Raw genomic sequence first — 57,671 nt, 5'->3', positions numbered from 1 at the left:
CGGCCGTCAGCGCTGGGTCCAGACCTTCGAGCCCGTGCGCCTGGAGGGCGATGCCGCTCCCGTGCGGACGCTGAAGGAGCGCGGCGTGTACCTCCTCACGGAGGGACTGACGGGCATCGGCCATGCCATCGCCGGTGAGCTGGCCCGCTCCTCGCGCGCCCGGCTGGCGTTGGTGGAAGGCAAGGAGTTCCCGCCCAGGGACCAGTGGGAGCAGTGGCTGTCGACCCGAGGCGAGCAGGACGCCATCAGCCGGAAGATCCAGGCCGCGAAGGCGCTGGAGTCGGCTGGGGCCTCGGTGCTGGTGGTCGATGCGGACCTGACCGACGAGGCGCGGATGCGCCAGGCGATCTCCCGGGCCGTGGAGCAGTTCGGCCAGCTCGATGGCGTCATCCACGCCGCGGGCGGCCTGCGTCAGGGCTCCACGCTGGGCATCATCCAGGAGACGAGCCCCAGCGAATGCGCCGCGCACTTCGCGCCGCAGGTGCACGGCCTGCGCGTCCTGGAGAAGGTGCTCCCCGCCGAGGGCCCCGGGTTCTGCCTCCTGGTGTCCTCGCTGGCGTCCATCCTCGGAGGACTCGGGCAGGTGGTCCACTCGGCCGCCAGCCAGTTCATGGACACCTTCGCGGAGCGCCGGAGCGAGTCCGGTGCGTTCCCGTGGATCAGCGTGGATTGGGACGCCGTGCGGTTCGACGAGGATTCCTCCCTGTCGAAGCTGAGCCCGGCGCTGGCGCGGTTCGCCATCCAGCCGCAGGAGGGGCTCGACGTCATCCGCCGCATCCTGACGCAGGCTCCCGGAGGACAGCTCGTCGTGTCCACGGGCGACCTGGAGGCCCGCAGGCGGCAGGGCCCTCGCGCCTCTCCGGCCGAGGGCATGAAGGCGAAGACGGCGAGCCACGCGCGGCCCTCGCTGGCCACCACCTACGTGGCGCCCCGCTCGGACCTGGAGCGGACCGTGGCCTCGGTGTGGCAGCAGGTCCTGGGCATCGAGCAGATCGGCGTCAACGACAACTTCTTCGAGCTGGGCGGGCACTCGCTCCTCGCCACGCAGCTGCGCAACCAGCTCCACGCCGAGCTCAAGGTGGACCTGCCGCTGCGCGGTCTGTTCGAGACGCCCACGGTGGCGGCCACCGCCGCGAAGATCGAGGAGGAGCTGCGCAAGAACGCCGCGGCCTCGGAGAAGCCCATCGGCGAGCGGCTGCGCTCCGCCTTCCCCACCGAGCGCCAGGGCATCCTGGAGGACTACCTGCGGCGGAAGATCGCCCACGGGCTCCGCCTCCCGGTGGAGCAACTCCCGGCCGATGGCAGCCTGAAGAGCTACGACCTGCGGCTGCTCGGCGCCGAGGTGGAATACAACCTGCGGCAGGACTTCAAGTTCCAGCTCTACCCTCACGAAATCCAGGAGCACGCCTCCATCCCCGAGCTGGCCCGTTACCTCCTGGCGGAGATGGAGCGCCTGGCGAACCCGGCGAAGTTCGTCTCCGACAAGCCGCTGTCGGCCTATGCGCTCAGGCCGTATCGCAAGCACTCGGCGGGCGGCGCGTCCCTGACGCAGGACAGGCGCAAGAACCCGCCCATGGTCTTCGTGCACTCCAGCCCGCGCGCAGGCTCCACCTTGTTCCGAGTCATGCTCGCCGGGCACCCGAAGCTCTTCTGCCCACCGGAGGTCAACCTCCTGTTCTTCGAGAACATGCGGGAGTGGCGCGAGAACATCGGCTTCGGCCACGAGATGGAGTGGACGACCGGTGGCCTCCAGTGGGCCTTCATGGAGCTGATGGGCATCGACTCCGCCGCGGGCCAGGCGCTCGTCGACAGGTTCGTGGCGGAGAACACCCCGGCCCAGGACATCTTCGCGAAGCTCCAGGAGCTGTCCGCTCCCCGGCTGCTGGTGGACAAGACGCCCTCGTACGCGCTGGACCCCGAGACGCTCTGGCGCTCGGAGGTGATGTTCGACCAGCCGAAGTACATCTTCCTCTACCGCCACCCGTACCCGGTGATGGAGTCGCTGCTGCGCGTGCGCTTCGACCGGCTCTTCGGCCCCAGCCTCTTCGGTGACGCCGAGGTGGATCCGCACGTGGTCGCCGAGACCGTCTGGGCGCTCTGCAACCGCAACCTGCTCGACTTCTTCTCCCGCGTGGACAAGGAGCGCGTCCTCTGGGTCCAGTACGAGCAGCTCGTGCGCGACCCCGCCCCCGTGATGACCGGCGTGTGCGAGTTCCTCGGGATTCCCTTCGATGAGCGCGTGCTCCAGCCGTACGACGGCAAGCGCGAGCGCATGATGGGCGGCCTGGGAGACCCCAACATCCTCCAGCACAAGGGCATCGAGAAGGGACTCGGCGAGAGCTGGAAGAAGATCAAGTGGCCACGTCCGCTCGATCCGACCACCCTCGAGATCGTCGCCCGGCTCGGCTACGAGGTGGAGCAGGCCCCGAAGGCTCCGTCGAAGGAAGAGGCGGAGAAGCTGCTCGCGAACCTGGATCAGCTCTCGGATGAGCAGGTCGCGGAGCTGCTCGCGATCCTCGCCGCCGAGAAGGAGAAGGCCTGAGCCATGGCATCCACGCCCGACGACAAGCGCGCCCTGCTGGCGCAGCTCCTGCGCGAGAAGGCCCAGAAGGCGAAGCAGGCCCCCGTGTCCTTCGCGCAGGAGCGCATGTGGTTCCTCTACCAATGGAACCCCGCCAGCGCGGCCTTCAACATGCCGGGAGCGGTCCGCCTCTCGGGTGACGTCGACACGGAGGCGCTGCGGCGGAGTCTGCAGGAGCTCGCGCGCCGCCACGAGACGCTGCGCACCACCTTCACGGATCAGGACGGGCGCCTGCTCCAGTCCGTCGCGCCCTCGCTGGAGATTCCCCTGGCCCTGGTGGACCTGCGGGACATTCCGGAGGCGCAGCGCGAGCACCAGGCCCGCGAGCGCATCACCACCGAGGCCCGTCAGCCCTTCGACCTGACCCGTGGACCCCTGCTGCGCGCCGTGCTGCTGCGGCTCGCCGAGCGCGAGCAGGTGCTGCTGCTGTGCATGCACCACATCATCTCGGATGGCTGGTCGCTGGGAGTGCTCGTCCGCGAGCTGGCGGCGCTCTACGCGGCCTTCGTCCAGGGTCAGCCCTCTCCGCTCCAGGCGCTGCCGCTCCAGTACGCGGAGTTCGCCTCCTGGCAGCGCGAGTGGCTCCAGGGTGACGTGCTCGAGACGCAGCTCTCCTGGTGGCGCGAGCGGTTGGATCCCAACGCCCTCCTGGAGCTGCCCACCGACCGGCCCCGTCCCACGGCGCTCAGCCCCCACGGCGCTCGACAGACGGTGATGCTGCCTCCGGCGCTCGCCCAGGCCCTCAAGGCGCTCGGCCAGCGCGAGGGCAAGACGCTCTTCGTCACCCTGCTCTCCGCCTTCGACGTCCTGCTCCACCGCTACACCGGGCAGGAGGAGCTCGTGGTGGGCACGCCGATCGCGGGCCGCAACCGGTCCGAGCTCGAGGGGATGATCGGCCTGTTCATCAACACCCTGGCCCTGCGCACCTCGCTGTCGGGCCAGCCCACGTTCCGCGAGCTGATGGGCCGGGTCCACCAGACGACGGTGGATGCCTTCGCCCATCAGGATCTGCCGTTCGAGCGGCTCGTGGACGCGCTCAAGCCCGAGCGCCGGCTGAGCCACAGCCCCCTGTTCCAGGTGATGTTCATCCTGCAGAACGCCCCCATGCCTCCGCTCCAGGCGCCGGGGCTGGTGATGGAGTTCCAGCAGCCCGAGACCGGGACGACCAAGTTCGACCTGACGCTGATCGCCACGGAGCTGCCCGAGGGCCTGCGGATCGTCGCCGAGTACAGCACGGACCTCTTCGAGGCCGGGACGATCACCCGCCTGCTGGCGCACTACCAGACTCTGCTGGAGGGCATCGCGGCCCAGCCGGATCGGCCGATCAACGCATTGCCGATCCTCCCCGAGCCGGAGCGGCGGACCGTGCTGGCCGATTGGAACGGGCCCGCCACCCGCTACCCTCGGGACGCCTGCCTCCACCAGCTCATCGAGGCGCAGGTGGAGCGCACGCCCGACGCCGTGGCCCTCACCTTCGAGGACAAGTCCCTCACCTACCGGGAGCTCGACTCCCGCGCCAATCAGCTCGCCTGGCACCTGCGCTCGCTGGGCGTCGGCCCCGAGTCCCGCGTCGGTCTGTGCCTGGAGCGTTCGCTGGAGATGGTCGTCGCCCTGCTGGCCACCCTCAAGGCCGGCGGTGCCTATGTGCCCCTCGATCCCGCCTATCCCCAGGAGCGCCTGGGTTGGATGCTCGAGGACGCTCGTCCCACCGTGCTCCTGGCCCAGCAGCACCTGATGCCGCGACTTCCCGCGCAGAGCACCCACGTCGTGTGCCTGGACTCGGGTTGGGCCGATATCTCCCTCCAGCCGCGCAACGCACCCGCTCCTCGGGCCACGGCGCAAAATCTCGCCTACATCATCTTCACCTCCGGCAGCACCGGCCGCCCCAAGGGCGCCATGAACGAGCACCACGCCGTGGTGAACCGCCTGCTGTGGATGCAGGACGCGTACGGACTCGACGGCCAGGACGTCGTCCTGCAGAAGACGCCCTTCAGCTTCGACGTCTCCGTCTGGGAGTTCTTCTGGCCCCTCATGCAGGGCGCACGGCTCGTGCTGGCGAAGCCCGGCGGCCACCAGGACCCCGACTATCTGGCGAGCCTCATCGCCCGGGAGCGCGTCACCACCCTGCACTTCGTCCCCTCCATGTTGAAGGTGTTCCTGGAGGAGCCCAACCTGGAGGCGCGCTGTGCCTCGCTGCGTCGCGTGGTGTGCAGCGGTGAGGCCCTGCCCGTGGAGCTCCAGGACCAGTGTCTCCAGCAGCTGCCCCAGGCCGGGCTGCACAACCTCTACGGCCCCACCGAGGCCGCCGTAGACGTCACGTACTACGCCTGCGAGCCGGGCCAGGCCCCGCGCTCCGTGCCCATCGGCCGGCCGGTGGCCAACACGCGGATCCGCATCCTGGATGCCCACCTCCAGCCGGTGCCGGTGGGAGTCTCCGGTGAGCTGTACATCGGTGGCGTGCAGGTGGGCCGTGGCTACCGTGCCCGTCCGAACCTCACCGCCGAGCGCTTCATCCCCGATCCGTTCAGTGACGAGCCGGGCGCGCGGATGTACCGCACGGGCGACGTGGCCCGGTGGCTGCCGGACGGCAACCTCGAGTACCTGGGCCGTGCCGACTTCCAGGTGAAGGTGCGCGGCTTCCGCATCGAGCTCGGGGAGATCGAGACGCTACTGGCCCAGCACCCGGCGGTACGTCAGGCCGTCGTCATCGCCCGCGAGGACCGGCCCGGCGACAAGCGGCTGGTGGCCTACGTGGTGGGCCCGCCCGAGCAGGCCTCCACGGCCGAGCTGCGCTCCTTCCTCCAGACGCGCCTGCCCGAGCACATGGTGCCCTCCGCCTTCGTGGCGCTCGAGAAGCTCCCGCTCAGCCCCAATGGCAAGCTCGATCGCCGCGCGCTCCCCGCGCCGGAGATTGGCAAGCCCCACGCGGGCCAGCCCTTCGAGGCGCCTCGCACCGAGCTGGAGCAGCTCATCGCCGGCATCTGGAAGGAAGTCCTCCAGGTGGAGCGGGTGGGCGTGGACGATGCCTTCTTCGCGCTGGGCGGCAACTCGCTGCTCGCGCTCCAGGTGCACCGCCGCCTCAAAACGGCCCTGGGCACCGAGCTGGCGCTGACCCAGCTCTTCCAATACCCCACCGTTCGCGCCCTGGCGGCCCGGCTCTCGAAGCAGGACAGCACGCAGGACTCGGCCCAGACGGGACGCGCCCGCGCCGAGGCCCGCCGGGCCTTCACCCGCCGCATGGGCGGCACGCGCGCACGCACGGATTCGCAAGACGGAGATGACTCGGATGTCTGAGCAGCACGAAGAGGTGGAGCGCATCGCCATCGTCGGCCTGTCGGGACGCTTCCCGGGGGCGCGAGACCTCGACACCTTCTGGGACAACCTCCGGCGCGGCGCCGACGCCCGGCGCACGTTGACGGACGCGGAGCTGGAGGAGGCCGGAGTCCCCCGCGCCCTGCGCGAGCGTCCCGACTGGGTTCGCGCGGCCTACGTGCTCGACGAGGCGACGCACTTCGATGCCGGCCTGTTCGGCTTCAGCCCTCGCGAGGCGGAGCTGATGGATCCGCAGCAGCGCCTCTTCCTCGAGTGCGCGCAGGAGGCCCTGGACCACGCCGGCTATGACCCGGAGCGCTTCTCCGGCGCCGTCTCCGTCTTCGGCAGCGTGAGCCTCAGCTCGTACCTGATCCGCGCGTTGATGCGGCAGCCGGACATGCTGGACACCGTGGGCTCGTATGGGCTGATGGTGGCCAACGACAAGGACTATGTGGCCACGCGCGTGTCGCACCGGCTCAACCTGCGCGGCCCGAGCCTCACCGTGCAGACGGCCTGCTCCAGCTCGTTGGTGGCCATCCACCTGGCCTGCCAGAGCCTGCTGTCGGGCGAGAGCGATCTGGCGCTCGCCGGTGCCGCCTCGGTGTCCTTCCCCCAGACGAGCGGCTACCTGTACCAGCAGGGGATGATCCTCTCGCCGGACGGTTACTGCCGCGCCTTCGACGAGCAGGCCCAGGGGACGGTGCGTGGCGCCGGCGCGGGCATCGTGGTGCTCAAGCGCCTGTCGGACGCGCTGCGTGACCGCGATACGGTGCACGCCGTCATCCTCGGCTCGGCGGTGAACAACGATGGCTCCTCCAAGGTGGGCTACACCGCGCCTGGCGTGGAGGGCCAGACGGCCGTCATCTCCGAGGCCATGGCCATCGCCGGAGTGGAGCCGGAGGACATCCAGTACGTCGAGGCCCACGGGACGGGTACCTCCATCGGTGACCCCATCGAGGTGGCCGCGCTCAACCAGGCCTTCGGCGGCAAGCGCGTGGGTGCGCGGCGCTGCGCGCTCGGCTCGCTCAAGCCGAACATCGGCCACCTGGACGCGGCGGCGGGCGTGGCCGGCGTGGTGAAGACGGTGCTCGCCCTGAAGCACCGCCTCATCCCCCCGATGGCGCACTTCAAGCGGCCCAACCCGCGCATCGACTTCGACGGCGGGCCCTTCTACGTCTCCGCGGAGGCACGTCCCTGGGACGGCGGTGGCCAGAAGCGGCGCGCGGGCATCAGCTCCTTCGGCATCGGCGGCACCAACGCGCACCTGGTGCTGGAGGAGGCGCCCACCCCGCAGCAGGCCACGGCCTCCAAGAAGCCCTGGCACGTGCTGACCCTGTCGGCGCGCAGCCCGGCCGCCCTGGACGAGGCCACCTCGCGGCTGGCCGCGCACCTGGAGCGACACCCCGAGGCCGCTCTCGCGGACGTGGCGTACACGCTGCAGGCGGGCCGCCGCACGTACGAGCACCGGCGCGCCGTGCTCTGCCGGGATGTCGCCGAGGCCCGGGCCGCGTTGGGAGATGCGCGCCGCGCGCTCGCGGGCTCGGGGACGAACCTCCAGCGGCCCGTGGTGTTCCTCTTCTCGGGGCAGGGCACCCAGCACGCCGGAATGGGGCGGGCCCTGTACGAGTCCGAGCCCGTCTTCCGCAAGCACCTCGACGCGTGCGCGGAGGCGCTGAAGCCGCACCTCGGGAAGGACCTGCGTGAGGTGCTCTACCCCGCCCAGGGCGGCGAGGAGGCCGAGGCGCTGCTGCGCCGGACCGAGCTCGCGCAGCCCGCGCTGTTCGCGGTGGAGTACGCGCTCGCGAAGCTCTGGATGCACCTGGGCGTCGAGCCCGAGGCGATGATCGGCCACAGCCTGGGCGAGTACGTGGCCGCGTGCCTCGCCGGGGTCTTCTCGCTGGAGGACGCGCTGAAGCTGGTGGCGGTGCGCGGGCGGTTGATGCAGTCGCTCCCGTCCGGCGCGATGCTGTCCGTCCATTTGCCCGAGGCGGAGCTCACGCCGTTGCTGCCACCCGGAGCCTCGCTCGGCGCGATGAACGGCCCGGCCCTGCAAGTCGTGTCCGGAACGGAAGAGGCGGTGTCCGCGCTGGAGAAGGTGCTCGCCGGACGCGGCGTGGAGGCCCGCCGGCTGCACACCTCGCATGCCTTCCACTCGGCCATGATGGATCCGGTGCTGGAGGCATTCACCCGCGAGGTGTCGAGCCTGCGCCTCTCGCCGCCGAAGCTGCCCTACGTGTCCAACCTGACCGGCACGTGGATCACCGCCGAGCAGGCCACGGATCCGAACACCTGGGCGAAGCACCTGCGCCAGCCCGTGCGCTTCGGCGAGGGGGCCGCGCTGCTGCTCGGCGACCCGGAGCGCGTCTTCCTGGAGGTCGGCCCGGGGCACGCCCTGGGGACGCTGGTGCGCCGGAGCGCGCCGGCCGGCACCCACCCCACGGTGCTCACGTCGCTGCCCCAGCCGCGAGACGCGCAGGACGCCGCTCAGCACGCGACGGAGACCGCCGCGCGCCTGTGGCTGGCGGGAGCGAAGATCGAGCTGGCGAAGCTGTACGGCAAGGAGCCGCGCCGCCGCGTGCAGCTCCCGGCCTACCCCTTCCAGCGCGAGCGCTATGACCTGCTGAAGGGCGGAGTGGCGCCCCTCTCCATCTCGAAACCCCCCGTGGCCGAAGAGGGCGCGCGGGTGGAACTCTCCGTTCCCTCCTGGAAGCGCACGGCGGCCGCTCCGGTGGCGCCCTCGCTCCAGGGACAGCGCTGGCTGGTGCTGGAAGGAGCGGGAGCCCTCTGCGCGCGCATCACCGAGCGGCTGCGCGCCGGTGGTGCGGACGTGGTCTCGGTGGAGGCCTCGCGGCAGGAGTCCCTCCGCGAGCAGGTGGAGCGGCTGCGCACCGAGGGCTGGACGCCCGACCGGATCGCCAACCTGTGGCCCCTGTCGCCCGAGGCGGGGGAGGAGTTGGTCCTCCATGGCCTGCTCGACCTCGCGCGGGCGATCGGCCCCGATGTCGTCAATCACTCCATGGCGCTCTCCGTGGTCACCTCCGGAGCGGAGGATGTGACGGGTGATGAGCCGCTCGCCCCCGTGCGGGCCACCGCGCAGGGCGCGTGCCGCGTGCTGCCGCTGGAGTACCCGGGCCTGCGCTGCCGCGCCATCGACGTGACCCTGCCCCAGGAGGGCGCGGGAACGGACCTCTGGGTGGAGCGGCTCGTGGCGGAGCTGGCCTCCGACGGCGAGCCCGTGGTCGCGCTCCGCGGCCCGTACCGCTACACCGAGTCCTTCGAGACGGTCCCCGCTCCCGCGACAACGGCCTCGCTGAAGGAAGGCGGCGTCTACCTCATCGCGGGTGGACTGGGACGCATTGGCCTGTCGCTGGCGGAGCAGCTCGCCTCCACGGTGCATCCGAAGCTGGTGCTGCTCTCGCGCCGGGCCCTGCCGGCTCCCGAGGAGCGGGACGCGTGGCTCGCCGGGCATGGCGCGGAGGATCCGGTGTCGCGCGCCATCGAGCGCGTGCGTGCCCTGGAGCGGGCTGGAGCCCAGGTGCTGGTGCTGCGGGCGGAGCTCGGTGACACCGGTCAGGTCGAGCGCGCCCTGCAGGCAGCGGAGTCCCGCTTCGGCCCGGTGGATGGCGTGTTCTTCGCCTCGGGCGATGGTGGGAAGGCCGCGATGACGCCGGTCTCCGAGGCGACGCGCGAGGTGAGCGCTCCGGTGCTCCGGGGCCGCCTGACAGGGTTGATGAACCTCGCCGAGGCCCTGAAGGGGCGCCGCCCGGCCTTCGTGGCGGTGCACTCGTCCCTCACGGCGGTGCTCGGTGGCTTTGGCTGCGCCGTGCTCGCGGCGGCCCATGCCGGCATGGACGCCTTCGTCGCGCACCAGGCCCGCGTGTCCGGCACCCGCTGGTACAGCGTGGATTGGGACGTCTGGGGCGTGGGCACGGGCTTCCGTCCCGAGTCGGTGATCGCTCCGGACGAGGGCTTCCGGCTCCTGCTCGGCCTGCTCGCGTCGCCCACGGGCGGACGCTGGCTCGCCGTGCGGGGCGCGCTGGAGACCCGGCGGCGGACTCCGGAGGCGGGCGGCACCTCGGCCGAGGGCCCTCCCGCGAAGACCGGCCAACGGCATCCTCGCCCTCCGCTCGCCAACGCCTACGTGGCGCCTCGCGAGGAGACCGAGGAGAAGCTGGCCGGTATCTGGCAGGAGCTGCTCGGCATCGAGCAGGTCGGCATCACCGACAACTTCTTCGAGCTGGGCGGCCACTCCCTCCTGGGCGTGCAGGTGCTCGCACGCGTGCGCGAGGCGTTCCGGGTGGAGCTGCCCCTGCGCGCCCTCTTCGACTCCCCCACCGTGGAGGTCATGGCGCTGGCCATCGTGCAGACACGAGCCAGCGAGACCGACACCTCCACACTGGAAGCGCTGCTGGCCGAGCTGGAAGAGCAAGGCTGAAACGACCGCGGCGTCCGACATCTTCGACGGAGCATTGCCAGTCTTATGAACGATCTGTCCAAGCGCATCGCCAACCTTCCGCCCGAGAAGCGAGCGGAGCTGCTGCGCCGACTGGAGCAGGCGGGTAACAAGGTCTCACGTCCCACCGCGCGGGTCCGCGAGCAGGCCCGCCCGCTCCCGCTGTCGTTCTCGCAGCAACGCCTGTGGCTCCTGTACCAGTTCGAGCCGAGCAGCGTGGCGTACAACCTGCCCAACATGCTGCGCATCCAGGGCCGGCTGGACACGGACCTGCTGGAGCGCGCGCTGCGCACGGTGATCGAACGGCACGAGAGCCTGCACACCACGTTCCGGTCCGGCGACCAGGGTCCGGAGCAGGTGGTGGCTCCGTCCGTCCACTTCACGCTGGAGCGCTCCGACCTGATGTCCCTGCCCGCCGAGCGCCGCGAGGAGGCGGTCCAGGAGCATGCGCGCGCCGAGGCGCAGCGCCCCTTCGATCTGACCACCGGGCCGCTCCTGCGCGCGGGAGTGATCCGGCTGGGCGAGCAGGATCACGTCCTGCTCGTGGTGCTCCATCACATCGTCACGGATGGGTGGTCCTTCGGCGTGCTCGCGCGCGAGTTGCTCGCCTGCTACGACGCCTTCTCCTCGGGCAAGCCGCTCGCGCTCCCGCCGCTGCCGGTGCAGTACCCTGACTTCGCACTCTGGCAGCGCGAGCGGCTCCAGGGAGCGTTCCTCCAGGATCAGGTCGCGTACTGGCGCAAGCAGTTCGAGGGCGCTCCCACGGCCCTGGAGCTCCCCACGGATCACCCGCGTCCCGCGCTGCCCACCGGCCGGGGCCGGGAGCACGTCTTCGCCCTGCCTCGCGAGCTCTCGGAGGCGGTGCGCGCGTTCGCGACCCGCGAGGGCGCGAGCAGCTTCATGGTGTTGATGGCGGCGTTCAACGTGCTGATGTCGCGCTACAGCGGGCAGGAGGACGTCTGCGTCGGGACGCCCGTCGCGGGACGCAGCCACGCGGAGCTCGAGGGGCTCATCGGCTTCTTCATCAACACGGTCGTCATCCGCTCACGTCCCGTGGGAGGGCTGTCGTTCCGGCAGTTCCTGAAGGAGGTGCGCGAGAGCTCGCTGGGCGCCTTCTCCCATCAGGAAGTGCCGGTCGAGAAGCTCATCGAGGAGCTGCGTCCGGCGCGAGAGCAGGGCCGCAATCCCCTCTTCCAGGTGGTGTTCGCGCTGCTGCCGCAGCAGGGCGCCTCCATGAACGTCGCGGGCCTGGACGTGCGCATGGCCCCGCTCACCTCGGGGGCCGCCACCTTCGAGCTCACCGTGCTGATGTCGGACCGTCCGGAGGGCTTCACCGGGCGCATCGAGTACAGCACGGACCTCTTCGAGCCGGAGACCGTGGCTCGCATGGCCGAGCACCTGCGGGTCCTGGTCTCGGCCGCCATCACCACTCCAGAGCGGAAGCTCTCCGAGCTGCCCCTGCTCTCCGAGGAAGAGAAGAGCAAGGTGCTCGTCGAGTGGAACGACACGCGTGTGGACTACCCGCGTGACTCTTCCATCCACGCGCTCTTCGAGGCCCAGGCCGCTCGCACTCCCGACGCCATCTCCGTCGAGTTCCAGGGCGCTCACCTCACCTACCGCCAGCTCGACTCTCGCGCCAACCAGCTCGCCCGGCACCTGCTCGCTCTCGGCCTGCGTCCCGGCCAGTCCGTGGCCCTGTGCGTCGAGCGTTCCCTGGAGATGGTCATCTCCACCCTCGCCATCCTCAAGGCCGGTGGCGCCTACGTTCCTCTCGACCCCTCCTACCCCCGCGAGCGCCTGGAGTTCATGCTCCTGGACGTACGCGCTCCCCTGCTGCTCGCCCAGCGTCACCTCGCCGAGCGCCTGCCCTCGGGCCACTCCCGTCTGGTTCTCCTCGAGTCCGACGCCCTCCTCATCTCCCAGCAGAGCGAAGCGTCTCCAGGCATCGCCTCGGCTCCCGAGGCGCTCGCCTACGTCATGTACACCTCGGGCTCCACCGGCCTGCCCAAGGGCGTGTGCATTCCCCACCGGGGCGTGGTGCGCCTCGCCATGTGCTCGCGCTTCGCCGACTTCGGCCCTCGCGAAGTCATGTTGCAGCTGGCGCCCATCTCCTTCGATGCCGCCACCTTCGAGCTGTGGGGCAGCCTTCTTCACGGCGGCAGGCTCGTCGTCCTCCCGCCCCACGCGCCCTCCATCGAGGAGCTGAGCCAGGCCCTGAAGAAGCATGGCATCACCCTCCTGTTCATTACCTCCGCGCTCTTCGACCAGGTGGTGGCCACGCAACCCGAGGCGCTCATTCACGTGCGTCAGGTGTTCACCGGCGGCGATGTGCTCGTCCCGGAGCGGGCGAAGACCCGGCTGGCGCACGGTGGCCAGCTCGTCAACGCCTACGGCCCCACCGAGAGTACCACCTTCGCCACCTGCCACCTGCTCACCCGCCAGGAGCAGGTGGGCCACAACGTGCCCATCGGCCGCCCCATCTCCAACACCCGGGTGTACGTGCTGGACGCGCGGCTGCAACCCGTACCCGCCGGCGTGCACGGCGAGCTGTACATCGGTGGCGACGGCCTGGCCTGGGGCTACCTCAACCGCCCGGAGCTCTCCGCCGAGCGCTTCCTCCCCAATCCCTTCGCCCTCACTCCGGGTGAGCGCCTCTACCGCACCGGTGACAAGGTTCGCTGGCTGGCCGACGGTACGCTCGAGTTCGCCGGCCGCCTCGACTCCCAGGTGAAGCTGCGCGGCTTCCGCATCGAGCTGGGGGAGATCGAGTCCGTCCTCGGCAAGCACCCCTCCGTTCTCCAGTGCACCGTCATCGCCCGCGAGGACAGGCCCGGCGACAAGCGCCTGGTGGCCTACGTCGTGTCCTCGGGCCAGCAGGCTCCCTCCGCCTCCGAGCTGCGCGCCTACCTCAAGGAGCACCTGCCCGAGTACATGGTGCCCTCCGCCTTCGTGGCCCTCGAGCAGTTGCCGCTCACGCCCAGCGGCAAGGTGGACCGCAAGGCCCTGCCCATGCCGGAGGCCTCGGTCTCCGACGCCGAGTACATCGCTCCGCGCACCCCCACCGAGCAGCAGCTCGCCACCATCTGGGCCGAGGTGCTCGGGGTGCCCCGCGTCGGCGCCGAGGACCACTTCCTCGAATTGGGCGGCCACTCGCTGCTGGCCACCCAGGTGATGGCGCGTCTGCGCCCCGCCTTCGAGGTGGAGCTGCCCATTCGCGCCCTCTTCGAGGCACCCACCCTCTCCGGGTTCGCCCGGAAGATCGATGAAGCGCGCGCCCGGCGGAGCCCCGGTGAGACGCTGGTTCCCGCCCTGCGGCCCATGGGTTCCACGGACGAGCGCCCCCTGTCGTTCGCGCAGCAGCGGCTGTGGTTCCTCGATCAGCTCGAGCCCAACAGCCCCTTCTACAACATCCCCTCGGCCACCCGGCTCTCGGGCCCGCTGGACCTCGAGGCCCTGCGCCGCGCCTTCGCGGAGCTCGTGCGCCGTCACGATTCCCTGCGCACCACCTTCTTCATCTCCGAAGGCGGCCTGCCCGCCCAGGCCCTCGCCGATTCCCTCACCGTCCCGCTCGACGTGGTGGACCTCCAGGACGTGCCCACCTCCGACCGTGAGACCCGGGCGCGCGAGCTGGCTCGTCAGGAGGCGCAGCGCCCCTTCAATCTGGCCCAGGGCCCGCTGGTGCGCACGAGCCTGCTGCGACTGGCCCCGGATGACCATGTGCTGCTCGTCACCCAGCACCACATCGTCTCCGACGGCTGGTCCATGGGCGTGCTCGTGCGCGAGGTGGCCTCGCTCTACGCCGCCTTCGCCTCCGGCCGGCAGCCCACCCTGCCGCCCCTGGCCATCCAGTACGCCGACTTCGCCCTCTGGCAGCGCTCGTGGCTCCAGGGCGAGGTCCTCGACGCGCAGCTGCGTTACTGGAAACAGCAGCTCTCCGGCGCTCCGGCGCACCTGGAGCTGCCCACCGACAAGCCTCGGCCGCCCAACCAGACCTACCGGGGCGCCCAGCACTCCTTCCTGCTGCCGCCCTCGCTCTCCGAGGCGCTCGCCACCACCAGCTCGAAGTACGGCGTCAGTCCCTTCATGACGCTGCTGGCGGCCTTCCAGGTGCTGCTGCACCGCTATTCCGGGCAGGACGACATTTCCGTCGGCTCGCCCATCGCCGGCCGCCGCAACACCGAGCTCGAGGGCCTCATCGGCTTCTTCGTCAACACGCTCGTGCTGCGCTCGCGCATTTCCGCTGGGGCTTCCTTCCGCGAGCTGCTGCTCCAGGTGCGTGACACCACCCTGGCCGCCTACGAGCACCAGGAGCTGCCCTTCGAGAAGCTCGTCGAGCAGCTCCATGTCCAGCGCGATCCCAGCCGTCCGCCCCTCTTCCAGGTGATGTTCGCTCTGCAGAACATGCCGGTTCCCGAGCTGACCCTGGGCGGGCTCAAGCTCTCGCCCCTGGAGCTGGACAGCGGCGTCTCCAAGTTCGACCTGTCCCTGTTCATGCAGGAGACCCCTCGAGGGCTCCGCGGGTTCTTCGAGTACAACACCGACCTCTTCGAGCCGGAGACCGTGGCTCGCATGGCCGAGCACCTGCGGGTGCTGCTAACGGAGGTCATCGCCCACCCGGAGGCCCGACTCTCCGAGCTGCCCCTGCTCTCCGAGGAAGAGAAGAGCAAGGTGCTCGTCGAGTGGAACGACACGCGTGTGGACTACCCGCGTGACTCTTCCATCCACGCGCTCTTCGAGGCCCAGGCCGCTCGCACTCCCGACGCTATCTCCGTCGAGTTCCAGGGCGCTCACCTCACCTACCGCCAGCTCGACTCTCGCGCCAACCAGCTCGCCCGGCACCTGCTCGCTCTCGGCCTGCGTCCCGGCCAGTCCGTGGCCCTGTGTGTCGAGCGTTCCCTGGAGATGGTCATCTCCACCCTCGCCATCCTCAAGGCCGGTGGCGCCTACGTTCCTCTCGACCCCTCCTACCCCCGCGAGCGCCTGGAGTTCATGCTCCAGGACGTACGCGCTCCCCTGCTGCTCGCCCAGCGCCACCTCGCCGAGCGCCTGCCCTCGGGCCACTCCCGTCTGGTTCTCCTCGAGTCCGACGCCCTCCTCATCTCCCAGCAGAGCGAAGCGTCTCCAGGCATCGCCTCGGCTCCCGAGGCGCTCGCCTACGTCATGTACACCTCGGGCTCCACCGGCCTGCCCAAGGGCGTGTGCATTCCCCACCGGGGCGTGGTGCGCCTCGTCATGGGCTCGCGCTTCGCCGACTTCGGCCCTCGCGAAGTCATGTTGCAGCTGGCGCCCATCTCCTTCGATGCCGCCACCTTCGAGTTGTGGGGCAGCCTGCTTCATGGCGGCAAGCTCGTCGTCCTTCCTCCGCACGCCCCCTCCTTCGAGGAGCTGGGGCAGACGTTGCGCAAGCATGGCATCACCACCCTCTGGCTCACCTCCGCACTCTTCGATCAGATGGTGGCCACGCAGCCCGAGGCCCTCTCTCACGTGCGCCAGGTGCTCGCTGGCGGTGACGTTCTCGTCCCGGAGCGCGTGAAGACCCGGCTGGCTCACGGTGGCCAGCTCGTCAACGGTTACGGCCCCACCGAGAGCACCACCTTCACCACCTGCAACGTCCTCACACGCCAGGAGCAGGTGGGCCACACGGTGTCCATCGGCCGTCCCATCTCCAACACCCGGGTGTACGTGCTGGACTCGCGGCAGCGGCCAGCGCCCGTAGGCGTGTACGGCGAGCTGTACATCGGCGGCGACGGTCTGGCCTGGGGCTACCTCAACCGCCCCGAGCTCTCCGCCGAGCGCTTCGTCCCCCATCCCTTCGCCCTCACTCCGGGTGAGCGCCTCTACCGCACCGGTGACAAGGTTCGCTGGCTGGCCGACGGCACGCTCGAGTTCGCCGGCCGCCTCGACTCCCAGGTGAAGCTGCGCGGCTTCCGCATCGAGCTGGGGGAGATCGAGTCCGTCCTCGACAAACACCCCGGCGTACGCCAGTGCGTCGTCATCGCCCGCGAGGACAGACCCGGCGACAAGCGCCTGGTGGCGTATTTCACCTCGTCCACCCAGGCTCCCACCGCGGCCGTGCTGCGCGCCTACCTCAAGGAGCACCTGCCCGAGTACATGGTGCCCTCCGCCTTCGTGGCGCTCGAGCAGCTGCCCGTCACGCCCAACGGCAAGGTGGACCGCAAGGCCCTGCCCGCCCCGGAGGCCTCGGTCTCCGACGCCGAGTACATCGCCCCGCGCACACCCACCGAGCAGCAGCTCGCGGCCATCTGGGCCGAGCTCCTGTCGGTGCCCCGCACCGGCGCCGAGGACAACTTCTTCGAGCTCGGCGGCCACTCGCTGATGGCCACCCAGGTCATCTCGCGCGTGCGCACCGCCTTCCAGGTGGAGCTGCCCGTCCGCGCCCTCTTCGAGGCCTCCACCCTGTCCGCGCTCGCCCGGAAGATCGACGAGACGATCTCCCAGCGGGCTGGTGGTGTGGCGCGGGCTCCTGCCCTGAAACCCACGCCTCGCACGGATGAAAGCCCCCTGTCGTTCGCGCAGCAGCGGCTGTGGTTCCTCGACCAATTCGAGCCCGGCAGTCCCTTCTACAACATCCCCGCGGCCCTCCGACTCTCGGGCCAGCTGGATATCGAGGCCCTGCGCCGCGCCTTCGCGGAGCTCGTGCGCCGTCAAGAGTCCCTGCGCACCACCTTCATCTCCCGCGACGGTCAGCCCGCCCAGGTCATCGCGCCGAGCCTCTCCGTCCCGATGGAGGTGCTGAACCTCCAGGACGTGCCCGCCTCGGAGCGCGAGCCCCGCGCCCGCGAGCTGATCCGCCAGGAGGCCCTGCGCCCCTTCGATCTGGCCAACGGTCCGCTGGTGCGCACGAGCCTGCTGCGCTTGGCCCCGGATGACCATGTGCTGCTCGTCACCCAGCACCACATCATCTCCGATGGGTGGTCCATGGGCGTGCTCGTGCGTGAGGTGGCCGCGCTCTACGCCGCCTTCTCCTCGGGCCAGCAGCCCTCCCTGCCGCCCCTGCCCGTCCAGTACGCCGACTACGCCCTCTGGCAGCGCTCGTGGCTCCAGGGCGAGGTCCTCGATGCGCAGCTGGGCTTCTGGAAGCAGCAGCTCTCCGGTGCTCCGGCGCATCTGGAGTTGGCCACCGACAAGCCGCGCCCGCCCATGCAGACCTACCGGGGCGCGCAGCTGTCCTTCCTGCTACCGCCCTCGCTTTCCCAGGCGCTCGCCACCACCAGCTCGAAGTACGGCGTCAGCCTCTTCATGACGCTGCTGGCCGGCTTCCAGGTGTTGCTGCATCGCTACACCGGACAGGACGACATCTCCGTCGGCTCTCCCATCGCCGGCCGCCGCAGCACCGAGCTCGAGGGCCTCATCGGCTTCTTCATCAACACCCTCGTCCTGCGCTCGCGCTTCTCCTCCGGCATGTCCTTCCGCGAGCTGCTGCTCCAGGTGCGTGACACCACCCTGGCCGCCTACGAGCACCAGGACGTCCCCTTCGAGAAGCTCGTCGAGGAGCTCTCTCCCCAGCGCGACCCCAGCCGCCCGCCCCTCTTCCAGGTGATGTTCGCCCTGCAGAATATGCCGATCCCGGAACTGGCCCTGGGCGGCCTCACGCTCTCGCCCCTGGAGTTCGAGGGCGGCATCTCCAAGTTCGACCTGTCCCTGTTCATGCAGGAGACCTCGCAAGGGTTGCGAGGAGTCCTCGAGTACAACACCGACCTCTTCGAGCCGACGACCATCGCCCGGATGGCCGAGCACCTGCAGGTGCTGCTGTCGGCGGTGGTGGCCTCGCCCGGCCTGCCCGTGTCCCGGCTGCCGCTGCTACCCGAGGCCGAGAAGCACAAGCTCCTGGTGGAGTGGAATGACCTCCCGCTCGACTACCCGCGAGAGGCCACCCTTCATGAGCTCTTCGAGGCCCAGGTGGAGCGCACGCCCGGCGCCGAGGCCCTCGTCGATGGCACCCGCTCGCTCACCTACGCCGAGCTCAACGCCCGCGCCAACCAGCTCGCCCACAGCCTGCGTGCCCTGGGCGTGGGCCCCGAGACGCCCGTTGGCATCTGCTCCAGGCGCTCGGCCGACCTCGTCGTGGGCCTGCTCGGCATCCTCAAGGCCGGCGGCCTCTACGTCCCGCTCGACCCCGCCTACCCTCGCGAGCGTCTGGGCTTCATCGTGGAAGATGCCCAGCTGCGCTTCCTCGTCGCCCAGTCCGCGGTAACCGACAGCCTGCCTGCGCACTCCGCTCATGTGCTGCTGCTCGACAAGGACGCGGAGGCGTTGTCTCGCGCCCCCACCCACAATCCCTCGCGTGCGGCCTTCAGCGGCAACCTCGCCTACCTCATCTACACCTCGGGCTCCACCGGCCGCCCCAAGGGCGTCTCCATCGAGCACCGCAACGCCGTCTCCTTCCTCTTCTGGGCTCGCTCTGTCTTCTCCCCGGAGCTCCTCTCCGGCTTGCTCGCCTCCACCTCCATCGCCTTCGACCTCTCTGTCTTCGAGCTCTTCCTCCCCCTGAGCCTCGGCGGCACCGTCGTGTTGGCCAACAACGCCCTGGAGCTGCCCAACCTCCCGGCCGCCCATCGCGTCTCCCTCGTCAACACCGTCCCCTCCGCCATGTCGGAGTTGTTGCGCTCCGGCGGCCTCCCCTCCTCCGTCCGCGTCGTCAACCTCGCTGGCGAGCCCCTGGCCACCTCCCTCGTCCAGCACCTCTACCAGCAGCCCGGCCTCTCCCTCGTCTACGACCTCTACGGCCCCTCCGAAACCACCACCTACTCCACCTTCACCCTCCGCCACTCCGACAAGCCCGCCACCATCGGCAGGCCCATCTCCGGCACCCGGGTCTACCTCCTCGACGCGCACCTGCAGCCGGTACCCACGGGGGTGCCCGGTGAGGTGTTCATCGCCGGTGCCGGTGTCTCCCGCGGCTACCTCGGCCGCCCCGAGCTCACCGCCGACCGCTTCCTCCCTGACCCGTTCAGCTCCACGCCGGGCTCGCGCATGTACCGCACCGGCGACCTCTCCCGGTACCGCGCCGATGGCACCCTCGAGTACCTCGGCCGCACCGACTTCCAGGTGAAGGTGCGTGGCTTCCGCATCGAGCTGGGTGAAATCGAGTCCGTCCTCGACAAGCACCCCGGTGTGCGCCAGGTGGTGGTGGTCGCTCGCGAGGACAGGCCCGGCGACAAGCGTCTGGTGGCCTACCTCACGCCCTCCAGCACCGAGGCTCCCACCACGGCCGAGCTGCGCGCCTACCTCAAACAGCACCTGCCCGAGTACATGGTGCCCTCCGCCTTCGTGGTGCTCGAGCAGCTACCGCTCACGCCCAATGGCAAGGTCAACCGCAAGGCCCTTCCCGCTCCGGAGGTCTCCATCGACTCCGCGACCGAATACATCGCCCCGCGCACCCCCACCGAGCAGCAGCTCTCCGCCATCTGGGCCGAGGTGCTCGGGGTGCCCCGCGTCGGTGCCGAGGACCACTTCTTCGAGTTGGGCGGCCACTCGCTGCTGGCCACCCGTGTCCTCTCTCGCCTGCGCTCCGCCTTCCTGGTGGAGCTGCCCGTCCGCGCCCTCTTCGAGGCCCCCACCCTCTCCGCGCTCGCGCTCAAGCTCGACGAGACCCGCGGCAACCAGAGCCGGGACACACTGCGAGTTCCCGCCGCGGTGCGCTCCGCGTCGCGCGCGGCCGAACAGCCCCTGTCGTTCGCCCAGCAGCGGCTGTGGTTCCTCGACCAATTCGAGCCCGGCAGCGCCTTCTACAACCTCCCGGCGGCCCTGCGGCTCTCCGGCAGCGTGGACACCGAGGCGCTGCGTCGCGCCTTCGAGGCGCTCGTGCTCCGTCACGAGTCCCTGCGCACCACCTTCGCCTCCCGTGATGGCGAGCCTGTCCAGCTGATTGCTCCGACGCTCTCCGTCCCCCTCGATGTGGTGGACCTCCAGGACGTGCCCGCTTCCGAGCGTGAAGCCCGGGCCCAGGAACTGGCTCGCCAGGAGACCCAGCGTCCCTTCAATCTGGCTCGTGGTCCGCTCGTGCGGACGTGCCTGCTGCGTCTGGCCCCGGATGACCATGTGCTGCTCGTCACCCAGCACCACATCGTCTCCGACGGCTGGTCCATGGGCGTGCTCGTGCGCGAGGTGGCCGCGCTCTATGCCGCCTTCGCCGCGGGCCGGCAGCCGTCCCTGCCGCCCCTGCCCATCCAGTACGCCGACTTCGCCCTCTGGCAGCGCTCGTGGTTGCAGGGCGAGGCCCTCGACACGCAGCTGCGTTACTGGAGGCAGCAGCTCTCCGGCGATCCGGCCCTCCTGGAGCTGCCCACCGACAAGCCCCGTCCCGCCGTCCGCAGTCACCGCGGCGCACTGCACACCTTCCGGCTACCGCCCTCTCTCTCCGCGGCCCTCAACGCCACCAGCGCCCAGCACGGCGTCAGCCTCTTCATGACGCTGCTGGCCGGATTCCAGGCCCTCCTGCACCGCTACTCCGGACAGGATGACATCTCCGTCGGCTCTCCCATCGCCGGCCGCCGCAGCACCGAGCTCGAAGGCCTCATCGGCTTCTTCGTCAACACCCTCGTCCTTCGCTCGCGATTCTCTCCCGAGATGTCCTTCCGGGAGTTGCTGCTGCAGGTGCGTGACACCACCCTGTCCGCCTACGAGCACCAGGACGTCCCCTTCGAGAAGCTCGTCGAGGAGCTCTCTCCTCAGCGCTCCCTGGGCCACTCTCCTCTCTTCCAGGTGATGTTCTCCCTGCAGAACACTCCCACCGAGGAGCTGCGTCTGCCGGGCCTCACCCTGCGCCCGGTTGACTTCGACGTCTCCACCGCCAGGTTCGACCTTTCGCTCGCGCTCTCCGAGGGGCCCCAAGGCCTCACTGGCTTCCTCACCTACAACACCGACCTCTTCGAGGCCGACTCCGTGGCGCGCATGATGCGCCACTACCTGGTGCTCCTGGAGGGCCTCACTTCCCGTCCCGACACCGCCCTGCGCGAGCTGCCCCTGCTCTCCTCCGAGGAGCGCCAGCAGCTGCTCGTCACCTGGAATGACACGCGCGCGGACTTCCCCCGCGAGGCCACGCTCCACTCCCTCGTCCGGGCCCAGGCCTCTCGTACTCCCGACGCCATCGCCGTCGAGTTCGAGGACACGCACCTCACCTACCGGCAGCTCGACGAGACCTCCACCCGCCTCGCCCACCACCTACGTGCCCTGGGTGTCGGCCCCGGCACCCGCGTCGCACTCTGCTTCGAGCGCTCCCCCGAGTTGCTCGTCTCGCTCCTGGCCACCCTCCACGCTGGTGCCGCCTGGGTTCCCCTCGACCCCGAATACCCGCGCGAGCGCCTGGAATTCATGCTCCAGGACTGCGGTGCCTCCCTGCTGCTCACCCGCTCCTCCCTGCTCGAGGCGCTTCCCTCCACCCACGCACATGTCCTGCGGGTGGACTCGCTGGAGGCGTTGGACGCGTTGCCTCAGGGCACCTCTTCGTTGCCCACGCCCGACGCCAGCAGCCCGGCCTACGTCATCTACACCTCGGGCAGCACCGGCCGTCCCAAGGGTGTCCTGGTGGCCCACCGTGCCGCCGTCAACCACCTGCACTGGCGTCAGCAGCACTTCCCCATGGGGCCCCGGGACGCCTTCCTCCAGAAGGCCTCCTTCAGCTTCGACATCTCCGTCTGGGAGATGTTCGCCCCTCTGGTCGCCGGCGCTCGCCTCGTGCTCGCCCGCCCCGGTGGCCAGCGTGACTCCGAGTACCTGGTGCAGGCCGTGGTGCGTCACTCCATCACCCACCTGCACTTCGGCCCCTCTCCCCTCTCCGCCTTCCTCCAGACTCCAGGTGTCGAGCGCTGCCACTCCCTGCGCTTCGTCTTCTGCGGCGGCGAGCCCCTCTCCGCGGAGCTCCACTCCCGCTTCGTCTCCACGCTGAGCGCCCGGCTCGTCCACCAATACGGGCCCACCGAAACCTGCATCGACAGCACCGCCTGGGTGAGCCCCTCCCGCCCGGTGTCCACCCCCCCCATCGGCCGCCCCATCTCCAACACCCAGGTGTACGTGCTGGACGAGCGGCTGCGGCCCGTCCCCACCGGCGTGCCCGGCGAGCTTCTCATTGGCGGCGAGGGCCTGGCCTGGGGCTACCTCAACCGCCCCGAGCTCACCGCCGAGAAGTTCATCCCCAACCCCTTCAGTGACACCCCCGGCGCACGCCTCTACCGCACCGGCGACAAGGTGCGCTGGCTGGCCGATGGCTCCCTCGAGTTCCTCGGCCGCCTCGACTTCCAGGTGAAGGTGCGTGGCTTCCGCATCGAGCTGGGCGAAATCGAGTCCGTCCTGGCCCGCCACCCCTCCGTTCGCCAGTCCCTCGTCCTCGCCCGCGAGGACAGGCCCGGCGACAAGCGTCTCGTGGCCTATGTGGTGCTCTCGGGTCAGCAGACTCCCACCACGGAGTTGCGTGCGTTCCTCAAGGAGCACCTGCCCGAGTACATGGTGCCCTCCGCCTTCGTGGCCCTCGAGCAGCTACCGCTCACGCCCAATGGCAAGGTGAACCGCAAGGCCCTTCCCGCTCCGGAGGCCTCCGTCTCCGACGCCGCGTACATCGCCCCGCGTACGCCCACCGAGGAGTTGCTCGAGGACATCTGGACCAAGGTGCTCGGAGTGCCTCGCGTCGGCTCCGAGGATCACTTCTTCGAGCTGGGCGGCCACTCGCTGCTGGCCACCCAGGTCATCTCCCGCCTGCGCTCCGTCTTTCAGGTGGAGCTGCCCGTCCGCGCCCTCTTCGAGGCGCCCACGCTTTCCACGCTCGCGCGCAGGATCGACGAGGCCCGCGGCAATCAGGGCCGGAATGCGATGCAGGCGCCCCCGTTGCGGCCCGCGCCTCGCACGGGTGACATCCCGCTGGCGTTCGCGCAGCAGCGGCTGTGGTTCCTCGATCAGCTCGAGCCCGGCAGCCCCGTCTACAACATCCCCGCGGCCCTCCGGCTCTCGGGCAGGGTGGACACCGGGGCCCTGCGCCGCGCCTTCGAGGCGCTCGTGCGCCGTCACGAGTCCCTGCGCACCACCTTCACCTCCCGCGATGGCGAGCCTGTCCAGCTGATTGCTCCGACACTCACCATCCCGCTCGACATCCAGGATCTGCGGGACGTGCCCGCCGCCGAGCGCGAGGCCCGGGCCCAGAACCTGGCCCGTCAGGAGGCCCTGCGTCCCTTCGATCTGGCCAACGGTCCGCTCCTGCGCACGAGCCTGCTGCGCCTGGATACGAACGAGCACGTGCTGCTCGTCACCCTGCACCACATCATCTCCGATGGGTGGTCCACGGGGGTGCTCGTGCGCGAGGTGGCCTCGCTCTACGCCGCCTTCGCCGCGGGCCGGCAGCCCGCCCTGCCTCCGCTGCGCGTCCAGTACGCCGACTTCGTCTTCTGGCAGCGCTCCTGGCTCCAGGGCGAGGTGCTCGAGGCCCAGCTGCGTTACTGGAAGCAGCAATTGGGAGACGCGCCGCCCTACCTGGAGCTGGCCACCGACAAGCCGCGTCCCCCCATGCAGACCTTCCGGGGTGACAGCCTGCCCGTGACACTCCCCAGGGCCCTCTCGGAGGCCATCACGGCGCTCTCCACGCGCATGGGCGTCACGCCCTTCATGACGTTGCTGGCCGGCTTCCAGGTGCTGCTGCACCGCTACTCCGGGCAGGACGACATCTCCGTCGGCTCTCCCATCGCCGGCCGCCGCAGCACCGAATTCGAGGGCCTCATCGGCTTCTTCGTCAACACCCTCGTCCTTCGCTCGCGCTTCTCCGCCGACACGACGTTCCGCGAACTGCTGCTCCAGGTGCGCGACACCACCCTCGCCGCCTACGAGCACCAGGATGTCCCCTTCGAGAAGCTCGTCGAGCAGCTCCAGCCTCAGCGCGACCTCAGCCGCACGCCCCTGTTCCAGGTGATGTTCTCCCTGCAGAACGCGCCGGCCGAGGCCCTGAAGCTGCCGGAGCTCACCCTGCGTCCGGTGGAACAGTCGAGCGGCACATCCAAGTTCGACTGGACGCTCGCGCTCACCGACACGCCGGAGGGCTTCGCGGGAGGTCTCCAGTACAACACCGACCTCTTCGAGCGCGGAACCATGGCTCGGGCCGTGGAGCACCTGCGCGTGTTGCTGTCGGCCGCCGTGGCCCACCCGGAGACCCGGCTCTCCGAGCTGCCCCTGCTCTCCGAGGAAGAGAAGAGCAAGGTGCTCGTCGAGTGGAACGACACGCGTGTGGACTACCCGCGTGACTCCTCCATCCACGCGCTCTTCGAGGCCCAGGCCGCTCGCACTCCCAACGCCATCGCCGTCGAGTTCCAGGGCGCTCACCTCTCCTACCGCCAGCTCGACTCTCGCGCCAACCAGCTCGCCCGGCACCTGCTCGCTCTTGGCCTGCGTCCCGGCCAGTCCGTGGCCCTGTGCGTCGAGCGTTCCCTGGAGATGGTCATCTCCACCCTCGCCATCCTCAAGGCCGGTGGCGCCTACGTTCCTCTCGACCCCTCCTACCCCCGCGAGCGCCTGGAGTTCATGCTCCTGGACGTACGCGCTCCCCTGCTGCTCGCCCAGCGTCACCTCGCCGAGCGCCTGCCCTCGGGCCACTCCCGTCTGGTTCTCCTCGAGTCCGACGCCCTCCTCATCTCCCAGCAGAGCGAAGCGTCTCCAGGCATCGCCTCGGCTCCCGATGCGCTCGCCTACGTCATGTACACCTCGGGCTCCACCGGCCTGCCCAAGGGCGTGTGCATTCCCCACCGGGGCGTGGTGCGCCTCGTCATGGGCTCGCGCTTCGCCGACTTCGGCCCTCGCGAAGTCATGTTGCAGCTGGCGCCCATCTCCTTCGATGCCGCCACTCTCGAGCTGTGGGGCAGCCTGCTTCACGGCGGCAAGCTCGTCGTCCTCCCGCCCCACGCCCCCTCCATCGAGGAGCTGGGGCAGGCGTTGCGCAAGCACGGCGTCACCTTCCTGTGGCTCACCTCCGCGCTCTTCGATCAGGTGATGGCCACTCAGCCCGAGGCCCTCTCTCACGTGCGCCAGGTGCTCGCTGGCGGTGACGTTCTCGTCCCGGAGCGCGTGAAGACCCGGCTGGCTCACGGTGGCCAGCTCGTCAACGGTTACGGCCCCACCGAGAGCACCACCTTCACCACCTGCAACGTCCTCACACGCCAGGAGCAGGTGGGCCACACGGTGTCCATCGGCCGTCCCATCTCCAACACCCGGGTGTACGTGCTGGACTCGCGGCAGCGGCCAGCGCCCGTGGGCGTGTACGGCGAGCTGTACATCGGCGGCGACGGTCTGGCCTGGGGCTACCTCAACCGCCCCGAGCTCTCCGCCGAGCGCTTCGTCCCCCATCCGTTCAGCGACACCCCCGGCACACGCCTCTACCGCACCGGTGACAGGGTGCGCTGGCTGGCCGACGGCACGCTCGAGTTCGCCGGCCGCCTCGACTCCCAGGTGAAGCTGCGCGGCTTCCGCATCGAGCTGGGGGAGATCGAGTCCATCCTCGACAAGCACCCCTCCGTTCGCCAGAGCGTCGTCATCGCCCGCGAGGACAGACCCGGCGACAAGCGCCTGGTGGCCTACGTCGTGTCCTCGGGCCAGCAGGCGCCCTCCGCCTCCGAGCTGCGCGCCTACATCAAGGAGCACCTGCCCGAGTACATGGTGCCCTCCGCCTTCGTGGCCCTCGAGCAGTTGCCCGTCACGCCCAACGGCAAGGTCAACCGCAAGGCCCTGCCCGCTCCGGAGGCCTCCGTCTCCGACGCCGAGTACATCGCTCCGCGTACGCCCACCGAGCAGCAGCTCGCCTCCATCTGGGCCGAGGTGCTCGGGGTGCCTCGCGTGGGGGCCGAGGACGACTTCTTCCAGCTCGGCGGCCACTCGCTGCTGGCCACCCGCGTCCTCTCTCGCCTGCGTACCGCCTTCCTGGTGGAGCTGCCCGTCCGCGCCCTCTTCGAGGCCTCTACCCTGTCCGCGCTCGCTCGGAAGATCGACGACGCGAGCGCCCGGCGGTCCCGCGGTGCGCAACAGGCGCTTCCGCTGCGGTCCGCTCCGCAAACGGTAAGCATCCCGCTGGCCTTCTCCCAGCAGCGGCTGTGGTTCCTGGACCAACTCGAGCCCGGTAGCCCCGTCTACAACATCCCCTATGCACTCCGGCTCTCGGGCCGGTTGGACATCGAGGCCCTGCGCCGCGCCTTCGAGGAGCTCGTGCGCCGTCACGACTCCCTGCGCACCACCTTCGCCTCCCGCGATGGCGAGCCTGTCCAGCTGATTGCTCCGACGCTCTCCGTCCCTCTCGATGTGGTGGACCTCCAGGACGTGCCCGCCGCCGAGCGTGAAGCCCGGGCCCAGGCACTGGCCCGTCAGGAGGCCCAGTACTCCTTCGACCTGGCCAAGGGTCCACTCCTGCGGACGAGCCTGCTGCGCCTGGACGCCGACGACCACGTGCTGGTGCTGGTGCTGCACCACATCATCTCCGACGGCTGGTCCATGGGCGTGCTCGTGCGTGAGGTGGCCTCGTTCTACGCCGCCTTCACCGCGGGCCGGCGGCCCTCCCTGCCACTCCTCCCCATCCAGTACGCCGACTTCGCCCTCTGGCAGCGCTCCTGGTTGCAGGGAGAAGTCCTCGACGCGCAGCTGCGCTTCTGGAAGCAGCAGCTCTCCGGCGCTCCCGCGCACCTGGAGCTGGCCACCGACAAGCCCCGTCCCCCCGTTCAGACCTTCCGGGGTGACAACGTGCGCGTAGCCCTGCCCAAGGCACTCTCCGAGTCCATCAAGTCGCTCTCCATGCGTCTGGGCGCCACCCCGTTCATGACGCTGCTGGCCGGCTTCCAGGCCCTCCTGCACCGCTACTCGCGCCAGGACGACATCTCCGTCGGCTCTCCCATCGCCGGCCGCCGCAGCACCGAGTTCGAGGGGCTCATCGGCTTCTTCATCAACACCCTCGTCCTGCGCTCCCGCTTCTCCTCCGGCATGTCCTTCCGCGACCTGTTGCTCCAGGTGCGTGACGCCACCCTCGCCGCCTACGAGCACCAGGACCTCCCCTTCGAGAAGCTCGTCGAGGAGCTCCAGCCCCAGCGCGACCTCAGCCGCCCGCCTCTCTTCCAGGTGATGTTCATCCTGCAGAACGCACCCGCGGAAGCCCTCCAGCTGCCGGGTCTCACCCTGCGTCAGCTGCCTCAATCGAGTGGCACGGCCAAGTTCGACTGGACGCTCGCGCTCACCGACACCCCCAACGGCTTCGCCGGAGGTCTCGAGTACAACGTCGACCTCTTCGAGCGTGACACCATCGTGCGTGCCACCGAGCACCTGCGTATCCTGCTCGAGGCCGCCGTGGCTCAGCCTGACACCCGGCTCTCCGAGCTTCCCCTGCTCTCCGACGCCGAGAAGCACAAGCTCCTGGTGGAGTGGAATGACCTCCCGCTCGACTACCCGCGCGAGGCCACGATTCATGAGCTCTTCGAAGCTCAGGTGGAGCGCACGCCCGACGCCGAGGCTCTCGTCGATGGCACCCGCTCGCTCACCTACGCCGAGCTCAACGCCCGCGCCAACCAGCTCGCCCACAGCCTGCGTGCCCTGGGCGTGGGCCCCGAAACGCCCGTTGGCATCTGCTCCAGGCGCTCGGCCGACCTTGTCGTCGGTCTGCTCGGCATCCTCAAGGCCGGCGGCCTCTACGTCCCGCTCGACCCCGCCTACCCCCGCGAGCGTCTGGGCTTCATCGTGGAAGATGCCCAGCTGCGCTTCCTCGTCGCCCAGTCCGCGGTAACCGACAGCCTGCCTCCTCACTCCGCTCACGTGCTGCTGCTCGACAAGGACGCGGAGGCGTTGTCTCGCGCCCCCACCCACAATCCCTCGCGTGCGGCCTTCAGCGGCAACCTCGCCTACCTCATCTACACCTCGGGCTCCACCGGCCGCCCCAAGGGCGTCTCCATCGAGCACCGCAACGCCGTCTCCTTCCTCTTCTGGGCTCGCTCTGTCTTCTCCCCGGAGCTCCTCTCCGGCTTGCTCGCCTCCACCTCCATCGCCTTCGACCTCTCCGTCTTCGAGCTCTTCCTCCCCCTGAGCCTCGGCGGCACCGTCATCCTCGCGGGCAATGCCCTGGAGCTGCCCAACCTCCCGGCCGCTCATCGCGTCTCCCTCGTCAACACCGTCCCCTCCGCTATGTCGGAGTTGTTGCGCTCCGGCGGCCTCCCCTCCTCCGTCCGCGTCGTCAACCTCGCTGGCGAGCCCCTGGCCTCCTCTCTCGTCCAGCACCTCTACCAGCAGCCCGGCCTCTCCCTCGTCTACGACCTCTACGGCCCCTCCGAAACCACCACCTACTCCACCTTCACCCTCCGCCACTCCGACAAGCCCGCCACCATCGGCAGGCCCATCTCCGGCACCCGGGTCTACCTCCTCGACGCGCACCTGCAGCCGGTACCCACGGGCGTGCCCGGTGAGGTGTTCATCGCCGGTGCCGGTGTCTCCCGCGGCTACCTCGGCCGCCCCGAGCTCACCGCCGACCGCTTCCTCCCTGACCCGTTCAGCTCCACGCCGGGCTCGCGCATGTACCGCACCGGCGACCTCTCCCGGTACCGCGCCGATGGCACCCTCGAGTACCTCGGCCGCACCGACTTCCAGGTGAAGGTGCGTGGCTTCCGCATCGAGCTGGGTGAAATCGAGTCCGTCCTCGACAAGCACCCCGGTGTGCGCCAGGTGGTGGTGGTCGCTCGCGAGGACAGGCCCGGCGACAAGCGTCTGGTGGCCTACCTCACGCCCTCCGGCACAGAGGCTCCCACCACGGCCGAGCTGCGCGCCCACCTCAAGCAGCACCTGCCCGAGTACATGGTGCCCTCCGCCTTCGTGGTGCTCGAGCAGCTGCCGCTCACGCCCAATGGCAAGGTCAACCGCAAGGCCCTTCCCGCTCCGGAGGTCTCCATCGACTCCGCGACCGAATACATCGCCCCGCGCACCCCCACCGAGCAGCAGCTCGCCGCCATCTGGGCCGAGGTGCTCGGGGTGCCCCGCGTCGGTGCCGAGGACAACTTCTTCGAGCTGGGCGGCCACTCGCTGCTGGCCACCCGCGTCCTCTCTCGCCTGCGCTCCGCCTTCCAGGTGGAGCTGCCCGTCCGCGCCCTCTTCGAAGCGCCCACCCTTTCCGCGCTCGCGGGAAAGATCGACGACGCGAACGCCCTGCAATCCCGCGGTGCACAGCAAGCACCTCCGCTACGGCCCGCGCCTCGCACGGGTGAAATCCCGCTGGCCTTCTCCCAGCAGCGGCTGTGGTTCCTGGACCAACTCGAGCCCGGTAGCCCCGTCTACAACATCCCCTATGCGCTCAGGCTCTCGGGCCGGTTGGACATCGAGGCCCTGCGCCGCGCCTTCGAGGAACTCGTGTGCCGTCACGAGTCCCTGCGCACCACCTTCGCCTCCCGTGATGGCGAGCCTGTCCAGCTGATTGCTCCGACGCTCTCCGTCCCCCTCGATGTGGTGGACCTCCAGGACGTGCCCGCCGCCGAGCGTGAGGCCCGGGCCCAGGTGCTGGCCCGTCAGGAGGCCCAATTCTCCTTCAACCTGGCCAACGGTCCGCTCCTGCGGACGAGCCTGCTGCGCATGGACGCCGACGACCACGTGCTGGTGCTGGTGATGCACCACATCATCTCCGACGGCTGGTCCATGGGCGTGCTCGTGCGCGAGGTGGCCGCGCTCTACGCCGCCTTCACCGCGGGCCGGCGGCCCTCCCTGCCACTCCTCCCCATCCAGTACGCCGACTTCGCCCTCTGGCAGCGCTCCTGGTTGCAGGGAGAAGTCCTCGACACGCAACTGGGCTTCTGGAAGCAACAGCTCAACGGTGCTCCGGCGCATCTGGAGCTGGCCACCGACAAGCCCCGTCCTCCTGTTCAGACCTTCCGGGGTGACAGCGTTCGCCTGGCTCTGCCCAAGGAACTCTCCGAGTCCATCAAGTCGCTCTCCATGCGTCTGGGCGCCACCCCGTTCATGACGCTGCTGGCCGGCTTCCAGGCCCTCCTGCACCGCTACTCGCGCCAGGACGACATCTCCGTCGGCTCTCCCATCGCCGGCCGCCGCAGCACCGAGCTCGAGGGCCTCATCGGCTTCTTCATCAACACGCTCGTCCTGCGCTCGCGCTTCTCCTCCGGCATGTCCTTCCGCGACCTGTTGCTCCAGGTGCGTGACACCACCCTCGCCGCCTACGAGCACCAGGACCTCCCCTTCGAGAAGCTCGTCGAGGAGCTCCAGCCCCAGCGCGACCTCAGCCGCCCGCCTCTCTTCCAGGTGATGTTCATCCTGCAGAACGCACCCGCGGAAGCCATCCAGATGCCGGGCCTCACCCTGCGCCAGTTGCCGCAGTCGAGCGGCACGTCCAAGTTCGACTGGACGCTCGCGTTCACCGACACCCCCAACGGCTTCACCGGCGGCCTCGAGTACAACGTCGACCTCTTCGAGCGTGACACCATCGTGCGTGCCACCGAGCACCTGCGCATCCTGCTCGAGGCGGCCATTTCCAACCCGGAGACCCGGCTCTCGGAACTGCCGCTGCTACCCGAGGCCGAGAAGCACAAGCTCCTGGTGGAGTGGAATGACCTCCCGCTCGACTACCCGCGCGAGGCCACCCTTCATGAGCTCTTCGAGGCGCAGGTGGAGCGCACGCCCGACGCCGAGGCCCTCGTCGATGGCACCCGCTCGCTCACCTACGCCGAGCTCAACGCCCGCGCCAACCAGCTCGCGCACTCCCTGCGTGCTCTCGGCGTCACGCCCGAGACTCCTGTCGGCATCTGCTCCAGGCGCTCGGCCGACCTCGTCGTGGGCCTGCTCGGCATCCTCAAGGCCGGCGGCCTCTACGTCCCTCTCGACCCCGCCTACCCTCGCGAGCGTCTGGGCTTCATCGTGGAAGATGCCCAGCTGCGCTTCCTCGTCGCCCAGTCCGCGGTAACCGACAGCCTGCCTGCGCACTCCGCTCATGTGCTGCTGCTCGACAAGGACGCGGAGACTTTGTCGCGCGCCCCCACCCACAATCCCTCGCGTGCGGCCTTCAGCGGCAACCTCGCCTACCTCATCTACACCTCGGGCTCCACCGGCCGCCCCAAGGGCGTCTCCATCGAGCACCGCAACGCCGTCTCCTTCCTCTTCTGGGCTCGCTCTGTCTTCTCCCCGGAGCTCCTCTCCGGCTTGCTCGCCTCCACCTCCATCGCCTTCGACCTCTCCGTCTTCGAGCTCTTCCTCCCCCTGAGCCTCGGCGGCACCGTCATCCTCGCGGGCAATGCCCTGGAGCTGCCCAGCCTCCCGGCCGCCCATCGCGTCTCCCTCGTCAACACCGTCCCCTCCGCTATGTCGGAGTTGTTGCGCTCCGGCGGCCTCCCCTCCTCCGTCCGCGTCGTCAACCTCGCTGGCGAGCCCCTGGCCTCCTCTCTCGTCCAGCACCTCTACCAGCAGCCCGGCCTCTCCCTCGTCTACGACCTCTACGGCCCCTCCGAAACCACCACCTACTCCACCTTCACCCTCCGCCACTCCGACAAGCCCGCCACCATCGGCAGGCCCATCTCCGGCACCCGGGTCTACCTCCTCGACGCGCACCTGCAGCCGGTACCCACGGGCGTGCCCGGTGAGGTGTTCATCGCCGGTGCCGGTGTCTCCCGCGGCTACCTCGGCCGCCCCGAGCTCACCGCCGACCGCTTCCTCCCTGACCCGTTCAGCTCCACGCCGGGCTCGCGCATGTACCGCACCGGCGACCTCTCCCGGTACCGCGCCGATGGCACCCTCGAGTACCTCGGCCGCACCGACTTCCAGGTGAAGGTGCGTGGCTTCCGCATCGAGCTGGGTGAAATCGAGTCCGTCCTCGACAAGCACCCCGGTGTGCGCCAGGTGGTGGTGGTCGCTCGCGAGGACAGGCCCGGCGACAAGCGTCTGGTGGCCTACCTCACGCCCTCCAGCACCGAGGCTCCCACCACGGCCGAGCTGCGCGCCTACCTCAAACAGCACCTGCCCGAGTACATGGTGCCCTCCGCCTTCGTGGTGCTCGAGCAGCTACCGCTCACGCCCAATGGCAAGGTCAACCGCAAGGCCCTTCCCGCTCCGGAGGTCTCCATCGACTCCGCGACCGAATACATCGCCCCGCGCACCCCCACCGAGCAGCAGCTCTCCGCCATCTGGGCCGAGGTGCTCGGGGTGCCTCGCGTCGGTGCCGAGGACAACTTCTTCGAGCTGGGCGGCCACTCGCTGCTGGCCACCCGTGTCCTCTCTCGCCTGCGCTCCGCCTTCCTGGTGGAGCTGCCCGTCCGTGCCCTCTTCGAGGCCCCCACCCTCTCCGCGCTCGCGCTCAAGCTCGACGAGGCTCAGCGCTCACATCGAGCGCCGCAACCCTCGCGCCTGCGCTCCATCGTTCGCGAGGGCGACATCCCGCTGGCCTTCGCTCAGCAGCGGCTGTGGTTCCTGGACCAACTCGAGCCGGGCAGCCCCGCCTACAACCTCCCCGTCGCCAACAGGCTCTCGGGCCCATTGAACACCGAGGCCCTGCAGCGTGCCTTCGAGGAGCTCGTGCGCCGTCACGAGTCCCTGCGCACCACCTTCGCCTCCCGCGACGGTCAGCCCATTCAGGTCATCGCGCCCTCCCTCCCCGTCCCGCTCGAGGTGGTGGACCTCCAGGACGTGCCCACCTCCGAGCGTGAGGCGAGAGCCCGCGAGCTGGCCCGACAGGAGGCCCTGCGCCCCTTCGACCTGGCCAACGGTCCGCTCCTGCGTGCCACCCTGCTGCGCCTGGGTGCCGACGACCACCTGCTGGTGTTCGTGATGCACCACATCGTCTCCGACGGCTGGTCCATGGGCGTGCTCGTGCGTGAGGTGGCCACCCTCTACGTGGCCTACGCTTCCGGCCAGCAGCCCTCCCTGCCGCCCCTGCCCGTCCAGTACGCCGACTACGCCCTCTGGCAGCGCTCCTGGTTGCAGGAAGAAGTCCTCGACGCGCAGCTGCGCTTCTGGAAGCAGCAGCTCTCCGGCGCTCCGGCGCATCTGGAGCTGGCCACCGACAAGCCCCGTCCCCCCGTTCAGACCTTCCGGGGTGACAACGTGCGCGTAGCCCTGCCCAAGGCACTCTCCGAGTCCATCAAGTCGCTCTCCATGCGTCTGGGTGCCACGCCCTTCATGACGCTGCTGGCCGGCTTCCAGGTGCTGCTGCACCATTACTCGCGCCAGGACGACATCTCCGTCGGCTCGCCCATCGCGGGCCGCCGCGACGCCGAGCTCGAGGGCCTCATCGGCTTCTTCGTCAACACGCTCATCCTGCGCACCCGCGTCTCCCCCCAGGCCACCTTCCGCGAGCTGTTGCTCCAGGTGCGTGACACCACCCTGGCCGCCTACGAGCATCAGGATCTGCCCTTCGAGAAGCTCGTTGAGCAGCTCCAGCCCCAGCGAGATCTCAGCCGCTCGCCGTTCTTCCAGGTGATGTTCGTCCTGCAGAACGCGCCGACCGAGGCGCTGAGGCTGCGGCAGGACCTCACCCTGGAGCCGGTGGCGCTGGCGGGCGGCACGTCCAAGTTTGACTGGACGCTCGCGCTCACCGACACGCCGGAGGGCTTCGCGGGAGGCCTCGAGTACAACGTCGACCTCTTCGAGCGCGACACCGTGGTGCGAGCCATGGAGCACCTGCGCACCCTGCTCGAGGCCGCCGTGGCGCACCCGGAGACCCGGCTCTCCGAGCTGTCTCTCCTCTCTGAGGCCGAGCAGCGCAAGCTGCTGGTCGAGTGGAACGACACCCACGCCGATGCCCCGCGCGACGCCACGATCCACGAGCTCTTCGAGGCCCAGGCCGCGAGGACGCCCAACGCGCTCGCCGTGCTCTTCGGGCAGCAGTCGCTCACCTTCCGGGAGCTCGACACGCGCGCCAACCAGCTCGCCCACGCACTGAGGGGTCTCGGCGTTGGACCCGACATCCCCGTCGCCCTCTGCGTCGAGCCCTCGCTGGAGATGGTCATCGGCCTGATGGGCATCCTCAAGGCCGGAGGGACCTACGTGCCGCTCGATCCGGCGCACCCGGCCGACCGGCTCGCCTTCATGCTGGAGGACTGCCGGGCGCCGCTCCTCCTCACCCAGGCGCACCTGGTGGGCACCCTGCCCGCGTTCTCCGGACAGGTGCTCCGGCTGGACACGGACTGGCAGACCCTGTCCGCCCGCGGGGATGTGCCGCCGCGGCACCGGACCACACCGGACAACCTCGCGTACATCATCTACACCTCGGGCAGCACCGGCCGGCCCAAGGGCGTCATGGTGCCCCACCGCGGAGTGCCCAACCTCGTCCAGGCCCAGGCGCGGACGTTCGGCATCCGCCCTGGCAGCCGGGTGCTCCAGTTCGCCTCGTTCAGCTTCGACGCCTCGGTCTCCGAGGTCGCCGTCACGCTGCTGTCGGGCGCCACGCTCTGCCTGGCTCGCCGGGACTCGCTGATGCCGGGGCCCGGGTTGGTGGCCCTGCTGCGCGAGCAGGCCATCAACGTGGTCACCTTCCCGCCGTCCCTGTTGGCGCTGCTCCCCAGCGAGGGGCTGGACTCGCTGCACACCGTCGTCTCCGCGGGTGAGGCCTGCTCGCCCGAGCTCGTCTCGCGCTGGGCATCGCCTGGGCGCCGCTTCCTCAATGGCTACGGCCCCACGGAGACCACGGTCTGCGCCACGATGGCCACCTGCGCCCCGGATGGCCAGCGTCCGCCCATCGGCAGGCCGCTGCCCAACGTTCAGCTCTACGTGCTCGATGAGCACCAGCGGCCCGTCCCCATCGGCGTGCCGGGCGAGCTCTACATCGGCGGCGTGGGAGTCTCGCGCGGCTATCTCAACCGCCCCGAGCTCACCGCCGAGAAGTTCATCCCGGATCCGTTCAGTGGGGAGGCCGGCGCTCGCCTGTACCGCACGGGCGATCTGGTGCGTTACCGCGCCGATGGCAACCTCGAGTACCTGGGCCGCATCGACTTCCAGGTGAAGGTGCGTGGCTTCCGCATCGAGCTGGGGGAGATCGAGTCCGTCCTCGATAAGCACCCCGGCGTGCGCCAGAGCATCGTCATCGCTCGCGAGGACAGGCCCGGAGACAAGCGGCTGGTGGCGTACCTCGCGCCCTCGGGGCAGCAGGCGCCCACCACGGCAGCGCTGCGTGCCCACCTCAAGGAGCACCTGCCCGAGTACATGGTGCCCTCCGCCTTCGTGGTGCTCGAGCAGTTGCCGCTCTCGCCCAACGGCAAGGTGGACAGGAGGGCGCTGCCGATTCCGGAGGCCACGGTCTCCGGCTCCGAGTACATCGCCCCGCGCACCCCTATCGAGGAGCAGCTCGCGGGCATCTGGTCCGAAGTGCTCTCGGTGCCTCGCGTCGGCATCCGGGACAACTTCTTCGAGCTGGGCGGCCACTCGTTGCTCGCCACGCGTGTAACGTCCCGCGTGTTCCAGGTCCTGGAGCGGCGCGTAAGCGTGCTCACGCTGTTCCAGAACCCGACGATCGAGCTCCTCGCCGAGGCATTGCGCCAGCAGCAAGACGCCTCGGAGGGCCCGCGCGCGCTGGTGAAGCTGCGGGCCGGAGAGTCCCACTTGCGGCCTCTGTTCCTCGTCCACGCGGCCGGCGGTGGCGTCATGAGCTACACGGATCTGGTCGGCCACCTCGATGCAGCCCGGCCGGTCTACGGGCTGCACGACCCCGCGCTGGACGGCGCCGAGCCGATACCAGCCTCGGTGGAGGCGATGGCTCGCCACTACGTCGCGCAGATCCGCGAGGTCCAGCCCCACGGCCCCTACTACCTGGGTGGCTGGTCGTTCGGTGGCGTGCTGGCCTTCGAGATGGCCCAGCAGCTCCAGGCCGCCGGCGAGAAGGTGGACCTGCTCACCCTGTTCGACACGCACGCGCCCGGCAAGAAGGGCGAGGTGGACGAGCTGAACCTGCTGAGCGCCTTCTGCCACAACCTCGGGCTGTCCTGGCGGGACCTCCCGTTGGACTCCGAGCGCCTGTTGCAACTCAGTGGCCGGGAGCGCCTGGCCTACGTGCTGGAGCAGGCCCGTGGCGTGGTGGGAGGCGGGGCCGTGGTCGACCTCGATCAGGCGTGGCGGCTCTACGAGACCTTCATGCGCCACATCCGAGCGCAGCAGAGCTACGAGCCCCGTCCCTACGCGGGTTCCGCCGTGCTATTCAAGGCCAGTACGCAACCAGAGGGAGTCGCGCCGGATGGCCGACTGGGTTGGAGCGCGTGGATCACCGGCGCGCTCGAGGTCCAGGAAGTGCCCGGAGCGCATCACACGATGCTGAATGAACCCCACGCCGCCCCCCTGGCGGAACGGCTCACCCATCACCTGAAGACGTTGGCTCAGCGGGAGGCGGCATGAGTACCCCCACCCCCATCGCCCCCCAGGGCTCGATGCGGACCTTCGGCATCACCTGGGCGGGGCAGTTGCTCTCGCTGATCGGCTCGGGGCTGACCAGCTTCGCGCTCGGCATCGAGGTGTACAAGCGCACCGGCTCCATCACCAGGCTGTCGCTGGTCACCTTCTTCGCCACCGTGCCGTACGTGCTGCTGTCGCCCATCGCCGGCGCGCTGGTGGACCGGTGGAACCGCCGCACGGCGCTGCTGCTCAGCGATCTGGGCGCGGGCATCTGCTCGTTCTTCATCTGGGGGCTGATCGCCGCGGGCGAGGCCGGCTACTGGAAGCTCGAGACCTGGCACTTCTATCTGCCGTTCGCGGTGAGCTCGCTCTTCGCGGCGATCCGCGGGCCGGCGCTCGCCGCCGCCACGTCGCAGCTGGTGCCCAAGCAGCACCTGGGCCGGGCCAACGGCATGCTCGAGCTGGCCAACGGGGCCAGCCAGATCGTCGCGCCGGTGCTCGCGGGCGCGTTGGTGGTCCGCATCGGGTTGCAGGGTGTGGTGCTGATCGACCTGGCGAGCTACGTCATCGCCGTGGGGAGCCTGCTGCTCGTCCGCTTTCCGTCCCTGCCTCCCTCGCCCCAGCAGGCCGGAAGTAAGCCCTCGCTGAGGCAGGAGGTGGCCTACGGCTGGAGCTTCATCCGGACGCGGCCCGGGCTGCTCGGGCTGCTGATGGCCTCCATCCTTCCCAACCTGCTCTACGGGCTGGTGACGGTGCTCATCACGCCGCTGGTGCTGAGCTTCGCGGACGCGGACACGCTGGGGCTGATCCTCTCGCTGGCGGGCCTGGGCATGCTGGCGGGTGCCATCACCATGAGCGTCTGGGGCGGCCCCAAGCGGCTGGTCCGGGGAGTGCTCGGCTTCCAGCTGATGTCCGGCCTCGTGCTGCTCGGGGGCGGTCTGCCCGCGAGCACGCTGGTCGTCTCGCTGTGCGCGGGGCTGTTCCTCTTCACGATGCCGTTGATGATGGGCACCAGCCAGAGCATCTGGCAGCGCAAGGTGGCCCAAGGCGTACAGGGGCGCGTCTTCGCCGTGCGCCGGATGATCGCCATGGCCGTGTCGCCCGTGGCCACGCTGCTGTCGGGCCCCCTGGCGGACCGGGTCTTCGAGCCCTGGCTGGCTCCGGGAGGAGCGCTCGCGGGGAGTGTCGGGCGCGTGGTGGGCACCGGCCCCGGACGCGGCATCGGCTTCCTGTTCGTTGTGATGGGCTTGTTGATGGGGGTGAACGTGCTCGTCACCTGGCTGTCCCCGCGCGTGCGCAACCTGGAGCACGAGCTGCCGGATGCCGTCCCGGACAAGACTGTCACCCACCTGCCTGAAAACCCCGGTGCCGAGGGCGAGCCCGCGCTCTCCGCCGCCTCTGGAGGCTCGAAGTCATGAAGAAGCTGCGGCAGATGTTCCAGATGCTCAAGATGCTCCCGCCGGTGGTGGCGGCGGCGACGCCCGGCGTGGGTCCCTTCCTGGCCCGTGGCCGCTGGCCGCGCACGCAGGGGGCGCTGACGGCGCCAGGTCTCAACGGTCCCGTGGAGATCATCCGGGACAAGTGGGGCGTACCGCACATCTTCGCCAAGGACGAGCACGACTTGTTCTTCGCCCAGGGCTACGTGCAGGCGCAGGACCGGCTCTGGCAGATGGAGATGAGCCGCCGGATCTCCGATGGCACGCTGGCCGGGATGATGGGTCCGGGCGCGTTGCCCGTGGATCGCATCATGCGCACCCTGGGTCTGCGGCGGGCCGCCGAGCGCGCCTGGGCCCACGTCCAGGGGGAGGCGCGCACCATCGCGGAGGCCTTCGCCGAGGGCGTGAACGCGCGCCTGAAGGCCGAGCCGCTGCCGCTCGAGTGCTCCATCTTCGGCGTCACCCCGGCGCCCTGGACGCCGGTGGACATCCTGACGCGAGGCAACATGCTGGCGCTCGCGCTGGGCGGCAACCACCGGCTGGAGCTGTTCCGGGCGCGCCTGCTGGCGGAGGTGGGCGAGGAGCTCACCGCGATGATCCTCCCGTCGCACGCGCCGGAGACGCCGCTCATCGTGCCGCCCGAGGCCATGAACCTCCGGGGCCTGGCCGGTGTGACGAAGATGGAGGGGCTGGACAAGGTGGACGCGCTGCTGGGAGACCCGAACATCGTCTCCGGCAGCAACAACTGGGTGGTGCACGGCGACCGCACGGCGAGCGGCAAGCCCCTGCTGGCCAACGACGTGCACATCGGCCTGGGGCTCCCCTCCACCTGGTACGAGAGCGGTCTGCACGGCGGGCGCTTCGACGTGGTGGGCTTCACGCTGCCGGGCGTCCCCATGGTGGTGGTCGGCCACAACGGGCGCATCGCCTGGGGCATGTCCAACCTGGGCCCGGACACCCAGGACTTCTACATCGAGAAGCTGGACGATCCGAAGGCCCCCACGCGCTACGAGTTCAAGGGCGAGTGGCACGACCTGGAGGTCCTCCGCGAGCAGATTCCGGTCAAGGGTGGCGCACCGGTGCCGCTGGAGATCCGCCTCACCCGGCACGGCCCCATCATGAATGGCGTGCTCGGCCCGCAGGTGAAGCCGGACTCGGAGCCCCTGGCGCTGCGCTGGGCGTTGCACGACAGCGGGCCGCTGCTCCAGGCGCTCCTGCAGATGAACGTGGCGGGGAGCTGGAAGGACTTCCGCGCGGCGCTCGAGCTGTGGGAGAGCCCGGGCCAGAACTTCGTGTACGCGGACGTGGAGGGCAACATCGGCTACCAGGCCACGGGGAAGATCCCCATCCGCTCCGCGGGGCACCAGGGGCTCGTGCCGGTGCCGGGCTGGACGGGCGAGTACGAGTGGCAGGGGTGGATTCCCTTCCAGGATCTCCCGGCCTCGCTCAACCCGCCCGCGGGCTTCGCGGCCACGGCCAACAACAAGATCACCTCGGACGACTACCCCTACCTGATCGCCCACAACTGGTTCCCGGGGTACCGCGCGAAGCGCATCACGGACCTGCTGGCGGCGAGCACGAAGCACACCGTCGAGGACATGCGCCGCATCCAGGCGGAGACGTACTCGCTGCCGGCCGAGGCCCTGCGGCCCTACCTGCTGGCGGCGGCCCAGCCGGCGGACGCCCTGCAGACGAAGGCGCTCGACGAGGTGAAGTCCTGGGATCTGCGCTTCGAGACGGACCGCATCGGCGCGACGGTGTTCCAGAGCTGGTACATCACCCTGCTGCGCAACCTGCTGAGCAACAAGCTCGGCAAGGAGTTGGTGGATCGCTACCTGGCGAGCGAGTACGAGCGCCACGGCAGCATGCACATGCCCTGGGTCATCGGGCTGATGGAGAAGCCCGACAGCGAGTGGTTCCAGGACTCGAGGACGCCGGGGAAGAAGGAGACGCGGGACGAGCTGGTGCGCCGCAGCTTCGCCGAGGCCGTGCAGTGGATGAGCCAGAAGTACGGGCCGGACATGGCCGGCTGGCAGTGGGGCCGGGTACACACGGTGACGTTCATCAACGCACCGCTGGGGAGGATCGGCCCGGCGTTCGTCCGGCGCGCGTTCAACAGCAAGACGCTGCCCGCGCGTGGTGACAACTACTCGGTGGACGGCTCGTCCTTCCTGTGGAGCAGGCCGTACGAGGTCGTCCACGGTACGGCGCTCCGGATGATCATCGACCTGAATGACTTCTCGAAGTCGGTGGGCATCCACACGCCGGGGCAGAGCGAGCACCTGTACCACCCGCACCGGGACGACCTGATGGAGATGAGCCAGAACGTGGAGTTCCACCCGCTGCTCTTCACGCGGCAGCAGGTGGAGGCCCACGCGGAGGGCACGCTGACGCTCCAGCCCGCCACCGCGCTCGCGAAGCAGGGGTGACGGGAGCCCTCAGGACCGCCGGGTCCTCCGCCAGGGGAGGAGCATGGACACCATCCGCGCCCCCATCATCTTCTGGAAGTCGGCGGTGTCGTTGAGGCGGGGGAAGGGCTTGTTGGGAACCTCGACGCCGAGGAACCGGCACAGGGGCTCCCACCCTTCCTTCACCTCGTAGACGAGCAGCCGGTCCGCGGGGACGTGCTTCTTCACGTCCTCGATGTGCTGGCGGAAGACCTCGAGCGCGAAGGGCTTGTCCTGGAAGCGGCCCTTGAACGTGCGCTCCCAGACGATGCCCTCGGCCATGCGCGACATCCTCCGCACGGGAGGGATGACCTTCTTGAGGACCGAGGCGGGGAACCTCCGCGGGCCACTGTAGATGGTGTTGTACGTGCTCTCGTACCACTTCTCCGGATCGCGCACGCTGAGCAGCACCTTCGCGTCGGGGAAGACCTCCATCAGCTCCTTGTAGAAGGAGCACCCGGGCCAGTCCACCGTCGCCTCATAGCCCTGGAACAGCCGCTTCCAGTCGACCGGCCTGCCCTCGTTCGCGGCGGTCCAGAGGGGAACATGCCATGGGTTCTCGAACACTTCCGTCATGTGGTAGCAGCGCCGAAGGCCGAGCTCCTCCAGTGCGGCCTTGAGCGACGTCGTCCCCGTTCGTCCGAATCCCGCTCCGATCAATTTCATGTCGTCTCTCTAAACCACTTCCACGCCTGGGAGTAACCGGCGATCCTGTTCAGGAAAGGACCGTTCAGCTCATGACGAGGATTGACGAAACGCTGGTGTCGGCCGTGCGCGAGATGTCCCAGGAGGCGGGACGTGCCACGCTCGGTTTCTACGGGGGCGCCGTCTCCGTCGAGCGCAAGAGTGACGACTCCCCGCTGACGGCGGCGGACAAGGCCTCGCACACCCTCATCCTCGAGGCCCTGCACCGTCTGACGCCCGGCGTCCCGGTGCTCTCCGAGGAGTCCAGCGAGACGGAGATCTCCGAGCGGCGCAAGTGGGACACCTTCTGGCTGGTGGATCCGCTCGACGGCACCAAGGAGTTCCTCAAGGGCACCGGCGAGTTCACCGTGAACATCGCCCTCATCTCCGGCACCGAGCCCGTGCTGGGCGTGGTGCACGTCCCCGTCTCGGGAGTCACATACTGGGGCAGCAAGGGAGGTGGCGCCTTCGTGGCCCAGGCCGGCCAGGCGCCGGTGGCCATCCACACCCGGCCCGCGGAGATGAACCGGCTCGTCATCGTGGCGAGCAAGGATCACGCGGGCCCGCGCGTGGAGGCCCTGCTGAAGCGGCTCACCACGGCGAGCACGGCCAACATGGGCAGCTCGCTCAAGTTCTGTCTGATCGCCGAGGGCCGGGCGGACTTCTACCCGCGGCTCCAGCCCACCTGCGAGTGGGACACCGGAGCGGCCCAGTGCGTCCTGGAAGCCGCCGGAGGCGCGGTGACGGACCTGGAGGGCCGGCGGTTCGTTTACAACAAGGAACAGCTCACCAACCCGTCCTTCCTCGCCTTCGGAGATGCACGCCAGGACTGGCGCGCGCTGCTGGAGGGGTAGCCTCAGCGCTGCGCGGTGAGTCCGCGCTCCCTCAGCGCGGCGAGGATGCGCTCCACCCCCGCCTCCACCGTCTCCGAGTCGGTGCGGACCGTCACCTCGGGTGACTCGGGCGCCTCATACGGATCCGAGATGCCCGTGAAGTGGGGGATCTCCCCCGCCAGGGCCTTCTTGTAGAGCCCCTTCACATCCCGGTGGACGAGCGTGTCCAGACTGGCCTGCGCATACACCTCGATGAACGGGAGCCCCGCTTCCGTGGCCAGCCGCCGCACCTCGTTGCGCGACTCGCGGTAGGGCGAGATGGCCGCGGAGATGACCGCCACGTCGTGCCGGGCGAGCACTCGCGCCACGTAGCCGATGCGCCGGATGTTCTCCTCGCGGTCGGGCCGGGTGAAGCCCAGCCCTCGCGAGAGGAAGGTGCGGACCTCATCCCCGTCGAGCACCTCCACGGAGTGCTGCCCCTCCAGCCGGCGGCGAACCGCCTGGGAGAGCGTGCTCTTGCCCGCCCCGGACATGCCGGTGAACCAGAGAATGAAGCCTCGAGATCGATTCGAGCCGGCCACGGGCGACGGCTCTGCTGCAGAAGCTTGATGACTCACGGATGTCTCCCGAACACCCCACGCTCACGTCGCGGGGCCATTGATCATTCCGGCGCCCACCGTGGCGTTCGTCCCCTCGTCGATGAGGATGAAGCTGCCGGTGTGACGGTTGCGCCGGTACTCGTCGAAGAAGAGCGGCACGGTCGTCCGCAACGACACCCGGCCGACCTCGTTCAGCTTCAGGGCGCCGCACTGCTCGTCCCGGTGAAGCGTGTTCACGTCGATGCGGTACTGGATGCCCTTGACCATCGCGCGAGCCGAGCGCGTGGTGTGCTTGAGGGCCAGCTTCACCCCGGGCCGCAGCGGCTGCTCCACCAGCCAGCACACCATGGCGTCGAGATCCTGCGCGACGGTGGGCGGATTTCCCGGCCGGCAGAGCATGTCACCACGGCTGATGTCGAGCTCATCCGTCAGCGAGATGGTGACGGACATGGGAGGGAAGGCCTCCTCCACGGGCTTGCCGGCCAGCTCGATGGTGCGGATGCGGGAGGTGAAGCCCGAGGGCAGCACCATCACCTCGTCCCCTGGCCGCACCACTCCGCCCACGAGCTGCCCCGACCAGGCCCGGTAGTCATGGAGCTTCTTGGAGATGGGCCGCGACACGTACTGCACCGGGAAGCGCACCTGGATGAGGTTGCGATCCGAGGCGATGTGCACGTTCTCCAGGTGATGCAGCAGCACGGGGCCCTGATACCAAGGCATCTTCTCCGAGCGCGTCACCACGTTGTCGCCGTTGAGCGCGGAGATGGGGATGAAGGTGAGGTCCGTGAGCTCCAGCTTCATGGAGAACTTGCGGAACTCGTCCTTGATGGACTCGAAGACGGACTCACTGAAGTCCACCAGGTCCATCTTGTTGATGCACAGCACCACGTGGGGCACTCGCAGCAGCGAGGCGATGAAGGCATGACGCCGCGTCTGTTCCAGAATGCCCTTGCGCGCATCCACGAGAATGAGGGCGAGGTCCGCGGTGGAGGCGCCCGTCACCATGTTGCGCGTGTATTGGATGTGGCCCGGGGTGTCCGCGATGATGAACTTACGCCGGGGGGTGGCGAAGTAGCGATAGGCCACGTCGATGGTGATGCCCTGCTCGCGCTCGGCGCGCAGACCGTCCATGAGCAGCGCCAGGTTGACGTACTCGTCCCCGCGCGCCTTGCTGGTGCGCTCCACCGCCGTGAGCTGATCCTCGAAGATGGATTTGGTGTCGTAGAGCAGACGGCCGATGAGGGTGCTCTTCCCATCGTCGACCGAGCCGGCCGTGGCGAACCTGAGCAGCTCCATTAGAAATATCCCTCGCGCTTACGGTCTTCCATGGCCGTCTCACTGAACTTGTCGTCCGCCCGGCTGGCGCCACGCTCGGTGACGCGGGACGCGGCGACCTCCTGGATCACCTGCTCCACCGTGGTGGCGGTGGACTCGACGCAGGCGGTGCACGTCATGTCGCCCACCGTGCGGAAGCGCACCTGGGCCGTCATCGCCTTCTCCCCCGGCATCAGCGGCAGGAAGGGCGAGCACGCCATCAACATGCCATCGCGGCGGAACACCTCGCGCCGGTGGCTGAAGTAGATGGACGGGAGCGGGATGCGCTCCTGGTCGATGTATTGCCAGATGTCCATCTCGGTCCAGTTGGACAGGGGGAACACGCGGATGTGCTCCCCGCGGCGGTGGCGGCCGTTGTAGAGGCTCCACAACTCCGGGCGCTGGTTCTTCGGATCCCACTGACCGAACTCGTCGCGAAAGGAGAAGACGCGCTCCTTGGCGCGTGCCTTCTCCTCGTCACGGCGGGCGCCACCGAAGACGGCATCGAACTGGTGCCTCTCGATGGCATCCAACAGCGGCGCCGTCTGCAGCCGGTTGCGCGAGGCGCGAGGCCCCTTCTCCTCCACGAGGCGGCCCGAGTCGATGAACTCCTGAACGGAGGCCACCTCCAGGCGAGCACCCAGCGAGGCCGCGCGCTCATCGCGGTACGCGAGCACCTCGGGGAAGTTGTGCCCGGTATCCACGTGCAGGAGCGGAAAGGGCAGCGGGGCCGGGGCGAAGGCCTTCTCGGCCAACCACAGCATCACCGCCGAGTCCTTGCCCCCGGAGAACAGGAGGACGGGCCGGGCGAACTCGGCCACCACTTCCCGGATGATGAAGATGGATTCCGCTTCCAGGGCCTGGAGGTGGGACAACTCGTAGCTCATCCCTCCGCCTCCGACTGCTCCCGCACCAATTGCTCGCAGATCGTGGCCACCTCCTCGAGCGTGCTGAACAGCTCACCCATCATGGGGCGGACTCCCAGGTCCTCCTCGATACGGTTGGCGAGCATGGTGGCGAGCAGGGAATTGCCACCCAGCGAGATGAAATGATCTCCCCGCCCGATCTCCGAGAGACCCAGCAATTCACTCCAATAACCGGCGAGCTTCTGCTCCATCTGCGTACTGGGGGGATTGTCGACGCTCATGAAGTCTTCCTTTCATCACAACATCAAACACAATGACAATCATAAACATGAAACATCATACATCCCGATCCTAATTGGCGGAGGTGAAGACGGTGACCTCCGCCGACAAGCCAGCCTGCAAGGGCAGATCCCCGGGGGAGTCCTTCCAGGAGATGCGCACGGGCACGCGTTGAACCACCTTCACGAAGTTGCCCGAGGCATTGTCCGGCGGCAGCAGGGAGAAGCTGGCCCCCGTCCCGCCGGAAAGACTCTCCACCAGACCCGTCAACGTGCGGCCCGGAAAGGCATCCACCCTCACCTCCACCCGCTGGCCCGGGCGGATGTGTCCGACCTGGGTCTCCTTGAAGTTGGCGATCACATACGTCCGGGGCGGCACGAGCCTCGCCACCGGCTGTCCCGCCGACAGGAGCTGCCCCTCGCGGATGCTCAGCTTGGACACCTGCCCGTCCGCGGGAGCGAGGATGCGGGTGTACTCGAGCTGCAACCGGGCCTGCTCCAACGCGGCCTCGGCGGCGGTCACCCGGGCATGGGCCAGCTCGGCGCTGGCACGGGCCACGGCGATCTTCGCGTCCACCGGAGCGTTCTGATCGAACTGACCCTGGGCCTCGGCCACCTTGCTGAGCGCCACCGCCCGGGCCTGCTCGGCCGCGGCGAGCTGGGCACGCGCCCCGGCCAGTGACGCCTGCGCGGCCTCGTGGTTGGTCCGGGCATTGTCGAGTTCCTGCTGGGAGGAGATCTCCGACATGCGCAGCTGCTGCACACGCTCGAGCTCCAACGCGTTGCGCTGCGCCTCGGCCTCCGCGCGAGCCACGGCCGCGCGAGCCACCTCCACCTGGGCCTCGGCGCTGCTCACCCCCGCCGTGCTGGTGGACACCACGGCGCGCGCGGTGGAGCGGCCACCCCGGGCACTGGCCTCCGCCACGTCCATCTGCGCATCGGCCGCCTGCGCCTGCGCCCGGGCCGACACCAGCTCCGCCTCGGCCTGCTTCACGCGGACGGCGTACTCGCGCGGATCGATCTCCACCAGCACATCGCCCTTCTTCACCCGGGCGTTGTCCTCCACGGCCACGCGCAGCACGGGACCGCCCACGCGGGCGTTGATTGGCACCAGGTCCGCCTGCACCTGGGCGTTGTCCGTGCGCTCCTGCCCGCGCGTGAGCACCATGTATCCGCCGATGCCCGCGAGCACCGCCACCGTGACCGTCCCCAGGACGATCGATCCCCGGCGGCTCCTGTTCTTGCGCTGGAGCTCCTCGGCTCCAGGGCCCACGGCAGGCGCCTCCTTTTCCACCAATCGGGGTGTCCCACTCATCTCGCGTCAAACCTCCACATCCATGTGAACTTCGTTCCGCTCCTCTTTCGGCGCTTCCTTCCGGGGCTTGTTGCCCGGGGAGAGCCAGAGGAATCCCAAGAGCGGCAGCGCCAGCACGAACAGCAGCACCGACAGCGTGAAGAGCCGGTTGAAGGCCAGCAGTGACGCCTGGCGCTGGACGGCGGCCGCCAGCAGGCGAAGGCTCGCCTCCGTGGCCTCGAAGCCCTCGAGTCCGCCCGCGACGAGCCCGCTCATGGACGAGGCGAGCCGCTCGGACAGCTCGGGGCGCTCGGCGATCACGTGGGCGGAGAGCCCCACCTGGGCCTCCGCGGTGTAGCGCGTCATCAGGGTGGCGAAGAGGGCCAGGCCCACCGAGCTGCCGATCTGCCGCATCAGCGCGTTGAGACCGGCGGCGTCCGCCATCCGGGTGCGCGCCACCTTGTCGAACACCACGACGTTGAGCGGGACGAAGAGCAGGCTGGTGCCCAGTCCCTGCAACATGATCGACCCGATGATCTCCGCCCTCCCCGTGTCCAGGGAGACCCGCATCAGGCGGTGGACACCCAGGCCGATGATGAACAGCCCCACGCCGATGAGCACCCGGGGGGAGATCCGGTTGTACAGACGCCCGACGATGGGCATCACCACGATCATCACCAGCGTGCGAGGCATGAGCGCCATGCCGGCCTGCATGGCCGTGAAGCCGAGCATCTCCTGCATGAAGAGCGGCAACACGAACATGTTCGCGATGAGGATGAAGAACATCACCGCGCCGAGCACCGCCCCCGAGGAGAACACCGGCTCCGCGAAGAGGCGCAGGTCCACCGCGGGCGCCACGGCGGTGAGCTCGCGCAGCACGAAGGCCGCCAGACAGAAGCCCGCCACCAGCGTGCAGACGGTGATCTCCGTGGACTCGAACCAGTCCTGACGCTGCCCCTCCTCCAGCACGAACTGGAGCGTGGCCAACCCCACCCACATCAGGGCGATGCCAGCCCAGTCCATGTTGCGGCGCTGGATCGCGGCGGCGGCCTTGTTGGCGGCGAGCACGTCCTCCGGCTCGTGGACGAAGCGCCACACCAGCAGGAAGCCGATCAGCCCGAGGGGGAGGTTGATGAAGAAGATCCACGACCAGTGGAAGTTGTCGACGATGTAGCCGCCGAGCGTGGGGCCGATGGCCGGGCCCACGGTGATCACCACCGAGAAGATGCCCATGGCCATGCCCTGCTCCTCGGGGGACCAGGTCTGGCGGAGGATGGCCTGCTCGGTGGGGACGAGCGCTCCCGCACCGATGCCCTGCAACGCCCGGAAGACGACCAGCGAGGGCAGGCTCCAGGCGATCCCGCACAGGAACGAGCTGACGACGAAGATGGCCAGGCACGCCAGATAGGTGCGCTTCTGGCCGAAGAGCCGGCTGAAGAAGCCGGTGAGCGGCAGCACCAGCACCGTGGCGATGATGAAGCTGGTGCTCGCCCAGGTGATCTCCTGCACCGTGGCGCCAATCGAGCTGCGGATCTGCGACAGGGCCACGTTGACGATGGCCGAGTCGACGGTGGACATCAGGGTGCCGAACGACACCGACAGGGTGATGAGCCACTTGTCGAACTGCGTGTGGCGCACGGGAGTGGGCAGGGCGGCTTCAGACATGGGCTCGCTCCAGGCAGGCCCTGAGCCGCGCCGCCAGTCCCTCCACGTGCGGCGAGAGCATCATGCTCGTGTGGTTCCCGGAGACGACCTCGACCCGCACCGCCGAGCAGCGGTCGAGCCAGGGCAGCTCCAGGTGGTCCGGCATTCGCGGCTGAAGCTCGGCGGCGCGGAAGAACTGCAGCTCGCCCGTTTCCCAGCGTGGGGCCGTGTACCGGTACATGGCCTCGATATGGGTCTTCCACATCCGGAACAACTGGCGCTCCTGCTCGGGCGCCCCGGGCTGCATGCCCGCCCGCGCGAACTCGAGCAGCTCCGCCTCGTCCCTGGGTGGCGGAGGGAGGCGCCCCGGGCCGGGCGAGTCGAGCAACGCGCACACCGGCACCGCATGTCCCTCCGCGGACAGGCGGCGGCCCATCTCGTACGCGAGCAGCCCTCCGAAGGACGCGCCCACCAACAGGTACGGGCCCGTGGGCTGCACCGCACGCACGGCTTCGATGTAATACGACGCCATGTCCTCGACGGTGGTGGGTGCCTGCCTCCCCTCCTCCAGACCCGGCGGCTCGATCCCGTAGGAGGGCCGAGAGGACGCGGCGAGCCGCGCCAGCTGCCGGTAGAAGAACGTCTGTCCCGCCATCGCGTGGAGGAAGAAGAGCGCCGGCCCGTGCAACCCCTCATGGAGCTGCACGAGGCAGCTCGCACGAACCGGCGCAGCCGTTTCGCGGGTGCCGCCGAGCTTCTCCGCCAGCGCGGCGATCGTCGGCGCCTCCACCAGGGTCTTCAGCGGCAGCCGGACACCAAGGCGCTGGCCGATCAGCCCCGTCAGGCGAAGCCCCATGAGCGAGTCGCCCCCGAGCGCGAAGAAGTCATCGTGGATGCCAATCCCCTCGATGCGGAACAGCTCCCAGAAGCACTCGACCAGCGCCTGCTCGGTGGCGTTGCGCGCTGGCGCCGGAGGGCCACCCTTGCGAGCACTCCTCTGCGTCACGGACACGGAAGGCCGGGGTGTGGAGCGCCGCTCCTCGCGAGAGGCGGTGTCCACGGAAGTAGAGGCCTCGGGCTCGAGCCAGTACCGCTCACGGTCGAAGCTGTAGGTCGGCAGGGGAACCCGACGGCGACGCTCCCCCGCCCGGAAGCGCTCCCAGTCGATGGCAACCCCGGCGAGCCACGCCTCACCGAGCGGCGCCAGCGGGCTGCTCCGCGCGGTGGCTCCACCCGGAAGCGTGGCGAGCACCGGTTGTGACGTACGCGCCGGGTGCTGCCGCACCAGCGAGCCCAGCGTGGAGCCCGGCCCCACCTCTATCAACGCCCTCTCTCCGGAGGTGAGCAGCGTCTCCAGCGCCTCGGAGAACCTCACGGTGTCGCGCAGGTGGCGCACCCAGTACGCGGGGTCCGTTGCCTCCCGCTCGCTCAACCAACGGCCGGTGGCGCTCGACACCACCGGCAGCTTCGGTGGCCGCAGCTTCACCCGCTCCACCACCTTCGCGAAGTCCGCGAGGTACGGCTCGAGCATCGCCGAGTGCGCCGCCCTCCCGTAGCGCACCCGCTTGAATTGCACCCCTCTCTCCTCGAGTGTCCGCTCGAGGGACTCCACGGCCTCCGGCGGCCCCGAGAGGACACACGTCGCGGGCCCGTTGAGCGCGGCGACGGACAACGCCGTGCCCAACAACGGCTGAACCTCGTCCAGCGGCGCGAGCACCGACACCATCGCCCCCGGCGGCATCTGCTCCGCCATCCGGGCGCGCACCACCATCAGCGAGCAGGCCTCCTCCAGGGTGAAGACGCCCGCCAGGCACGCCGCTGCGTACTCTCCCAGCGAGTGGCCGAGCACCACCTCCGGCTGCACTCCCCAGGACAGCCACAGTTGCGCCATCGCCCAGTTACACGCGAAGAGCGTGCTCTGCACCCACAGGGGCCTTTCCAGCTCCCGGCTCGCGGCGTCGAAGCGCTCGGGCCCCGCGAACATCACCTCCCGGAGGTCTCCCCCGAGCGGACCGCGCATCAACTCCGCGCACCTGTCGAGCGCCTCCCGGAAGGCCGGCTCGCGCAGGAAGTCCGTGCCCATGTTCACCCGCTGCGAGCCTCCTCCGGGAAACAGGAACACAGCGCCCCGCTGCTCCACCTCGTCGACCAGGGTGCGCACCCGCTCCGGCTCTCTACCCCCAAGCAGGGCCGCGGCCTCCTCGGGACGTCCCCCCACGACGAAGCGCCTCCAGGAAAAGCGGGCGCGCCCGGTCTGCAGCGTGTGGGCCACATCCGCCAACCGCGCTCCGCCCTGGGCCAGGTGCTCGCCCAACTCGGCGCTCATCCGCTCCAGTGCGGCCTCCGACTTCGCCGACAGCAGCAGCAACTCCTCGTCGCGCCGGGGCGGGTCGCTCGGCACGGCCGGGGCCTCCCGCAGCACGGCATGGGCATTGGTCCCGCCAATTCCAAACGAGCTCACTCCCGCGCACCGCGGCGTTGGCCCCGTCCATGGCGTCGGCCTGGCCACCACGTAGAACGGGCTGCCCTCCAGCCCGAGCCGGGGATTGGGCGAGCTGAAGTGCAGCGTCGGAGGCAGCGTCCGGTTCTCGAGCGCGAGCACCGCCTTGATGAGCCCGGTGACTCCGGCCGCGGCATCCAGGTGCCCGATGTTGCTCTTCACCGAACCGAGTCCACATGAGCCCGGTGCGCCCCCGCTGAACACCTGCTTGAGCGCGGCGACCTCGAGCGGATCTCCAAGCGGTGTGCCGGTCCCGTGCGCCTCGATGTACGAAATGGAGTGCGGCTCGATCCCCGCCACGGACTGCGCCTCGGAGATGACAGCGGCCTGCCCCGCCACCGAGGGAGCGGAGAATCCGGTCTTGGAGCTTCCGTCGTTGTTGATGGCGGTGCCGAGGATGACCGCGCGAATGGGATCGCGGTCGGCGATCGCATCGGAGAGCCGCTTGATGACAACCACTCCGACGCCGTTGCCCCCCACGGTGCCAGCGGCCCGGACGTCGAAGGGGCGGCAATGCCCGTCAGGCGAGAGGATGCCGCCCTCCTGGTAGGAGTACGCACGCAACTGGGGAACGCGGACCGACACGCCTCCCGCGAGCGCGAGATCGCACTCCCGGGAGAGTAGCGCCTGGCACGCGAGGTGGACCGCGACCAGCGAGGTCGAGCAGGCGGTCTGCACGGTCAGGCTGGGCCCGGTGAGATCCAGCTCGTATGCAACCCGTGTCGAGAGGAAGTTCCCGCTGCACCCGAAGAGGCTATCGGCCAGGGTCCTCCCGCTCCGCTGCGCGTCTGGCAGCACGCTCGAGAGCAGGTAGGTACTGAAGGAGGCTCCCGCGTAGACGCCCGCGCGCATCGGCCTGCCCCGAGGCGCGTACCCGGCCGACTCGAGCGCGGACCAGGCGCACTCGAGGAACAGCCGGTGCTGCGGATCCATCTGCTCGGCCTCACTTGGTGCGTAGCCGAAGAAGGCGGCATCGAAGCACTCGGCGTCCTCGAGTACACCCGCCGCGGCCACCTGTCCCTCGGGCGCGGGTAGGAAGGAGATCGACTCCACACCCGTCGCGAGGTTGCTCCAGAACTGGCGGGCATCTCGCGCGCCGGGAACGCGCACGGAGAGGCCCACGATGGCGAGTGCCATCTCCATGGACGGGTCCTGCGACGCGGTGTCGTGCTGGTCAGCCATGTTCGTTGCTCCTCAGTTCGAACCCGGACGTCCACGCCGGTGCTGTGCGAGCCGGCGCATGCCCTCACGCCGGTTGCCTCCCGTGGCGGAGGAGTCCCCGACGCTCACCGGGCCAGGGGCCCCCGACAGGTGCGCGGCCAGCGCGCGGACCGTGGAGAACTGGAACAGCTCGACCATGGGCACCTCGCGGCCCATCAGAGCCTCCACCTTCACGTGCACCGCCTGCAGCAGCAGCGAGTTGCCTCCCAGGTCGAAGAAGTTGTCTCCCGCTCCCACGCGCTCCAGCCGGAGCACCTCGGCCCAGATGGCCGCGAGCGACTGCTCGAGGCCGGACTCCGGAGCGACGTAGTCCCTCCCCGTCCGCTGCATGTCCGGTGCGGGCAGGGCCTTGCGGTCCACCTTCCCGTTGGGCGTGAGCGGCAGGGTCTTCAGCGTCACGATGGCCGACGGCACCAGGTGCTCGGGCAGGGACTCCTTGAGGAAGGAGCGCAGCGCCGCTGTCTCCACCTCGCCCTTGCGTGGCACCACGTAGGCCACCAGCCACCTGCCGCTGGGGCCGTCGTCCCTCACCGAGACCACCGCCTCACGCACGCCCGGGTGCTTCGCCAGCGCCACCTCGATTTCACCCAGCTCGATGCGGAAGCCGCGCACCTTCACCTGGTCGTCCCGCCGACCCAGGAACTCGAGGTTCCCATCCGGCAGGTACTTCACCAGGTCACCCGTCCGGTACAGCCGGGCCGCGGGCTCCGTGCTGAACGGGTGGGCGACGAACTTCTCCGCCGTGAGCTCCGGCCGGTTCAGATACCCGAGCGCCAGGCCGTCTCCCCCCACGTACAGCTCCCCGGTCAGGCCCACGGGCATCGGTTGCATCCGCTCGTCCAGCACGTACACCTCCGTGTTGGACACCGGCCTGCCGATGGGCACCGACGTCGCGCCCTCGGGTACCTCCTTCACCTCGTACCAGGTCGTGTTCGTCGTGTTCTCGGTGGGCCCGTACAGGTTCAGCAACTTCACGCCACCGCTCCACCGCAGCACCTCGCCCACCCACTTCGGGTCCGCCGCCTCGCCTCCGAACAGCACGTGCTTCACGGTCCGGAACGCATCCGGGCACTCCGCCGCCACCTGATTGAAGAGCGCCGTCGTCAAGACCACCACGCTCACCTGCTTCTCGCGCAGGAAGCTGGTCAGGGCCTTCGGTGACAGGGCCACCTCCTTCGGTACGCCCACCACGGTCGCGCCGTTCAGCAACGCGCCCCACAGCTCGAGGTTCGACGCGTCGAACGAGGTGTTGGACATCTGGGTGAAGCGGTCCTCCGCCGTCACCTGGAGGGCGAGGGTGTCGCGCACCAGCCGGACGACGCCCCGGTGCGGGATGCACACGCCCTTGGGCCTGCCCGTCGAGCCCGACGTGTACATCACGTACGCCAGGGACTCCGGTCCCACCGGCTCCTCGAGGTTCTCTCCCCGCTCGTGCGCGAAGGTCTCCTCCGACAGCTCCACCACCTTCGCCTTCGTCGGGGGCAGCTTCGACGCCAGCTCCGGCTGCACCAGCACCACCGGCACCGCCGTGTCCTCCAGCATGAAAGCCAGCCGATCCTGGGGGTACGACGGATCCAACGGCACGTAGGCTCCGCCCGCCTTCAGGATGCCGAGCATCGCCACCACCAGTTCCAGCGAGCGCCCCGAGCACAAGCCCACCCGTGTCCCCTCGCCCACGCCCAGCCGCCGCAGGGTCCTGGCCACCTGGTTGGCGCGGCGGTTCAGCTCGGCGTACGTGAGCCGTCGAGCCTCGTACTCCGCGGCCACCGCCTCGGGGCGGAACATCACCTGCTCCTCGAACAGGGTGTGGATGCTGGCCTGCCGCGGGTACTCCGTCCGGGTCTGGTTCCACTCCACCAAGAGCCGCCGTTGCTCCTCATCCGTCAGCAGGGGCAGCGCCGCCACGGGCTGCTCCGGGCGAGCGACGGCGCCCTCCAGCAGCCGCGCGTAGTGCCCCATCATCCGGGCCACCGTCTCCGCGTCGAAGAGGTCGGTGTTGAACTCGACACCGCCCTCCAGGCCCGTGTCGGTCTCCCTCAGCGACAGCGTCAGCTCGTACTTGGCCGTGTGGCCTTCCACGCTCAGCGGCTGGAGCTTCAACCCTGGCAGCGTGAGGTCCTCCAGCGGGGCGTTCTGCAGGACGAACAGCACCTGGAACAGCGGTGTGCGGCGGGTGTCGCGCGCGGGCTTCAGCTCCTCCACCAGCTTCTCGAAGGGCACCTCCTGGTGCGCGTATGCCCCCAGCGCCGTCTCCTTCACCTGGCGCAGCAGCTCCCGGAAGGGCGCTTCTCCCCTCACCCTCGCCCGCATCACCAGCATGTTGACGAAGAAGCCGATCAGCCCCTCCACCTGGCGGCAGTCACGGCCGGCCGTGGGCGAGCCCACGCAGATGTCGTCCTGTCCCGAGTAGCGGTGCAGCAGCGCATGGAAGCCCGCCAGCAACGTCATGAAGAGCGTGACACCCTCCCGCTGGCTCAACTTCCGCAGTCCCTCCGCCAGCTTCAGGGGCAGGTGTACGCGCTGCACGGCGCCCCGGTATGTCTTCACCGCGGGCCTCGGCCTGTCCGTCGGCAGCTCCAGCGCGGGCGGTGCACCCTCCAGCTGCCCGCGCCACCATGCGAGCTGGGAGCTCAACACCGCACCCGGGAGCCACTCCCGCTGCCACTTCGCGTAGTCCGCGTATTGGATGGGCAGCGCCTCCAGCGGGGACTTCTTGCCCGCCAGGAAGGCCTCGTAGAGCGCCCTCAACTCCCGGACGAGCACGCCCATCGACCAGCCGTCCGACACGATGTGGTGCATCACCAGCACCAGCACGTGCTCCGCCTCGCCCAGACGCAACAGCGTCACCCGCAGCAGGGGCCCTCGGGTCAGATCGAAGGGGCGGAGGGCCTCCTCGGCCATCAACATCCGGAGCTCTTCCTCGCGCGTCCTTTCAGGCACCGCGCGCAGGTCCACGGTCGTCAGCGGCAACGCCGTCGGAGGCGCGATGACCTGGACCGCACCGTCCCGCCCCTGCCGGAACGTCGTCCTCAAGGATTCGTGCCGGCGCACCAGCTCGGTGAAGCAGTGCTCCAACACCGTCACGTCGAGCGCGCCGTCCAACCGGAGCGCCATGTAGATGTTGTAGAGCGGGCTGTCCGGGGACAACCGGTCCATGAACCACAGCCGCTGCTGCGCGAAGGACAGGGGGAGCTCCCCTTCCCTCGGGATGGGAACCAGCGGCGGAGCCTGGAACACCGGCCGCTCTCCGAGCAGGGCCTCGAGCCGGACCGCCAGCTCCGCCACGGTCGGCGCCTCGAAGAAGACTCGCACCGGCAGCTCCACCCGCAGCGTCTCCCGCAGGCGCAACACGGCCTGCATCGCCAACAGCGAGTGACCTCCGAGCTCGAAGAAGTTGTCCCGAGCCCCCACTCGCGGCTGCTTCAGCAGGGCCGCCCAGAGGTCCGCCACCACCTGTTCCAACTCCGTCCGGGGTGCGACGTACGTGTCCCGAGCCTCACCGCTCGCCTCCGGTACCGGCAGCGCCGCGCGGTCCACCTTCCCGTTGGGCGTGAGCGGCAGCGACTCCAGCAACACGAAAGCCGAGGGGATCATCTGCTCGGGCAACGACTCCTTGAGGAAGGCCCTCAGCGCGCCCACCGCCACCTCCTGGCGTGGCACCACGTAGGCCACCAGCCGCTTGCCTCCGAGCTCCTCGTCCCGGGCCGTGACCACGACCTCGCCCACGCCCGGGTGCTTCGCCAGCGCCGCCTCGACTTCCCCCAATTCGATGCGGAAACCGCGCACCTTCACCTGCGCATCCCGACGGCCCAGGTATTCGAGGTTCCCGTCCGGCAGGTACTTCGCCACGTCTCCCGTCTTGTAGAGCTTCGCCCCCGGCTCCTGGCTGAACGGGTGGGCGACGAATTTCTCCGCCGTGAGCTCCGGCCGGTTCAGGTACCCGAGTGCCAGGCCCTCCCCCCCCACGTACAACTCTCCGGGCACCCCCACCGGCACCGGTTGCATCCACGCATCCAGCACGTACGCTTCCGAGTTCGAGATGGGTTTGCCAATGGACACCGACGTCGCGTCCCCGGGCACCTCCCGCACCTCGTACGTTGTCGAGAACGTCGTGTTCTCCGTCGGCCCATAGCCGTTCAGCAGGTGCTCCGGAGCCCCCTTCTCCAACACCTCCCTCGCCCACCTCGGGTCCGCCGACTCGCCGCCGAACACCACGTACTTCATCGTCCGGAACGCATCCGGGCTCTCCGCCGCCACCTGGTTGAAGAGCGCCGTCGTCACGAACATGTGGCTCGCCCGCTGCTCGCGCAGGAACGCGGCCAGGGCCCTCGGGGACAGCACCACCTCTCTCGGCACTCCGACGAGCGCCGCGCCATTCAACAGCGCTCCCCACAGCTCCAGCGTCGCCGCGTCGAACGACGTGTTCGACATCAGCGTGAAGCGGTCTTCCTCCGTCACCTGGAGATACCGGGTGTTCCGCACCAGCCTCACGATCGCCCGGTGCGGGATGCACACGCCCTTGGGCCTGCCCGTCGAGCCCGACGTGTACATCACGTACGCCAGGGACTCCGGCCCCACCGGCTCCTCGAGGTTCTCTCCCCGCTCGTGCGCGAAGGTCTCCTCCGACAGCTCCACCACCTTCGCCTTCGTCGGAGGCAGCTTCGACGTCAGCTCCGGCGGCACCAGCACCACGGGCACCGCCGTGTCCTCCAACATGAAGGCCAGCCGCTCCGCCGGGTAGGACACATCCAGCGGCACATACGCACCGCCCGCCTTCAGGATGCCGAGCGTCGCCACCACCATCTCCAGCGAACGCGCCGAGCACAGTCCCACCGGCGTCCCCACCGTGACGCCCAGCCGTCTCAGGTGTCTGGCCACCTGGTTGGCTCGATGGTTCAGCTCCGAGTACGTGAGTCGCCGGGCCTCGTACTCCACCGCCACCGCTCCGGGCCGGAGCGTCACCTGCTCCTCGAACAGGGCGTGGACGCTGGCTTCGCGCGGGTACTCCGTTCGCGTCTGGTTCCACTCCACCAACACCCGCCGCCGCTCTTCCTCGGTCAGCAACGGCAGCTCACCAACGCGGCGTCCGGGATCCGCCACCACGCCTTCCAGCAACGTCCGCAGGTGCCCGAACATCCGGTCGATGGTGGAGGCCTCGAACAGGTCGGTGCTGTACTCGACCACGCCCTCCAGTCCCGCCGCGGTCTCCCTCAGAGACAGCGTCAGGTCGAACCTCGACGTCTGGCCGGCCAGACTCAACGACCGGGACACGATTCCCGGCAGAGCCAGCTCTGGCGACGGAGTGTTCTGCAGGGCGAACGCCACCTGGAACAGCGGCGTGCGGCGGGTGTCGCGCGCGGGCTTCAGCTCCTCCACCAGCTTCTCGAAGGGCACCTCCTGGTGCGCGTATGCCCCCAGCGCCGTCTCCTTCACCTGGTGCAGCAGCTCCCGGAAGGGCGCTTCTCCCTTCACTCTCGCCCGCATCACCAGGACGTTGACGAAGAAGCCGATCAGCCCCTCCACCTCGGCATGATTGCGGCCGGCGATGGGCGAGCCCACGCAGATGTCGTCCTGTCCCGAGTAGCGGTGCAGCAGCGCATGGAAGCCCGCCAGCAGTGTCATGAAGAGCGTGACGCCCTCCCGCTGGCTCAGCTTCCGCAGTCCCTCCGCCAGCGCCATGGGCAGGGTCAGGTAATGGAGCGCTCCCCGGTAGCGCAGCACCGGAGGTCTCGGCCTGTCCGTTGGCAACTCCAGGGTCGGCGGCGCCCCCTCGAGCTGCTGGCGCCACCAGGAGAGCCGGGAGCTCAACACCTCTCCACCGAGCCACTCCCGCTGCCACTTCGCGTAGTCCGCGTATTGGATGGGCAGCGCTTCGAGCGGAGACTCCTTGCCC

General features: G+C 69.5%; 16 protein-coding genes (2 of these 16 running past the window's edge). 7 read left to right on the top strand and 9 right to left on the bottom strand.

Annotated features, from left to right (window positions below; genetic code table 11):
* The 6 genes in view from JQX13_RS36545 to JQX13_RS36520 are tightly spaced (at most 45 nt apart) and all read left to right on the top strand, a layout consistent with a single transcriptional unit that may run on beyond the window.
* Window positions 1–2,542 carry the final stretch of a type I polyketide synthase gene (locus JQX13_RS36545; protein WP_203404057.1) on the top strand. It extends 3,374 nt beyond the left edge of the window, so only the last 2,542 of its 5,916 coding nucleotides appear in the window; its start codon lies beyond the left edge, outside the window; its stop codon occupies window positions 2,540–2,542.
* Between the two features lie 3 nt (window positions 2,543–2,545).
* Complete coding sequence (locus JQX13_RS36540) at window positions 2,546–5,875, top strand: non-ribosomal peptide synthetase (protein ID WP_203404056.1); 3,330 nt, start codon at window positions 2,546–2,548, stop codon at window positions 5,873–5,875.
* A complete protein-coding gene (locus tag JQX13_RS36535) occupies window positions 5,868–10,328 on the top strand; it encodes a type I polyketide synthase (protein ID WP_203404055.1) in 4,461 nt (1,486 codons plus the stop codon). Before JQX13_RS36540 ends, JQX13_RS36535 begins: the two co-directional genes overlap by 8 nt.
* A 45-nt stretch (window positions 10,329–10,373) precedes the next feature.
* Window positions 10,374–36,665, top strand: a complete 26,292-nt coding sequence (locus JQX13_RS36530) for a non-ribosomal peptide synthetase (protein WP_203404054.1) — start codon at window positions 10,374–10,376, stop codon at window positions 36,663–36,665.
* Window positions 36,662–38,080 carry an MFS transporter gene (locus tag JQX13_RS36525; protein ID WP_203404053.1) on the top strand — a complete coding sequence of 473 codons (1,419 nt, stop codon included), beginning with the start codon at window positions 36,662–36,664 and terminating at the stop codon, window positions 38,078–38,080. The genes JQX13_RS36530 and JQX13_RS36525 overlap by 4 nt, the downstream gene beginning before the upstream one ends.
* Window positions 38,077–40,527 carry a penicillin acylase family protein gene (locus tag JQX13_RS36520; RefSeq protein ID WP_203404052.1) on the top strand — a complete coding sequence of 817 codons (2,451 nt, stop codon included), beginning with the start codon at window positions 38,077–38,079 and terminating at the stop codon, window positions 40,525–40,527. The genes JQX13_RS36525 and JQX13_RS36520 overlap by 4 nt, the downstream gene beginning before the upstream one ends.
* A 9-nt stretch (window positions 40,528–40,536) precedes the next feature.
* Here JQX13_RS36520 and JQX13_RS36515 read toward each other — a convergent pair whose 3' ends face one another.
* On the bottom strand, window positions 40,537–41,211 hold the full coding sequence (locus JQX13_RS36515; protein WP_203404051.1) for a sulfotransferase family protein: 675 nt from the start codon (window positions 41,209–41,211) through the stop codon (window positions 40,537–40,539).
* Between the two features lie 71 nt (window positions 41,212–41,282).
* Between JQX13_RS36515 and cysQ the strand changes: the two genes are divergently transcribed.
* A complete protein-coding gene (gene cysQ, locus JQX13_RS36510; RefSeq protein ID WP_203404050.1) occupies window positions 41,283–42,083 on the top strand; it encodes a 3'(2'),5'-bisphosphate nucleotidase CysQ in 801 nt (266 codons plus the stop codon).
* 2 nt (window positions 42,084–42,085) lie between these two features.
* Here cysQ and cysC read toward each other — a convergent pair whose 3' ends face one another.
* From cysC to JQX13_RS36470, 8 genes are all read right to left on the bottom strand, one after another.
* Window positions 42,086–42,595: an adenylyl-sulfate kinase gene (gene cysC, locus JQX13_RS36505; protein ID WP_203412376.1), complete on the bottom strand. Its 510-nt coding sequence runs from the start codon at window positions 42,593–42,595 to the stop codon at window positions 42,086–42,088.
* 108 nt (window positions 42,596–42,703) lie between these two features.
* On the bottom strand, window positions 42,704–43,957 hold the full coding sequence (locus tag JQX13_RS36500; protein ID WP_203404049.1) for a sulfate adenylyltransferase subunit 1: 1,254 nt from the start codon (window positions 43,955–43,957) through the stop codon (window positions 42,704–42,706).
* Window positions 43,957–44,862, bottom strand: a complete 906-nt coding sequence (gene cysD, locus JQX13_RS36495) for a sulfate adenylyltransferase subunit CysD (protein WP_203404048.1) — start codon at window positions 44,860–44,862, stop codon at window positions 43,957–43,959. Before cysD ends, JQX13_RS36500 begins: the two co-directional genes overlap by 1 nt.
* Window positions 44,859–45,122, bottom strand: a complete 264-nt coding sequence (locus JQX13_RS36490) for a phosphopantetheine-binding protein (RefSeq protein ID WP_203404047.1) — start codon at window positions 45,120–45,122, stop codon at window positions 44,859–44,861. The genes cysD and JQX13_RS36490 overlap by 4 nt, the downstream gene beginning before the upstream one ends.
* 70 nt (window positions 45,123–45,192) lie before the next feature.
* The gene (locus tag JQX13_RS36485) at window positions 45,193–46,392 is read right to left on the bottom strand and encodes an HlyD family secretion protein (RefSeq protein ID WP_239014072.1); all 1,200 of its coding nucleotides are present in this window, start codon (window positions 46,390–46,392) and stop codon (window positions 45,193–45,195) included.
* Between the two features lie 48 nt (window positions 46,393–46,440).
* The gene (locus tag JQX13_RS36480; protein ID WP_203404045.1) at window positions 46,441–48,078 is read right to left on the bottom strand and encodes a DHA2 family efflux MFS transporter permease subunit; all 1,638 of its coding nucleotides are present in this window, start codon (window positions 48,076–48,078) and stop codon (window positions 46,441–46,443) included.
* Window positions 48,071–51,739 (bottom strand): type I polyketide synthase, encoded by a 3,669-nt coding sequence (locus JQX13_RS36475; RefSeq protein WP_203404044.1) that lies wholly within the window; start codon window positions 51,737–51,739, stop codon window positions 48,071–48,073. Before JQX13_RS36475 ends, JQX13_RS36480 begins: the two co-directional genes overlap by 8 nt.
* A 12-nt stretch (window positions 51,740–51,751) precedes the next feature.
* On the bottom strand, window positions 51,752–57,671 hold the 3' end of the coding sequence (locus JQX13_RS36470; RefSeq protein WP_203404043.1) for a non-ribosomal peptide synthase/polyketide synthase. The gene runs 10,067 nt beyond the window's last position; only the last 5,920 of its 15,987 coding nucleotides appear in the window; the start codon falls outside the window, past its right edge; it ends in the stop codon at window positions 51,752–51,754.

This window comes from Archangium violaceum (assembly GCF_016859125.1).
Taxonomy (GTDB): Bacteria; Myxococcota; Myxococcia; order Myxococcales; family Myxococcaceae; genus Archangium; species Archangium violaceum_A.
The sequence above is the reverse complement of the archived record's forward strand: the minus strand, read 5'-3'. Positions and strand labels throughout refer to the sequence as shown.

What these genes read in the sequence shown, in the direction of transcription:
- JQX13_RS36490 (WP_203404047.1), bottom strand. Translation starts at nt 45,122, where the DNA reads ATGAGCGTCGACAATCCCCCCAGTACGCAGATGGAGCAGAAGCTCGCC.
- JQX13_RS36535 (WP_203404055.1), top strand. Translation starts at nt 5,868, where the DNA reads ATGTCTGAGCAGCACGAAGAGGTGGAGCGCATCGCCATCGTCGGCCTG.
- cysC (WP_203412376.1), bottom strand. Translation starts at nt 42,595, where the DNA reads ATGTCCGGGGCGGGCAAGAGCACGCTCTCCCAGGCGGTTCGCCGCCGG.
- JQX13_RS36540 (WP_203404056.1), top strand. Translation starts at nt 2,546, where the DNA reads ATGGCATCCACGCCCGACGACAAGCGCGCCCTGCTGGCGCAGCTCCTG.
- JQX13_RS36480 (WP_203404045.1), bottom strand. Translation starts at nt 48,078, where the DNA reads ATGTCTGAAGCCGCCCTGCCCACTCCCGTGCGCCACACGCAGTTCGAC.
- JQX13_RS36520 (WP_203404052.1), top strand. Translation starts at nt 38,077, where the DNA reads ATGAAGAAGCTGCGGCAGATGTTCCAGATGCTCAAGATGCTCCCGCCG.
- cysD (WP_203404048.1), bottom strand. Translation starts at nt 44,862, where the DNA reads ATGAGCTACGAGTTGTCCCACCTCCAGGCCCTGGAAGCGGAATCCATC.
- JQX13_RS36515 (WP_203404051.1), bottom strand. Translation starts at nt 41,211, where the DNA reads ATGAAATTGATCGGAGCGGGATTCGGACGAACGGGGACGACGTCGCTC.
- JQX13_RS36475 (WP_203404044.1), bottom strand. Translation starts at nt 51,739, where the DNA reads ATGGCTGACCAGCACGACACCGCGTCGCAGGACCCGTCCATGGAGATG.
- JQX13_RS36530 (WP_203404054.1), top strand. Translation starts at nt 10,374, where the DNA reads ATGAACGATCTGTCCAAGCGCATCGCCAACCTTCCGCCCGAGAAGCGA.
- JQX13_RS36500 (WP_203404049.1), bottom strand. Translation starts at nt 43,957, where the DNA reads ATGGAGCTGCTCAGGTTCGCCACGGCCGGCTCGGTCGACGATGGGAAG.
- JQX13_RS36525 (WP_203404053.1), top strand. Translation starts at nt 36,662, where the DNA reads ATGAGTACCCCCACCCCCATCGCCCCCCAGGGCTCGATGCGGACCTTC.
- cysQ (WP_203404050.1), top strand. Translation starts at nt 41,283, where the DNA reads ATGACGAGGATTGACGAAACGCTGGTGTCGGCCGTGCGCGAGATGTCC.